The following is a 57,671-nucleotide window of genomic DNA, read 5'->3' as shown; positions in this document are numbered from 1 at the left end:
GGTAAAATCAGAACTCATGTCCGAACAGCAACTTCTAGAGACACAGGAAATTGCTATCCCCGACATTAGCCAACTGGAAATCGAGGATGACAAACCAGTGGATAACTTTCAAAGTGAAAAGCAACAACGGTTGCTGGTAGAACCACTCTACACTAACCCAGTGCTGACACTTCCATTTATAGCAGCCGCAAATGTATGAAAGAATTAAAAAATACTACTGCAAATTATGCTTTAAGGCTACCACGTTCTTTGAAGACAGAGGTTGAACGTTTAGCAGCTCGATATGGTATCAGTGTCAATCAATTCATCACAACTGCGGTAGCAGAAAAAGTTTCAGTTATGAAAACATCTGAGTTTTTCCTTGAGTGTAATAAAAAAGCTGACTTTACTGTTTTCCATCGGATTTTAAATCGTCCTGACGGTGAACCACCACAACCAGGAGATGAATTTCACGATTCCCTTGGCTAAAGCCGGAAGAGATTCTTTTTTTTGGATGATGGTTATACTTAACCAGTCCTACAGCTATCAACTACCAATGGTTGTAGCAGTAAAGTTGGGACGCTATGCTTTATCAAAGCAAAACTTCTAATTCATTGGGATGATTTACAATTTTGCGATAGCGATCGCGCTCAATAGACAACTTCATAATTAGGTGCAAGTTCCTGTTGCAACTGTTTCCACAGACTAATTCCTTCTTCTTCAAAAGCATCTCTTACTTCAAAACTTGGGAAACCAGATGAAGCCGGATCGTCCCAGTTCAACTTTGCGTCGTAAACCTCAGCCCATTTTTCCAAACGGATAATAGTCTCTTGACTTAAGGACAGTGTTGCTGGGTCAATGTCACCAGCTTTATCAGAAGCCCACCATAGAGGGTAGCATCCATAATCAGCCATGAGTTTGATTTTTTCTGACATACTCACTTTTTCAACGAGTTATGGGGAAGTTCTAGGGTTTGCACCAACGATATAACCATTATTGCTTATGGTTACAGCAATGTATTGTGTTTTGCCATTAAAAGTGATTTCATAAATAGCGCGAGTTTTTCTTTTTCCTTGATACCCAATAATTTTACCTTCAGTAACGGCTGTAATTACCGCATCTGGTATTTGGTCTAATTCGATTCCCTGTTGCGTAAACTGCAAATAATGTTCTTCCAATATGTGTTGAAGTCCTGATTCCGAATTTCCTTCTTCTAAAAATACGATTTTGCCGTTTGATTGTTTAGCAATTAAAACAATTTTATCTGGGTTATGTTTGATACAAGTTTGGCTTCTGCCTGAGAGCCTTGGTTTTAAAGGTAGTACCGAATTTTAGTTTAAAGTTCAGCAGAACACCGACCGCTTAACACAGGATTAAAAGGTTTTTGTAACGCTAATGCTTTTTCGGGAGTCCCAAAATCACCAACATCTTGAGGAAGAATCAACTTGTCACCCTTAAAAAACTGACGGACAATTTTCATAACTTCATCAGTGATTTGTTGGTTGAATTTAAAAGTATCTCCAAACTGGTGCTCCGGAGTTATAATTTGCACTTGGTGATTTCCAATCTGGTCGAACCGTCTTGAAAATGTGAACTGATGCTGTTCATCACCAACTGACATAAAAACCTTTAGGGAGTTTGTATCAGCATTTGGTTGAATATTTAAAACTTGAGTTTTCATAATTTTTTAAGATATATGCCTTGCAGTGTCCAAAACTGCAAAAAGGTGTCTTTTTCCATTTTATACTTTGTTTGATTCCAAGGAGCGCGAATATAGAGTCTGTCAAAAGCGTCGTAACCATCAACGACAACTAAATGACCTAGACGCGCTCCTACCTCTCGAAACTCTGCTATCCATACTCCAGTGGACATGAGTACTTCTAGTAGTTCTGCATCATTTGCTCCAGGAATATCTAAGCCACCACCAAACCATTGTCTCGATCCTTGAGCATCCAGTTGGTTGATTGCTTCCACTAAATTATATACGTTAACAGGAGTTCCAGAAACTGAAGCAATTACTTCCTGACTAATATCTTCGATCCCAACAGTTTTCATCACCATTTCTGCACAAGCAGGACCACAAGAGACACGATCTTTCTGTTGAATAACTCTAGGATCGTTCACTTCATCAATAACTGACCAATTACCTCCTGCGCCAGAAAATTCTAGCTTTGATTTTTCAGTATCCAATAGTTTCCTTGAACTTTTTCTATTGAACTATTTTAGACGAATGACGTTACTATAACTCTTTACACTTTTTCCTTCCGCGCCTTCTCTTGTCTCATACAATTGATTAATTTCCCCTTCTCCGTATTAGGAAAAGGGGAAAATTTACTAAGCGCTAAAGTACTTAGCTACAGGGTGATAGGTAATAATCGCTGTTGTAGACTGTTCCGGATAAAGCTGTTCGCTTTCATCCATATACAAGTTAATGCGATCGCATCCCAACAACTCCAGTTGCTTGTACTGATCTTGAATATTCGGACAAGCCGGATACCCAAAACTATACCGCGAACCTTGGTAACGCTGTGCCAAAACATCCCGAATATTATCCGGTTCCTCAGCACCAAAGCCTAATTCGCGCCGAATACGAGCATGAGACCATTCAGCAAGTGCTTCTGCTACCTGCACGGCTAAACCGTGAAAATACAGGTAGTCTGTGTATTGATTATTAGCAAATAACTTTTGAGCAAACTCAGTAGCAATATGCCCAACAGTCACTGCTTGCATTGGAAACACATCAATTGTTCCGGATTCCTTCGGTGCAAAGAAATCCGCAATACACAATCTCCTTACAGACTTCTGCCTTGGAAACTCAAACTGAGCTACTGTCTTTGTGGGATGGGCATCTTGCTTTGTGGGATGGGCATCTTGCTTTGTGGGATGGGCATCTTGCCCGTCATTTAATTTATCAACGTCATTTGGATCGTAAAGATACAGAGTATTTCCCTCAGACTGACAAGGAAAATAACCGTAAACTACTTGCGGATGCAGTAAATTTTCTTGAATAACTCGCTGCTTCCACTCCTCCAAAATTGGATAAACCTTCCCATCCAAGAAAGCTTGATACTCCTCTTTAGATTGCTCCTTTGGCTTGCGGAACTGCCATTGTCCTGCAATCAAAGCCTGTAAATCTAAATACCAGAAAACTTCCTCCAAAGGAATATCCTTAGGTTGAAAAATCTTTGTTCCCCAAAAAGGCGGAGTTGGACGTTTGATATCCACCTCTACTGCTTCAGAACGTCTGGTATCAACTTCTTTTGGTTCAGCAGGTGCTTTTTCTTTAACTGCTTTCTCTCCTGAAACTTTATGACCATTTTTTGATATTTCGGCAGCTTCAGCAAATTCACCTGAAAACCCTTGCAGATCGTTCCAATGCCCACCAGATTTAGCAGGCATTAATTTATCCATGAAATTTAAGTCAGAAAATGCGTCTTTGCCATAAACCACTCGACCTTTGTAAGCATTTTGGCAATCTTCATAGACAAACTTAGGAGTTAGCGCTGCACCACCCAAAATGACAGGAACCGTAATTCCTTTTTCATTGAAAACTTCCAAGTTTTCTTTCATGAATGCAGTCGATTTCACCAACAAACCACTCATAGCAATACAATCAGCTTTGTGCTTTTTGTATGCTTCAATGATATTTTCCACTGGCTGCTTAATTCCTAAGTTAATCACCTTGTAACCGTTATTGGACAAAATGATATCTACCAAGTTTTTCCCAATGTCGTGAACATCTCCCTTCACTGTCGCGATGATAAATTTACCCTTGGCATTATTACCTGCTTCTGACTTTTCCATAAGCGGTTCGAGATAAGCAACTGCTGCTTTCATGGTTTCAGCCGATTGCAGTACAAAGGGTAACTGCATTTGTCCGGAAGCAAACAAATCGCCAACCACTTTCATGCCATCTAGCAAAATGGTGTTGATAATATCCAAAGGAGGATAGTTTTCTAAAGCTTTTGCTAGGTTCTTCTCTAAACCAATACGTTCCCCATCAATAATATGGCGCTTGAGACGTTCTTCAACGGGTAGACTTTCATCAACGCCTTTGGCGCGTTTTGTTGTGACTCCTTCAAACAGTGTTGTGAGTTCTGCTAAAGGATCGTAAGTGCAAACATCTCCCTCAAAAGTTCGCTCATCATAAATCAACTTGCGGCAAATTTCTTGATGACGTTCTTCAATTTTTGCTAGAGGTAAAATTTTACTAGCACTGACGATCGCTGCATCCATTCCAACTGCCATCGCCTCGTGTAGAAACATTGAGTTCAATACAATTCGCGCAGCAGGGTTTAAACCAAAGGAGATGTTGGAAACACCTAAAATGACATGAGAGCCAGGCAATTCTTGACGGATGCGGCGAATGGCTTCAATGGTCGCCTTGCCGTTTTCGCGGTCTTCTTCGATACCAGTAGAAATTGGGAGAGCTAAAGTATCAAAAAATATTTCATGTGCAGAAATCCCATATTCTACAGCTTGACGGTAGGCACGTTGGGCGATCGCAAACTTTTTATCTGCTGTTCGCGCCATTCCTTCTTCATCAATTGTACCGATAACAACACCCGCACCATATTTTTTCGCCAGTTCCAACACCTTTAGAAAACGAGGTTCTCCATCTTCGTAGTTAGTAGAGTTCAACAGACATTTACCACCAGCCACTTTTAACCCTGCTTCCATCTTTTCCCATTCAGTGGAATCAAGCATCAATGGCAATGTCACATTATTCACCAATCGCGAGACTAACTCGTGCATATCGCGCACGCCATCGCGTCCCACGTAATCAACGTTAACATCAAGAATGTGTGCGCCTTCTTTGACTTGCGCTTTTGCCATTGAAACCAAACCGTCCCAATCTTCGGCATTTAGTAATTCGCGACACTTTTTGGAACCACTTGCGTTGAGTCGTTCGCCAACAATCAAGAAAGAATTATCTTGAGTGTAGTTTTGAGTGCTGTAAATTGACGCTGCTGCTGGTTCTGACTTAGGATGTCTGACCTTTGGCTTTAAGTCTTTGGCTATTTCTGCTAATTGTTGAATGTGTTCTGGACGTGTCCCACAGCAACCCCCGATCGCTTGGACACCCAAATCTTCAACAAAATTCATCAAGGCCATCCGTAATTCTACAGGTGTTAGACGGTAATGAGCTTGACCGCCAACATTCTCAGGCAAACCAGCATTCGGAATACAAGAAACAACAAACGGTGAATGTTCCGATAGATACTTGATATGCGGTTTCATCAAGTCTGGTCCTGTGGCACAGTTCAAACCAAGAATGTCAATTGGGTAAGGTTCTAAAATGGTGAGTACGGCGTTGATTTCCGTTCCTACCAACATAGTACCCATGGATTCCATGGTAACGGACACCATCAATGGACGGCGATCGCCTTTCTTGGCAAAAACTTCTTCAATACCATTCAGCGCCGCTTTAATTTGCAGTACGTCTTGGCAAGTTTCAACAATAAACAGATCGACCCCACCATCAAATAGCCCTTCTGCTTGTTCGGCAAAAGCAGCTTTCATGGTATCAAAATCGATATGCCCTAAAGTTGGCAGTTTGGTCGTTGGACCGATGGAACCGGCGACAAAGCGAGGTTTTTCAGGGGTAGAAAATTCTGCCGCCACACTCTTTGCGAGTTCTGCTGCTGCTTTGCTCAGTTCATACGCCTTAGGAGCCAAGTCGTATTCTGCCAAAACAATAGAAGTACCGCCAAAGGTATCTGTTTCAATTACGTCCGCACCAGCTGCAAGAAAGTCACGATGAACTTTTGCCACTGCTTCTGGTTTTGTAAAAACGAGGTACTCGTTACAACCTTCATATTCAGCACCGCCAAAGTCCTCCGCAGTGAGGTTTTGGGTTTGCAAGTTAGTTCCCATTGCTCCGTCAAAGACGATAACAGGGCGATCGGGACTATGCAAGCGTTCCAGGAAGGGATAAGTCATATTTTTCCAAAGAAATTTAGCACTCAAAACAGTGTTTGACTTACTATCTATTATTTTCTATATTTTAAGATTTCAAAAGTAAAGTCTAAAAAGTTTCTAGTATAATAACGATATTCATTGGCTTAATTATACATTATACCAGTAGTCAAGCAAGACGGATGTACAGCTTTTTCTTGTTCGTGGCAAATTATCCTACCTCAAACCAAATCAGAAGTTGATAGAAAACGATCCAATTACTGTGAACGGAGCACCAGGATACACAATGTCAGAGCCTTGATGCGTTTCGTAGTATTTTTTATCAAACAAATTCCTCACATTCAAGCCTATTTTCCAGTTGTCGCGTTTGTAGGAAACTGCTGCATCAACTCGCGTATAACTAGGTAGTTTAAATTCTGGCGGCTCGTAACTATATCCGGGTCTATCATCGGCAAAGAATACTCCTAGACCAAAGCCTAAGCCTTTCAGATTGCCTTCTTGAAGTTCGTAAGTTGTCCATAAGCTGGCAGTATTAGGAGCAACGTTAGCCAACCTACTTCCTATGGGCAAGTCGTTATCTTTGGTGACTTTGGCATCAATATGAGCATAGGAGGCGATAATATTCCACCCAGGAAGAATCTGCCCAATGACATCTAGTTCAATACCGCGACTGCGTTGTTCGTCTGTACAGAAAAGTTACTAGGGTCTAGGGGATCGGGAGTTAAGACATTCTCTTTAGTAATTTGATAGGCTGCTAGTGTGGTTGAAAGTTTGCTATTGAGGAAATCGCCTTTAATACCTAATTACGGAACCCATCTTTAAAAATGGTGTCTTGGGAAAAGCCACGAATAATTAACGAACCACTACCAGTCCCGCCGTAATTACCATCTAAGGTAATGCCACTGACATTTTGCAGCACATCTCTCAGTCGAGTTACCTTCTGGTCTTCTAATACTTGTCTGGGGATGACTTGAATCGATTGGGGAATGTCTCGTAGTGATGTGTCTGTTTTAGTTGCAGTTGAGGCACTAGGGATAATGTAACCGTCTTGCTCCCCAGTGACTAATAACTCAATTGGCTCACCAGCTTCAGGTGATGGTGTACTAGGCTGAGTTTCAGTGGACTGAGATAGGTTAGGAGTTGGGTTTTGTGTAGGGGCTGTATCTGCCTGAGATGGGCTAGTTGTTGGGTTTTGTGCAGAGGATGTAGCTGATGTAATACCCAGAATCAAACCTTCGTCACTATCAAATAACTCAATTTTTGGTACACTTGCTTCACCGATCGCAGTGACGCGGATACTATTGGCATCTTGATTAGTAACGGCGATCGCACTGATTCCTGAAACTGGGTTTTCTTGGCGAAATACACTACCAGATGAGAGACGCAGTTGAGCATTCGGAATATCAGCGATATATGTATTGCCATCAGTTTTGCTATTTACTCGCAATAGTTCTGGTTTTGGAGTTTGTAGAATTAACTCAATACCTGAGTCTGTCTTTTGCAGTCTCACTTGAGTTACAGCAATCTCTTGTGCCTTTAGTGGTTGTGCTGTTAATAGCATGACAGAGCTAGCAATCGATACAAATTGACAAAAGTATTTATCCATAATTTCATATACATGACATCCAGGTTTATCCTAAACACCCTAAGTTTGCGGCTTTTTGATGCAAAAACCGTTATTTTCTTAGAAACGTAAATAGGAAAATTAATCATAATTACAATACTATTAACTTAAAAAAATTCGCATTATTTTTGAGAGTTTCTTGAGAAGAAATATCAATATGATCCGGAATTTTGCTAATCTGCTTTATATTCCTGAACCCTCGTACACCTTATAAAACCGAATCCCTCGGCTAAGGACAGGATATCCCTGAGCAGTAAGTGCTTCCATCGCTTCAATTCGCTCACCGCAATATTCCTATGCCCCTGATTTAATAGACATCTCCAGAAATTAATTATGCATTACCCGAAACTCTTGGTAGGGGCGCAAGGCATTGCGCCCTTACATCTTTTCCACGCCTATGTCTAATTCATATTTTTTTGATGAAAGTAACTATTTCATCTAGCGAACGCACTTTATTTGGATGCAATTTGTAAGTATTTAAGATATCTAAGCAATCCTATTTGATTTATGAAATACACGTAGTAGGTAGGAGATCGCCCACCATTTAAGACTTTTAATTGGAAACGCCCCCTACAGTAATAACAATGTTTTCAGTGTTCTGTAGTATTTAGAAAGTGTTTGATACCAATTTGAAAAAAGAATGCAACAGAGAGTTGAGTGAAATTAAGCACCACAAGGCTTTTTCAATCCAAAATCTAAAATCCACATATCCAAAATGGTATGAGTTAAACTTAATTATTTTACTCATAGTATCATATGTTACGTATTTTTTCTAATTTTTAGATTACTGACAGAATGTGAGGATTTTGTGAGCCTATGGTGATTTATTAATTTCGGCTTTGAGTTGAAAAAAGTTAATAATACCTCTTATCCATCCTGTAATTTTTTTGCTACAGTTATCTTTAACTAGTAATAGGTATTATATTACTAGTGGTAGATACCCTTTTGGAAGCCCGTATTCGGGCTTTTTTATTTTATAGAATGATATTGATGCCAGTATTATCGCTAGATATTTTTGTGGCTTGCTGCTTAGATAGTCATAACATCAAATAAACAAATTTTTGCCTAATTATAACGAGAAGAATTAAGTGGGGTATTTGATACGTAAAGACTCAGGGCTTCTTCGTAATTATAGGGCAGCATTATGCCACAAATAGTGTAACTTAAGCCCCATAACTGTGTAACTCCAGAGGTCTTCTCGAGCGGAATCTGCTCAATCTGTTGATTTCCTCACAAATTTCTCATATTTCTTTGTTAAGTTCATAATAACTATAGCAATCCTAAATCATTTATAAACAATTTTAGGTACTGTAGGGGAGCCACCCTCCGTGCGCGGGCTCCCCCGCGACTACTAGGAGTGGCGTTGGGCATTGCCCACCACATAAAGCTTTTGTGCGGCATAACCCTACCTACAGTAATAAGATTTTTCACCAATCAGATAAGGATGAAATCCAAACATCTTTATTTCACATGATAGATGTGAGGAACTTGTGAGGTTTATACTGAGTTCAAATAACTTAATAAGTATTTTTTCGGTTATAAAGAATATTGAGTTTTTTTGTAGGTAGGGCTAAAGCCTACCATTCAATATTGGTGGGCTTTAGCCCTACCTACGCCCTATTTTCTAGAGAGCTAATTGCGGGAAAATCCCACAACCAAGTATAAAAATAATTCTTTCCGAATGCCCAATGCTGTATTTTCTAGACAGCAAAGATGAGGTTATTAAACCTCCCAAAAAATAATGACAAATGAAGGAGAGATCTCAGAGAAAAGATTGTTCATAATCCTAACCCGATTTTAGATATAACTTGAATATGTTTCCAAATAGCACAATATCCACATTCTAAACTTATCTGAAAAAGTTGAGGAAATTGTGAGGATTTTCAAAATGGCTGACGACTCTATAAAAAACTTAAAAAAGCTTGAGTCACATACAGTGTATTATGTAATGACGTTTTTAACTTACTATTTTACTCCTCTCCCAAGATCTTTCTCTTCTGCCCTTTGACCTCTGCTTATCTGACTTGTGACATTCTAGGCATCTATCTAACTTGGCTAATTGAAGTGTTTAGCTGAGACTTTCAGCAATGTCCTGACTTAACGAGTTGACCAATGAATCCAGTGGTATTGGCAAGGTTGCAAAACTTATGTCGAGATGAAGCGGCATTTCAAATGCTCAAGCAGATTCTGGCAGAAGAACTTCAACAAGTGGAACGGGAAATCAATCGGGCACATTTATTGGTGGAGCAATACAAAGCATTGTTCCGGGTAATTGCTCGTCTGCGAGAACCTCTCAATACTGAAAAAATTTTTCAAGCGACTGCAACTGAGGTTCGCCAACTTTTAAAAGCAGATCGTGTGGGGATGTTTCGCTTCTACCCCGATTCAGGCTGGAATGATGGAGAATTTGTTTCTGAAGACGTAGATCCAGCTTTTGGGTCAGCCATGGCTCAAAAAATTCGCGATCGCTGCTTTGGAGACCAGTTTGCAACCCATTATCAACAAGGTCAAATTCAGGCAGTGGCGGATATTTACAATTATGGGCTGAGCGATTGTCATATTCAGATTCTTGCTCAATTTCAAGTCCGGGCAAACTTAGTCGTACCGCTATTACAGGGTCAGCATCTGTGGGGATTGCTCTGTATTCACCAGTGCAGCGAACCGCGAGAATGGCAAGCAACAGAAATTGAGTTTGCCACTCAAATAGCCAGTCATTTAGCAATAGCCCTCCAGCATACAGAACTTTTAGTAGACCTACAGGCAAAAGTGCTAGAACGCCAGCAAGCCGAGCAAGCCGTTCAATTGTTGAATCAGGAATTGCAAAGATCGCTTGTAGAACTACAGGCAGTTAATAAGGAGTTGGAAGCTTTTAGCTATTCTGTTTCACATGACTTACGAGCTCCTTTACGCAGTATTGATGGCTTCAGTCAAGCTTTAGTGGAAGACTGCTACGATATGCTGAACCCAAGCGGGCAAAATCACGTGCGGCGAATTCGAGCCGCGACTCAACGGATGGGGCAATTAATTGATGACCTCCTCAACCTATCTCGTGTCACGCGCAGCGATATGTACTTAGAACTTGTCGATCTGAGTCGGTTAGCGAGTGATATTTGTACCGAATTACAGCAAAGCCAGCCAAAACGGGAGATAGAGTTTGCGATTCAAACAGGGCTAACAGCGCAAGGAGATAGCCGTTTACTACGAGTGTTATTAGAGAATCTACTCAATAATGCTTGGAAATTTACCTCCAAGCACCCTCGCCCGCGAATTGAGTTTGGAATGACGATTTCTGAAAAAGGTATGCCTATTTACTATGTTCGAGATAACGGTGCGGGCTTTGATATGACCTACGCTCACAAGTTATTTGGTCCTTTCCAGAGATTGCACAATATGAACGACTTTCCAGGCAATGGGATCGGACTGGCAACGGTTCATCGTATCGTACATCGTCATGGAGGTCGGATATGGGTAGAAGCAGAAGTGGAACGGGGAGCTACTTTTTACTTCACATTAGTCCCGGAGGAGGTAAAGACATGAGCGAAAATTCTAAAACAATTCTTTTGGTGGAGGATAATCCAGATGACGAAGAGCTAACTATTAGAGCGCTAAAGCGCAATCACATCCGCAATGAAATCGTGGTAGCTCGCGATGGGGTTGAAGCTTTAGATTACTTATTTGGTATGGGTTCTTATACCGAACGAGATATCAGTGTCAAACCTTCAGTGATTTTGCTAGATCTAAAATTGCCTCGGGTTGATGGTATAGAAGTTTTGCGTCGTTTGCGGGAAGACGAACGGACTAAACTTCTACCCGTGGTGATTCTAACCACTTCTAACGAAGAACGAGATATGCTCGATAGCTACAGCCTCGGATGCAACAGCTATATCCGCAAACCTGTTGATTTTCTTCAGTTTTCAGAGGCGATTCGGCAATTGGGCATGTATTGGCTCTTGATAAATGAACCACCACCTGTTTAGGGAGTAATAACAATGTCTCACCTACATATTCTCATTGTTGAGGATTCAGAAGATGATACTTTCTTAGTCTTGAGAGAACTGCGTCGGGGTGGTTATACTCTGGACTACGTTCGAGTAGATACTCCGACAGCAATGCACGCTGCTCTCGATCGCCAACAATGGGATATCGTAATTGCAGACTATAATCTGCCTGCTTTCAGCGCCCCAGAAGCTCTAAAACTTCTCCAGAGCCGAAACTTAGATTTACCGTTTATTATTGTCTCCGGTACCATTGGAGAAGATATTGCTGTTGCTGCCATGAAAGCAGGAGCGCACGACTACATAATAAAAGGTAATCTAACTCGCTTAGTCCCTGCAGTCGAGCGAGAGTTACGGGAAGTTCTCGCTCGACACAAACGGCAAAGTGCGGAACGGGCTCTACAGGAAAGTGAAGAGCGGTTTCGTCAATTGGCAGAGAACATTAACGAGATGGTCTTCTGGATGTCAGATCCCGTAGAGAGAAAGCTGCTCTATGCTAGTCACTCTTACGAAAATATTTGGGGACGCTCTTGCGATCGCTTGTATGCTAACTTTATGGAATGGATAGAAGCGATTCATCCCCAAGATCGGCAACGAGTGCAGACAGTCTTTTTTGAGCAGTCATTACGAGGGACTTATGATGAGGAGTATCGCATCATCAGACCGGATGGGTCATTGCGATGGATACGCGACCGGGGTTTCCCTATCAGAGATAAATTTGGCGAACCTTACCGAGTTGTTGGAATTGCAGAAGACATTAGCGATCGCAAGCAAGCAGAACAACAAATCCGAGAACAAGCTGCCTTATTAGACGTTACCACTGATGCAATTTTTGTTCAAGATTTAGAGTACCACTTCTTATTCTGGAATAAAGGGGCTGAGCGCTTGTATGGATGGGACGCGCCGGAAGCCCTTGGTAAGAGTGCTGCCGAACTTCTGTACGAATCTGAGGAAACTTTGCCGCAATTTGAAGACATACAAACAAAACTAGTCAAAGAGGGTCAGTGGCAAGGTGAGTTGCAGCAAGTCACGAAAGACGGTAAACAGATTATCGTTGAAAGTCGTTGGACGCTTGTACTTGATGAAGTTGACAACCCTAAATTTATTCTCACTGTCAGTACAAATATTACAGAAAAAAAACAACTTGAAGCACAATTTTTACGAACTCAGCGACTCGAAAGCTTAGGGACTCTCGCAAGCGGGATTGCTCACGACTTCAATAATATTCTGACTCCGATTTTAGCAGTTGCTCAATTACTGTCTCTTAAATTTCCCAACGTTGATGAGAACACTCGGCAACTACTAAAGATGTTAGAGGATAGTAGTAAACGTGGTGCTGAGCTAGTCAAGCAAATTTTGTCCTTTAGTCGCGGAACGGAAGGGAGTTACACCGTTGTTCAGATTCGGCATTTACTTTTAGATGTTGCCCAAGTTGCTCAACGAACTTTTCCAAAATCCATAGAAACCCAAACTCATATAGTGTCAGATCTTTGGACTGTTTGTGCAGATGCAACTCATCTTCATCAGGTGTTAATGAATCTTTGTGTCAATGCTCGCGATGCTATGCCCAATGGCGGTACGCTCTGTATTAGTGCCGAAAACCTTTGGATGGATGAAAACTATGCTCGAATGTACGTAGATGCTAGAGTCGGTTCTTACGTCGTCATTACTATTGCTGATACAGGAACGGGCATTTCACCAGAAATTATAGACCGTATTTTCGATCCTTTTTTTACCACTAAAGACTTGGGTCAAGGAACTGGACTAGGGCTTTCTACCGCCATGGGTATTGTTAAAAGACACGGTGGTTTTGTGAATGTATACAGTCAAGTAGGAAAAGGAAGTCGCTTTAAGGTATATTTGCCAAGCAGCCAAGTTACGGAAACTCCAGCAACAACTGATGGAGAGTTATTCCACGGTCATGGCGAATTAATTTTGGTAGTAGATGACGAAGCTACAATCTGTGAAATTGCTAAAACAACCTTGGAGAGCCATAATTACAGAGTTTTAACTGCCAGTGATGGAATTGAAACACTTGCACTCTACGCTCAGTACAAGGGAAAGATCGGTGTGGTATTGATAGACCTGATGATGCCCGGTATGGATGGTTCTACCACAATTCTGACGTTGCAACGCATGAATCCACAGGTACGAATTATTGCAACGAGTGGGCTAATGAGCAATTGGACAATAGCTCAAAAGAAAAGTCTTCGCATCCAAGAGTTCTTGCCAAAACCTTTCACAGCAAGGATATTGCTCAATATTTTGCGAGATGTCTTACTGACAACTTAATCTCGCTCAGTTCTTGTTATATTGTGGTTAAAACAGTTGATAAAGGACATCTCAATAGCCTTATTATTCTAGTATAAACAGGGTGCAGCTGGCATTAAAGATTTTTGGAAAGGACTAACTTGAAAATAGGGCATTGGGCATTGGGCTTTGGAAAAGAATTATTTTCATACTAGGTCGTAGGATTTCCCGGCGCTCGACTGACTTGAAAAGAAAGATGAGGGGATAGAGATTGGGAATTAGAAAATTAATTCCCAATCATAAATGACTTTTTTTTCAATTTTGATATACACATTTTACTACCAATTTATAATAATTACAATTGCGACAGGGCGTAGGTAGAAATTTAGTTCGGGCAAAGGTTTTTTAATCTAAAATCCAAAATCTAAAATCCAAAATTATATAGTTTATTAGTTGAGGAAAATTTTTTATGACTTTGTTTCAAACCAGTAATTATTTAATTTTGATTGTTGATGATATGAAACAAAATTTAGAAAGTCTTGGAGCAATCTTAAGGCGAGTAGGTTATAAAACAGCCTTGGCTTCTAGCGGACGGGAAGCTCTAGAACAAGTTCAAATAATCGTTCCCGATCTTATTCTCTTAGACTTAATCATGCCGGATATAAGTGGATTATTAGTGTGCGAACAACTCAAAGCCGATCCCAAGTTAGCAGAAATTCCAGTGATTTTTCTGACAGCTAATCGCGAGAAAGAAAAATTACTTGATGCTTTTGATAAAGGTGCGGTTGATTACATCACTAAACCATTTGATATGTTTGAACTTTTGGCTCGCGTCCGAACTCATTTAAAATTGAAATCAAAGCAAGAAGAATTGAAAAAAGCTCTTTTAGTTCGAGGAAAATTAGTAAAAGAATTAGAAGAATTAGCTATCACCGATCCGCTAACTGGAATTTGGAATCGACGTTATCTATACAAGCAAGCGGAAATGGAATTTCAACGCGCTCAAAGATATCAGCAGGCTTTTTCTATATTTATGATTGATATCGATCGCTTCAAACGAATTAACGATAGTTACGGGCATACTGTTGGAGATGCTGTACTTCAGGCTTTAGTGCCAACTGTTACAAGTTCTCTACGCAAAATAGATTCATTTGGACGATTTGGAGGAGAAGAATTTTTATTATTATTACCAGAGACCGATCTTGATACAGCAATAACAATCGCCGAACGAATTAGAAAAAATATTGAAAAATTAATTATTTCTTATCATGAAAAAATGATATCAATTACAGTAAGTATAGGAGTCAGTAGTTACAAATTAGAAGATAGCACTGTCGAACTTATTATTCAACGAGCAGATGCAGCACTTTATCAAGCTAAAAATCAAGGGCGTAACTTAGTTGTTGCTGATAGTAAGATTACAATATAAGATAGACACATTCTCAAATCATCTATTTCTGAAACCTAATTTCTCGAATAACGCGAACAAACGTCTGTAAAACAGTAGAAGTTTCATCCTGTCGCCAAACTGCCATTAACTCTACTTCTACATTTAAGGGACTGAGAGTTGTATAGACTACCCCGGTTCTATGAATGTTGCGGATGGAAGCAGGTGCAAGGGAAACACCCATGTCAGCAGACACAAGACCGAGAATTGTCTGCTTCTGGCTTGCTTTTTGAACAACTTTAGGGCTAAAACCAGCTTGTTGGAATAAACTGATACATAAATCGTAATAGCCCGGTTCGAGATGGCGAGAGACCAAAATGAAGGACTCATTAGCGAGTGCAGATAATTTTAACTCTGGTTGCGTAGCAAGTGGATGGGTTTCTGGCAAAATTACGACCAATGGCTCGCGTAGGATTGATTCTTGAACGAACTCTGTACCGGGTATGGGTGGAATCATCAAACCAAGGTGAATTTGATGATGTTGCAAAGCTTGAACTTGAGCGCTAGATGTCATCTCTTCCAATTCTAGTTCCACTAGCGGAAACTGCTCTCGAAATATCCTCAAAACTTTGGGCAAAAGACTATAGGTAGCAAAACCAGAGAATCCTACTGTTAGTTTACCGTTTTCTCCACGAGCAACTTGCTTTGCTATCTCTACCGCCTGAGATGCTTTATGCAAGATCTGACGCGCTTCCTCCAAAAATGCTTTTCCTGCTTCTGTTAACTGGACTCGACGTTTAGTGCGGTGGAACAATAGCACACCTATCTCTGCTTCTAGTTGACGAATTTGTTGGCTGAGAGGTTGCTGAGTCATGTGCAGTCGTTCTGCAGCACGACCGAAGTGCAGTTCCTCTGCTATGACGACAAAGTAGCGTAAATGTCTCAGTTCCATAATCCGATTTGAACTTTTTAAGTGTTAATTGCTTGTGAAAAATGTGTTGGACAGTGAAAAAAATAACCCGTATGTTAAAAATTAACAGTTATTTTTCAACTGTGGTTAATTTTGAACCGCAGCCTGTAGCTGATGGACGCGGATAAGAGAAAGCTTTCTTAATCCAAAATCTAAAATCCAAAATTGTATCAGAGGAAGAACATATGAGTTTAGATTTTAGTACAAAAGTTTTTGATAAAGAAAAGATTTTTTTAGCTAATACGGAAGAATATATTGTTCGCGGAGGAAGACATCTGTTTCCTCTTTTGCCTAAAGCTTTTGAAGGAATTCGGCAAATTGGAGTGATTGGTTGGTCATCTCAAGGTCGCGCTCAAGCTCAGAATTTAAGAGATTCTTTAACAGGGAGTAATATTAAAGTTAAAGTCGGTTTGCGAGAGAATTCTGCTTCTATTTCATCAGCAGAAAAATCTGGATTTACTCGGTATAATGGGACTTTGGGGGAAATGTATGAAGTTATTTCCGAATCAGACCTATTAATTCTTCTCATTTCTGATGCTGCACAAGCTGAAAATAAAGAGCAAATTTTTAAAGCAATGCGTCCGGGAAGTACATTGGGATTATCTCATGGTTTTTTATTGGGGTATTTGAAAAATGTTGGAGAATATTTTCCTAGAAATATTAATGTTATTGCTGTTTGTCCTAAAGGTATGGGACCTTCAGTTAGACGACTTTACGAGCAAGGTAAAGAAATTAATGGAGCAGGTATTAATTCTAGCTTTGCTATCGAGCAAGATATTGATGGCAAAGCCACAGATCGTGCTCTTGCTTGGGCAGTAGCAATTGGTTCGCCTGTGATTTTTCATACAACTCTAGAATCAGAGTATAAATCTGATATTTTTGGAGAAAGAGGAATTTTACTGGGAGCGATTCACGGTATTGTAGAAAGTCTATACAGATGGTTTATAAGTCATGGTTCTTCTCGTGAAGAAGCTTATATTTATTCGGTAGAATCGATTACAGGCTCAATTACCAAAATGATATCTCAGCAAGGAATTCTTGCTGTGTATGAATCATTAGATAAGACAGATAAAGACACCTTCAGGAAAGCTTATTTAGCAGCCTATCATCCTGCTTTGGAAATCTTACAAGAAATTTATGATGAAGTTTCTTCTGGAAATGAAATTCGGAGTGCAATCGCAGCAAGTAACCGTCACAAAACTTATCCTCTAGGAAAAATTGACGGTACTCCTATGTGGCAAACAGGTATTAATGTCCGTGCTAATAGACAATCTTATCGAGTTCCTATTCATCCTGTCACTGCAGGAATTTACATTGCAACAATGATGGCTCAACTTCATTTACTCAAAGAAAAAGGGCATTCCTACTCTGAAATTGCAAACGAGTCCATTATCGAAGCTGTGGATTCTCTCAATCCTTATATGCATCATAAAGGAATTGCTTTTATGATTGATAATTGTTCCATAACTGCAAGAATTGGGGCTAGAAAATGGGCATCTAGATTCGATTATATTCTTTCTCAGCAAACTTTTAGTACACTAGATAGTCATTCTATACTAGATGAAACTCTCTTCCAAAACTTTATAACAGATGAAATCCACCAAGTTTTAGCAACTTGCTCTCAGTTACGACCTACAATTGCTATTTCTCTTACAGACTTCTTAACGGAGTAAAACAAAAGGAGACATATTATTTGGTTGTTATATTTCATTAATTACTGTCAACAAACGTTCGATTTCTTCGACAGTGTTATAGTGTGTTAGCCCAATCCGAAGAAGTCCTCCGCTTGACTCGACTCCTAATTTCTCGGTTAGACCGAGTGCATAAAAGTTACCGTTCCAAGTAAAGATACCGCGATCGCCTAAAGTTTTAGCAACTGTCTGAGGAGTGTGTTCTGCTAATCGAATTCCAACAGTTGGTGTTCGCCAGTCAAAGCTGCTTGGATTGGTAATACCATAGAGAGTCAAACCAGAAATTTGTAGCAATCCGGAAACTAACTTGTAGCTGAGTTCTTTTTCATATTCTTTAATTCCCAACATAGCTGCGACTAAAGCTTGTCGGCGATTTTTAACATCTGGTAAAAGTTGGTGACCTATTTCAGCTAGGTAGTCAATCGCCGCGATGGTTCCTGCAAGCCCTTCAAAGTTTTGAGTCCCAGTTTCCCAACATGAAGGGATTTCTTCTGGGGCGGGTTGAACTTTATAAGGGAGCAGGCGAGTCAGGTGTTCGCGTTTTGCATACATGACACCAACATGGGGTCCGAAGAATTTATAGGCGGAACAACAGAGAAAGTCGCAATCGCTCGCTCGCACGTCTATGGGTCCGTGAGGTACATAGTGAACCGCATCTACAAAAACCATTGCTCCCACCGCACGAGCGAGTTTTACGATTTCTGCAATATCGTTGATTGTCCCTACAGCATTGGATGCATACCCCACTGCTACTACTCGCGTTCGTTCGTTAATTTGCTCCTTGAGGTGGTTCATGTCTAGGGTACAGTCTTCTACATTGATATCAACTGTACGAATGACAGCACCTCGTTCGGAAAGTGCATACCAAGGGGAGACATTGGCATAATGGTCGAGTTTGGTAACGATGATTTCATCACCGGGTTGCAGTTCCCGACCAATAGCTCGACTGATGGTGAAGGTGAGTGTGGTCATGTTAGACCCAAAAACGACTTCCTCGACATCACAGCCAAGTAAATCCGCGACTGCTAAACGCGCCGATACCACAAGTGTGTCTGTTCTCTTACTGGTAGCAAAAGCCCCATGTGCGTTAGCATTTGACTTTACCAAGTAATCTGCGCTCGCATTGATTACAGAGTTTGGAACTTGAGTCCCACCAGGTCCATCAAAAAAAATGACGGGTTGACCATCGATCTCTTGGGAGAGTGCGGGAAAGCGATCGCGTATCCACTTTAAATCTAGGTCAACCATCGTAGAATACTCCTCATAGTTCCGCTTTACATAGTCAAATATAGGCAGACTACTACACACGGGTTTAAGCAACACTTTTTTTGGCATAGTCACGCCTGAATAAAAGTGTCAGTCGCCTTGGATGTACTACCAGACATCCCCTATCCCTCTGAACTATTGTCCGTCAGGATTACTTTTACTTTTAGATTAAGGTCTACTTAATCTTTATGATGGTGGTTCTTCATGAGAACTTTCAATTTTAATTTACCATCGATTGTGCATAAAAGCCTATATTTTTCTAGACTTTTAGTAAAATTTTATAATACCATTTTGGATTTTTGATTTTGGATTGGGAAAGTTTTGCTTAGACTAAATTTCCCGCTCCGGTCTTTGGATTCTATCCCCAATGGGAGCACCCAATCGCCAATCCCCAGTCCCTAATCCCCTTTATTATCCTCAGGATTTAACCCCGGACAAGTTATCACAAACACATCCCTCACGCCATTTTCCGCAGAGAGTGCTTTGATAGCCGTCGTAAAGTGGAATAAGTTGCGATCGCTAAACACCAGCAATTCTCCAGGATTGAGAATTTTGTTAAAAATTGGGTTGTCGCTCTTAGATTTATAGAGATGAGTTTCGCCTCCTTCAATTCCCTCTCTATTCACCGCAAAAATTCCAATCAAATCAACTCCGTCTCTGTGAATTCCCTCAGGTGCTGGATTTCCCACTTTTTCTGGGTAAGCAACGGTTCTAATTTGATGAACTGCAACTTCTGTATAACTCGAGCAAATTTTACAGAACTCAAAAAATTCCAAGACAATTCTTTGGAAGTCCTCAACCTTGATGAGTTCATCCTCAAGTTCTGCAAACTCTCTAACGACATTACCCAGCAAAGGATTGTATTTTTTTGCCTGATATAAAGCTCTATGAGGTAATTTGACTAAACCCTCTTCGGTAACCTTGAAATGAGATAAGCGCCTCAAGCGGTAATTATCTTTTATATATGGATCTATAGGCAGATTATTATAAAACGGCTTTATGTTGTCTACGTTAACAGCTGCAATACTGTCCAAAGCATAGCTCGTGATGCAATCAAAAACTTCTTGTCTTAATTCCAACATATGATTATCCTCCTTGGCTTAACTTTAAGTAGCCAAGTTAACACTTAAAAAATCAGGGTTGGCTCTATAGTCAGACCCAAAATCAAAAAATTCAGTCACAATTCATACGTTTTTGCCATCAATAAAAAATTTTCGCAGAGCAAATAGTTATAAGTGATGCTCAACTGTATTGATGGTTAAACCGCTCAAACTGTCAGATTCACTTGGCAAAAGTTAAAGTTTCTTAACTTTTGAATTTAGATAGCGTTTAAGTTTATTTAACCTTGTTCTTTGTCCTCTTTTCTTTCGGTGCTCTTTTCATACACCTTTATCATTAATTATATGCAAGGAAAAATTGACCTGCAATAGATATTAATCTTGTTCATAAAGTCTTTATCTTGAAATTCTTTAGTGAAAGCTCCGATCCCCGCTAAGTTTACTAAAATTATGTATTTATGAATATCAACTAGTCCACCGCATGGCGGATGGGGAATTCCGTGAAATTTGTTAAACAGAACCAAGCTATAGTGATACCCATGTCTTTGCTTGAAGGGTATCCAGAAAGAAACTATTCCCTGAGCCAGTTCTAAGGGAGTAGGATAGTTTAAGTTACCCCGATATCACCATGTCTTAGCAGTTGTTTGACATAGAAGAAATCGCTATCCCTGACATTAACGACCTAGTCATTGAGGATGATACCCCAGTGGACAACTTTCAGTCAGAAAAGCAGCAACGACTCCTCGTGGAACCACTATATAGCACCCGCGTACTACCTGCTCCTTTTATAGCTGCAGCCAATGTGTATCTTTTTTTGTTGAGTGCTATTCTTCAAGATTGATATTGTCGTCTATAGGTGGTGCTAAAGATGTATCTGTAGGAATAGAAAAAGGAGAGAACAAGGTATTCGCCGATATTTTCTCTTGAAGCGCATTTATAATGATTTGCAACTCGACCCGTGCTTCTGTTTGAAGCCCTAAATAAGTTGCCATTCCATCAGCATCAGTACTTAGACGAGTCTCAAGAGCAAGCTTGTATGATTTGTCAGGCTGCTTATCCATACGGTAAGAATGGAAGTGCATGGAGTCCCCAATGGCTACAGGATTGTGCAGATGACCAAAATTAAATTCTCGCTTCATGTAATTGAGTAATTTATTTTGGACAATCAGTACAAGCTTTTTATGGACGTGCTCAAAAGTCTGAATCTTGTGATGCATCTGTACTAAGATAGTTTTAGCAGTCATCTTCCAATTTATGCCAAATGATTTATTAGAGTCTTCGGCATTGTCAGAACGGGGTATTCCTAGTTCTTTGAGTAACCTCTGACGCTCAGGCCACACAGTTCCAGTAGTATCAAGCGTTTGCGCTTCAATCCCAGCAAAGTCTTTTACCTTTCCGTCTTTAACTGAAACGAGGAAGTAATCAACATTTCCACCTGGTATCGAAATTTCCGATATAATGTGTAATTCATTACCTGGTTCATGCATTGTCAGCAAATGAAAGCAATCCGTGAATATCTGACGGCGTTCTAGTAAGCGGGAAGGGCAAATTATTAGAGACGCTGGTGGTTTACCATAAAGTACAATACAAGTACCTATCGAGGTGTCTGGATCGCTCTTACGAGTCTTATAACATCGTTTGTTAATGTAGGGGCAATGCTGAGCCGCAACAATCTTGGACCAGTTTAAACTAGCGTTGGTAGTGGAATTGCCAAAAAGGTCAACAACCTTGCTCATAGGTCTGTGTTACACCTTTGCTTGCAGAGTTCTAGATAACGGCGTGAAATATCTATCCCAATTGATTTATGATTCAGGTTCTTAGCCGCTTCTAGTGTTGTGCCCGTACCCGCAAATGGGTCTAGTACAACACCACCGTCAGGGCAGGTAGCGAGCAAGGGAATACGGCAGAGATCGAGAGGATATGGTGCAAAATGCGCTTTCCGCCTTTGGGTGTCTTCGGGAATAATTGTCCATACGTCGCCAGGTTTACTTCCGTTTGGGTGGTATTTGAGAAAATAATATCCCTTGTCCTGTAGTTCCTTTGCCCGACCAGAAACCTTTGTACTATTGGAATGGGTTGTACGCTGTCGATCTCTAATAATCATCCTAAAATCAGAAACCTGTCCCGATGCAACATTTGCAAGCATGGTTTCCAATGCTTCTAAAGCAGCTTTCTTCTCAACAGGCGTGAGGGAAGTAGATAATTCAATCTGTCTCTTGTAACGAACACCAGAAACACCTGTTGCAGAAATAACTGCGCCATTTACTACTTTTGCTTCGCGGGGTTTAGACCTTATCGCATCAGCATTGTAGTAGTAACCTTTTGCCTGCTTCACAAAATGAAAAATGTTCTCATGAACATTTCCCAGCCGATCTTTACTGTTATTCATGCCTCCTTTAAGCTTGTTCCATATAACATCATTACGCAGAAGCCAGCCTTGTTTATCGGTAAGCTCGAATGCTACGCGCCAAGGAATACCAACCAAGCTTTTGCCATTATAGGTGTCGCCTAGATTCAGCCAGAAAGATCCTTTTGGTTTCAAGACGCGCTTTAGTTCTAGGAAAACGGCGCAAAGATGTTTTACATAGTCCAAGTAATTATCTTCTAAGCCAATGCCGCCGTTCTCGTACTCACGTTTTCCCCAATAGGGGGGCGAAGTCATGGCAAAATCAATACAAGCATCTGGTAAATGGCACAAAACAGTCAAGGCATCGCCATGTAACAGTAATGGTTGAAGCTCTGTACTAATTTTGTAGCTTGCAAATGCTTGCTTATATCCCTCCGAAATAATGGTTTCAGGTGGCACTAAACAAGATTTGGTCTGTTGTATGGCTTCAAGTCCACTGCTCTGCAGGGGATTACTGTTAAGAGGCAAGGTTTGGGACAGATCTGGCAATTCAAATAACCGTTTTGTTTTCTATTGGGTAATTTTAGCACAGTTTTTGCAATAGCAGAGGCTCGATCGTACAAATGCCTCAATCCCCGATTAACTTTTGGAAACGCTTATCAGCCGCAATGTCATCAAAATCTATGTCACCGGCTGCTTGTTCCTTCAAGGTAGGATTGAGGTTAATTGCTTGTTGTAAATTTTCTATAGATGATTCTACCTGCCGCTGCATTGCAAAACAGATAGCTTTGTTATAGTAGGCGTTGGCATAATCTGGTTTAATTTCCAATGCCTTATCGAAGCTTTCTATTGCTTCATCATCTCGCCCAAGCATAACGAGAGAGTAACCTCGGTTATTCCAAGCTTTATGAGAGTCTGGCTTAAATTTGATGGCTTTATCAAAACAAACAACTGCATCCTCATCTTGTTCCAACTCTTGCAACGCCAGACCCCGGTTGAACCAAGCGACTCCATCATCGGGTTTAACTCGCGTAGCTTTTTTAAAAGCAGTCAAAGCTTCCTTATGTCTTCCCAAGTATCCCAGTGCTACACCTACATCAACCCAAGCTTGGTGGTAATCGGGCTTAAGTTTCAAAGCTTGCTCGTAAGAATCAATTGCTTCTCTGTATTGTTTTAGTCTTCCTAAAGTCATACCTCGGTTTAACCAAGCAGCAGGATTGTTTGGTTGAATCTCAATTGCTTGGTTATAAGTAGCAAGTGCATCTTCATAGTTCTTTTGAGCAAAAAGAATTTCTCCCTGTTTGATATAATCTTCTACTTGAGAATCCGCTTGAGTGTCAGTAGGTGCTGGAACTATTTCAATGATGCGTTCGCCCTTGGCGCAAGCCGTACCCGGCTTATCGCTAATAGGTTCTGAACTGACTTCAGGGATAACTTCATTATTTATCTCTTGCGGTTGTTGCAATATCTGCTGTACTTCTTCCGCTGCTTTTTTCTCAACCACAGATTTTACAGGTTCTGCGATCGCGAAGCGCAAGCCGTACCCGGCTATCGCCCTTGGCGCAAGCCGTACCCGGCTTATCGCACCAGAAGCTGCATCAGATATCTGTTCGAGAAGTTCATCTTTTCTTTGTAGAGCATCTTTCTGTAATTCAGAAAGTTGAGAAACAAATTCTGATTCTAATTTTTCTAGCTTTTCCAGAGCGATCGCTTTTTCTTGTTGAGCGTCTTTCTGTAGTTCCGAGAATTGAGAAGTCAATTCACTTCCCGATTTTTCTAAATCTTCTAGAATAATTTGTTGTCTCCGTTGGGCATCTATCCGCAACTTAGAAACTTGCGAGGCAAATTCCGTTCGCAACTGCTTTAAACTTTCAATAACTTTCTCTTTCTGTTGTTCTATATCAAACTCAAATCCTGTTGCATAAGACTTCAGTTGGTTTTCCAAATCTATTAAGCTGTCATGAGTTACCTTTGTTTGGTTTTGAGCACCAACTTTTAATTCAGAAAGTTGAGAAGCAAATTCTGTTTGTAATCTCTCCAAGTTTGACAGAACTCGATCTCTGTGTTTTTCCGTATCTGAATGCATGTTGGAAATTTGAGATGTCAACTCCGACTGAGATTTGGTCAAATCCTCAAGGGTAATACCTTTTTGCTGTTCTATTCCTGACTTTAGCTCTGTCAACTGAGAAGCGAATTCTATTTGCAATTGCTCTAAATTTGCCAGAAGTTGATTCCTGCGTTGTTCTGTATCTGAATACCATCCAGAAATTTGAGAAACAAACTCTGACTGATATTTTGCCAAATCTTCAAGTGCGACATCTTTTTGCTGTTCTATTCCTGACTTTAACTCTGTCAATTGAGAAGCAAATTCTCCCTGCAATTGCTCCAAATTTGCCAGAACTCGATCTCTGTATTGTTCTGTATCTGAATGTATATTGGAAATTTGAGATGTCAACTCCGACTGAGATTTTGCCAAATCTTCAAGGGCAATCTCTTTTTCCTGTCGTACTCCCGATTTTAACTCTATCAATTGAGCAACAAATTCTCTTTGTAATTGCTCCATATTTTCTAAAATATTCTTCTTTCTTTGTTCTGAGTCTAAATGTAATTCAGAGATTTGAGACGAAAACTCCGACCGACTTCTTGCCAAATCTTCAAGAGCAATATCTCTTTCCTGTTGTACTCCCGACTTCATCTCAACAAGTTGAGATTCTAGTTCAGATTCCAATTCACCTAAATTATTTAAAGTTATATTTTTCTTGTGTTGAGCTTGAGATTCAAATTCAGATAAGTAAGAAGCAAATTCCGATTCTAAAGTTTGTACTTCTTGTTGAGATTTTTGAACTAAAACTGTTAGTTCCGCTAGTATATATTCTTTAGATTGAGAAACTTCTAATGGAACCTTAGATAAACTTTCTTGTTCTATTTTGATTTTTTGTTGCAGAGTTTCCGCTTCCTTCTCTAATTCAGAGGAAACATTTTTAATTTCGTATATCAGTTTTTGTGATTCTTGCTTTACAGTGACTAGTTGTTTTTCTAACTCTTCGAGTCCCTCTAGCCGTTCCATGGCTTTATCCACAATTGCACGGATTGCTGCTCGTCTTAAGAGCAGGAGTGAAGCGATCGTTGTTACCGGAATAAGAGTCAGTATACCAAGCCATACATTAAGTAGTATAGTTGTACGCACAAAGGAACGTTGTTCTTCTGACCATTGCACTCCTTGTCCCCGATTTTGACTCAAGACCAGGGGAGCAGGCGCTACTTCTGAGGAGGAAGATGGCGATCTCTGAGCACTAGCAACACCAACTGACAATAAAACAGGTGAAAAGACAATAGCGCTTCTCAACAGTAAGGTGAAGACAATTGGATTTTGGCTCTTCATAAAAACATCTCTTCCCGTTGGTAAGTTGTCAAGCAGCACACTTATCCAATTTAGCAGTCTTAACCCTCTCCTTGGGAGACGCTTTAGACTAAATGATGAGAATGTTGAAGCTTTTGGCGCTTTCAGTAGTACTACAACAGTAATACTTAATGCGCTCTCTGTTAACAATGAGTGTAGAGTATCAATAACTATGACTTATTCAGATCCCAACCGCTTAGATCGTATTGAAGTACTTGTGGAATCTAATACCCAATTTCTGAATTGACTTTCTCAAACTGTTGATGATAACAGCCGCCAGGAGGTTTCCTACACATTCAAATGCAGTTCTCACAAGCTTTTCAGCCAACATTGCACAAACTAGCAAATAAGCGCACAACACCGGAATATTGAATCTTTTGTTCAAAATTGAGGCGATTCACTCTACTGCTCGTATTTATTTTATTCATGCAGTTTCTCATGCTGTGGCTGGACGGGGGAAAATGGCTAAGGATTATATAGAACTTAGAAGGAAGAGGTACTTCAAGCTCAGTTCACAAATTGCTGGGTTGGATAATGCACAATTGCGTTCTCTGTTTGACAATAGTGAGTCGAATGAGTCTAGTACGGGTTGGGGGATGAATCACACCATTGTCCTTGGGCAATTCAAGGTGTTTGTAAAGCGCGTTCCGGTTACGAACATGGAATATGACAACCTGTTCTCTACCAAAAACCTCTACGATCTGCCAACTTCTTATAACTACGGCATAGGTACCCCAGGCCCTGGTTTTGGGGTCTTCCGTGAACTCGTAACCCATATCAAGACAACTAATTGGGTATTGGAGGGGGAGATCGCCACTTTCCCACTGATGTACCATTATCGGATTATTCCGTTCTCCGGGTGGCGTGCGGATGTGGATATGGAACAATGGGGCAATAATGCAAACGTCCGAGCTTATGTGTTAGATAGAGCGAACGCAAACCATGAGTTGGTTCTGTTTCTAGAGTACATACCGCATATTCTGGAAACATGGCTGCGCTTAAACCCCAATAAACTTCAGAAACCCCTTCAGGATGTACGCACAACCATTGACTTTTTGAGGACGAAGGAAATTATCCACTTCGACGCGCATTTTCGCAACATTCTCACCGATGGACAGCAAACATACTTGACCGATTTTGGTTTGGTGCTGGACAAGAGTTTCATGTTGACCAAAGATGAAGAGTCTTTCTTTGAGCAGAACGCATTTTACGATTACGGAGAAGTCTTGCGGAATCTTGGGCACCTGATTCGATCGCCCTATGATTCATGTTCGGAGGACGAGAAACGCAAGATCATGAAAAAATATGGCATAAAAGAAGGCTTAGAACTTTATGAAGTGGGAGCTGTATTACTCGACAATATCGAGCAGATACATGCTGATGGGGATTTGAATTTAGATGAGTTCTACGTTGCCAGCATCGTCAAATACCGCAGCATCATTACGCTGATGCAAGACTTTTTTTCTGATATGTGGGGAAATCAAAACAAGGACACGAAACTTCCTCACGCAAAGCTAGGGCTGCTGCTCAAACAGACGGGGTTTGTTTCTGATGCACGAGTACGTAAAACATCTCACAACAACTAAGGACTTAGCAACACATTTACCCAGACCGTGGGAGCGTTATTTAGAACAAAGTAATGATAAAATTGTCACTCCAAGTGTTGTGCAACGCGATTTTCAAAGAATTATTTCGGAGATTGGTACACCAGTACGACCATCCTCTTGAACAGTTAGAACATCTATACCAAGCAAGCGTAACCCATCTGTTATTTGTCTTGGAACTTGCTCATCCATGTAAAAGGCAAGGGTCATTTGAGTAGACCCTGTGCTCTCATCCTAGCAGCAAAAGGCGATTCTCCTGCTTCCTGTCGTGATGCTTCAGCAGCTTGAAAACGTCGATGTATTTCGGCATCCATTACTTCTTTATAATCCTAATAATAAGCTAGTGCTGAGTGAATCTGACTCATGGTCAGGTGAGGATACTGGTAAGCTAACTCTTCAGGACTCCAACCGTAGGCTTTCACCGAAGTCACTAATTCGACCACCTTCATCCGAGTTCCAGCAATAATCGGCATTTTACGCTCATCAAGTTGCACGTATTTATACCCAGTAGCTGTTTGTACCATTGTTTCTCTTTCCTTTTGTGGTTCTTGAGTATTTGTTATGCTTAATTCAAATGATAGGCGATCGCTTTACTGTTGTTTAAACTACTCATGGCGAAGCACTTCACTGACTACCCGTCGGGGTGTTGGTTTGACTTCCTTACTATAACCAAAACGCAGCAATACTTGAGGATAACCCGATGTATTCAAAAGATTTGTGAGTTGAGGACGCAGTTCGGGAATTTGTATGGGTTGGTTTAAGAAGGATGCGGAAACGCCAACTGCTTGTCCTAGTAGTAAAAGTCTTTGCAACGCCTGTCCCGCATTCAACCAGCTTGCTGTTGTTTCTTTTTCTGTACCCAATACTGCAAATACGGGCGAACCAACAGCTAATTCATGTTCTTTTGCTGCTTGTCCCATACCAGTCTCAAAAGTACGGTTGCTATGGGCTACCATGGGGGTGGTAAAGTCTAGCAGTTCCCCAATGGTTGGAGCATAGTCGGGCATACCGTCATGAGTGGCAGTGCGGCTTGAATGTAACCAGGCTGCTAACTCTCTCCGAAAATGCGGATCTGCTAGTTGAATGCGATCGCCTTCTGTAACAAGCTCTGCTATTGCATTCCGAAGATCTTGCTCTTGAACGAGATGAAGCCATGCACCTTCTTCCAGTACTGACTTTTGCATAATAGAGAGCAGCGTTTCTGGGATGGGTTTATCTTGAAAAGCTAATCGGTTTGTGTGCCGTTGCTTAATCGTGGCAAACAGCAAAAATTCTTCTTCTGTTTGCTCTTTCTGGCTACCCAACCAAACATGAGCCAATAAATCTGGGTCTTCTGGATTGGGAAAAGTTTTAACGACATCAATATAACCAAAGTGTCTAATAGCTAATCTTAAGTTATATAGTGCCGCACCACAACTCAAAGTTAACTCCCGATCTTGGGGGTCAATCACAGGCAAAGCACGAGTTCTGTCGGCATATAGCTCAATGGTTTCGTGGGCAATTTTAAACAACCAAGGTTGAGCGTTATATTGTGATGGAGCCAAAACGGCGTAGTTCAACAGAAAATCTAGCTGCTGTGAGGGGCTACTGCGTTTGGGAAAGTCTATGTCTGAAACGTTCCAAGGGCTTAAAGGTTCAGACGATACTATCTTTGACATAATTTTTTGTTTAACAATTCTTTATAAATTTTGATTTTTTTTAACAAAAACTAATTATTGTTAATTATATAGTACACAATTAAAAACTACGTACAGTAGTTTTTACTATTTGTTATAATAGGTAACCCAAAACTTGGACAATTATCGCGAGATAGAAAATAATTGGTTTGTAGTTGCTCCTTATGACTCAAGAACAACTACAAACGTAGTATGAGCTATGAATTCTAACAGGAGCATTTTTCAAATAAATGAACCACACTATGCTCTTGTGGTCTAATAAGAGTGAAAATTGCTGTCATGACATCAAGCTGCTGTTCTCGCGTTAGCTTGATAAAGTTGACAGCATATCCGGATACGCGAATTACCATTCCCACTAACTTATGGATCTAGATATCTTCTGTTTTGCCCAACGCAGACGGTACAATCGAGAAGGTGTTGGAAATTCCATCTTGAGTGTGTTGGTAAGGTAATTTGGCAACGGATACCAAAGAGGCGAGCGCACCCTTGGTATCGCGTCCGTGCATGGGATTAGCTCCGGGAGCAAAAGGTTCTCCGGCTTTTCTTCCGTGTGAGATATTGCCTGTCTTCTTGCCATAAACCACGTTAGAGGTAATAGTCAACACAGACTGGGTAGGAACAGCATTCCGGTAGGTCTTGTTCTTGCGGACTTCATTCATGAACTTGGTCATCAAGTGAACCGCAACACTATTTATACGGTCATCATTGTTCCCGTATTTGGGAAAATCTCCCTCTATTTGATAATTTACTGCCAAACTGGCTTTATTTCTTAATACTTTTACTTTAGCGTATTTCATGGCAGAAAGTGAATCAGCAACCATAGATAATTCTGCGTTCTTATACGCCATGGTGTCACTAACCTCCCAAGAAACAGGTTCAAAGCGAGAATCTGATGCACCCTTCTCTCCTGAAACTCGTTTCATCGGAGTTTTTAAGCGTGTGGATGGCGTGTTTGTTGTGGGGTAAGAGCCATCATTGGTTGCTGTGGATTTCTCAGACGCCAACAAATGAGTGCTACTGACGGTAGTTACACCTATAGCTGCTCCTTGTAAAAATCCCCGCTGAGAAAATCCTTTCCGCACCCCTTTATGTTTCTCAGATTTTGACATGAACGATGAACGCTTTCTACACGACTGGCGATCGGATACTATCTCAATAACTGTCCAATCGGATTATGCTCTAACAATAATTATCACTCTTGATATGTAACGAGATGTAAAGCTCTACTAAATCTTCCAAAACTGCATAAGTCAATTGTGCCTGTACCTATTAAATATTGTGAGAAAGGAAAATCAAAGTTACTTAATTATAAAAGCGTAATTTGATTTGAATTTTCTCTAAAGTACTTGAAAGTAAGCCGATGTGGCATTACTTATCTTTCCATCAAAACAATTCATTCAATAAGGACAAAAACTATGTCTGCATACAACGTTGATTCTTATCAAAACGTCTGTGAATTTACCGTGCCTATTAAATTGAATATTCCCATTCACATTGAACCTACAGTTGCAATGAAAGCACCAGATGCTGTACGCGAGAAAGTCAATATTCATGTTGAGCCAGACATTTATCTGAAGCCAGAAGTCAAAGCAGTACCACCCGTGTGTCATCAACCAAATGGTTATGACAAATATCAATTGTCTACCGAACAAGCTGCATAACTAGTAGAACTACTACCTCTCATTCACGTCATTTTTTAATTAATTAAAGGAGTCAAACCAATGTCTGAATACAAAGCTGATTCTTATCAAAACGTCTGTGAATTTACCGTGCCTATCAAATTGAATGTTCCCATATACATCGAGCCAACAGTGGCAATCAAAGCACCTAATGCTGTGCGTGAGAAAGTTGCTGTTTATCTCGAATCAGATATCAACCTCAGTCCAGAAGTTAAGGCACTACCTCCCGTTTGTAATAAAAATGGTTATGACAAATACCAATCATCTGCCGAACAAACTGCATAACTATCAGAACTATCCTCTCTCATTTACATCATTTTTTAACTAATCAAAGGAGTCAAATCAATGTCTGAATACAAAGCTGATTCTTATCAAAACGTCTGTGAATTTACCGTGCCTATCAAATTGAATGTTCCTATCCACATTGAACCTACAGTGGCAATTAAAGCACCCAATGCTGTGCGTGAGAAAGTTGCTGTTTATCTCGAACCAGATATCAAACTGAATCCAGAAGTCAAAGCATTACCTCCCGTTTGTTATCAAAGTGACTACGACAAACACTAATTCTCTAAATTAAGGCTGTACATTCTTGGTTGTGGTGCATCCATAGCAATCCTATTTGATTTGTAAAATTTCCGTAGGGTGGGCATTGCCCACCTACATCCAATAAGGTATAGCCCTACCTTTTTTTAAGCTGTAGTCTGATTTTAGAGAAATGATATAACCTGTGCGATCGCAATTGAAAGGAGGTAGCCTGTTTTTTAACTACCTTCTTTCTTGTCCCAATTCTAAACACTATAATTTTATAGTTGAGTCACATCTATGTCTACATCATCTACTCCAATCAACCCTTCAAACAAAACAAAAGTTAATATCTCCATGATGTTAAACTTGCCTATTGAGATTGAGTTAGAAGTTGTGGGAACTCCTCCGAATCAAGACGAGCAAATCGAAGAGCGAGAAAAAGTTAGCTTGACTGAAAATTCTGAGTGTCAAGTTATAGTTAGCGGGATGAATTTAGCGAACATCGAAGATTCTCAAACATTACTCAATCAAATTGTCAGTCAACTTCAACAAGAAAACAAAGTCTTTTCTACTAGATCTCAGGTCAACCTTGAGGAAAATAACACGAGAAATGAGGTAGAAGGTTCGGCACATAAGCATGAGTCTGCAGATAATTTGTCATACTCTAAAAACTTGGCTGCGATCGGCGAGGTACCGCTTGCGCTTCGCGACGCGACTCAAACACCATTACCTCAGAAAAAGTTTCAGCTTCGTTTAAGCGAATCCCTCAATGATACTATGACCTTTGCTCTTAATTCTGTAGGAGCAATCCTCTTTCTAGGAAAACTTGCTAACTATAGCTGGGAATAAAACTTTTCCGTTCCATACCATAACAACAGAAGCTTAAGAACATTTTTAGCATCATAGCGTCTTCGACTACTGATATAGTACCTAACATTGGCTAAGTTTGCTTAGATCCCCGACTTCTTTAAGAAGTTGGGGATTTTGCAGCCTCGTAAGGGTTGAAATCAGTTAACCATGTACTGAGAGTTGCCAAACTGCTTAAAAAATGCTTTTAAAGCTGCTAATGGAGTTGAACGGAATTTTACTAAACATGAAGCGCCAACACGCATCACTCATTTCTCTGACTCTTATCTTAACTTCGATCGCACCATACTCAGCGATCTCCGCACCCCCTAGAACCCCAGATAAAACAGTCAATTGTGACATTCTAGTTGTAGGCGGTGGGCTTTCTGGCACTGCTACTGCTTATGAAGGGTTACTTGCAGGCAGAACAGTATGCCTCACCGAACTGACAGATTGGCTCGGAGGGCAAATTTCTTCTCAAGGAACTTCTGCTTTGGACGAACGCCCAACCCAGCGAGCAAAACAATATTACTCCCGTGGTTACTTGGAATTACGCCAGCGTATCGAGCGTCAATATAAAGGAGACCTCAATCCGGGTGATTGCTGGGTAAGTGATTCCTGCTATTTACCTCGTGACGGTCATGAAATCTTGAACGCTATGCTTAAGGATGCTGAAAGGAAAGGTAAAGGAAAACTACAATGGTTTCCTAACACAGTTGTTAAAGATTTAGAATATAGCAGTGATGGTAAACTGATTAACGCTGCGATCGCAATCCAACATCAACCAGACAAAGGAGCACCGCCTCTAAACACATACCCGTTATCTCAAACTATCGAAGACGCTTATACCTACGAAAACTCATCTCGATTTACAAAAAATATCATTCGTCTTGTTCCCAAACCAACCAAAGCCAAAGGAAACACGAATGCACCGAACTGGTATGTAGTAGACGCTTCGGAAACAGGGGAAATTATTGCCCTCGCTGATGTTCCTTACCGATTGGGTATCGATGCTCGTTCTTACCTAGAACCTTCTTCTTCCAGTGCTACCAATGACCCGTACTGTCCTCAAGGCTTCACCTACACTTTTGCAATGGAGGCTACCGAGCAGCCGCAAAATCAAACAATGCCCCCATTCTATCCACAATATGCACCATATTATAGTTACGAACTCAAACGACTGGCAAGCTTTCCATTAGTCTTTACATACCGTCGAATTTGGAGTCCCAGAGACGGGGAACCGATGGAATTTGGAGGAGTCAAATTTTCTGCACCCGCCCCAGAAGATATTTCCATGCAAAACTGGACTTGGGGTAACGATTACCGTCCGGGAACCTCTACAGACAACCTCATTTACACCCGTCAGCAATTACAAGCCGCCGGACAGTTGAAGCCCGGTGGTTGGATGGGTGGATTGCGAACAGATGCTTTACGTAAAGGTGAAGAAATTTCCCAAGGTTATTACTATTGGTTGGTAGCCGGAACAACTGATTCCCAATTAGGCGATGGAGTCAAACAGCCCAATCCCAATAACCGATATTTATCTGGCTTAGATTCTCCAATGGGAACAGCACACGGCTTATCAAAACATCCTTATATGAGAGAAGGAAGGCGCATCGTTGGACGCCCCAGTTGGGGACAACCCCAAGGCTTTACAATTTGGGAAATAGATATTTCCCGTCGCAATTACGATGACGAATACTACCGCAAGACACTACCAGCAGACGAATACCGTCGCTTAAAAGCCGCACTTGCAGGATTAGAAGCCGCATCAGTTCTTTCCGGACAGCAAAAACCTGATAACGTAGCCCGACGAACTCGTTCTACCATTTTCCCAGATGCTATAGGTATTGGTCATTACGCAATTGACTTCCATCCCTGTATGACACAAAGCCCTCCAGAAGCACCGGGTAACAAAGAACGTGCGGGGGAAAGACGTGGTGCAGGACAAGCTTATCCCTTCCAAATTGCTTTAAGAGCAATGATTCCTCAAAAAATTGATAATTTATTAGTAGGTGGTAAAAGCATTGCTACCAGTCACATTGCCGCCGCCGCCTATAGAGTACACTCCTTTGAATGGTCTGCTGGTGCTGCAGCCGGAACAACAGTCGCTTTTGCCTTAAAAAATGGTATTGCACCATACCAACTGGTCGATGAATTACCCAAACCAGAACCTCAACTCCAAACCCTAAAACAGTTGTTGGAGAAAAACGGGAATCCTACTGCTTTCCCTGATACCTCAATTTTCAATCAAAATTGGGAAGACTGGAAGTAGTGGGTTGTTAGTTGCTCTCCACTAACCACTAACTCCTAAGAGGATGTTTGAAAAGTCAGGATCGATGTATCAAATATTTTTGACCCCACCCTAACCCTCCCCTTATAAAGGGGAGGGAACTAGATTTTTCTTGTTTCCCCCCTTTATAAGGGGGGATAATGGGGGGTAATAATGCAATTAACATTACAGCCAACCACTTTTCAAACAACCTCTAACAACTAACCCTTATCGCTAATTGATTGTGATAATTTTTGCGCTAAAACTATCAGATCGGAAGGTATCATTACCAGAGTTGTTGTGTTATTTTCGGCTCCAATTTCTGTAAGCATTTGCAATCGGCGCAATTCTAAAGCAGCTGGATTTTTCGCAATCAGTTCTGAAGCTTCTGCTAATTTAATTGAAGCCTCCTGTTCTGCCGATGCTTTAATTATACGAGCGCGTTTTTCTCGAATAGCTTCTGCTTCTTTCGCCATTGCTCTTTGCATTGCTGAGGGAATTTCTACATCTTTAGTTTCTACTCTTTCAATAACTATTCCCCAAGGTTCTGTGATTTCATCTACAATTTCTTGTACTCTATTATTAATCTTGTCTCTATTTTGTAATACATCATCTAAAATGTGTTGCCCTACAACATTACGTAAAGTCGTAAGGGCTGTTTGATAGACAGCCATTTGATAGCTTTCAACTTGATTGATGGCTTTAGCGGGATTGAGAATTCGGTAGTAGAGAACAGCATTCACTTTAATTGTCACACTGTCAGCAGTCACAGTTTCCTGAGGTTCAATATCTACTGTTTTGGTGCGAATATCTATTTGAGTCTTTTGATCTATGATGGGAATAATCCAATAGAGTCCGGGACCTCTAACACCGCTAATTCTACCCAAGCGAAAGATAACTCCTCGCTGATATTCCTTATCTAACTTACATCCAGACAGTGTTAGAAATATTAAGAAAGTAAAGAAGGCACCTGTTAACGCTTCCATAATTTATCATCAAGTAATATCTTGTTGCATTGAAGAACAACTCAAACTAATTCCGTCTTTTGTTAATCGGTAATTTGAATGAAAATAAGCGGCGTATAAGTCGGTAACTCTTGCGAACAATATCTAGGAGAAAGTAGGGAATTCTTAACCGAAGCGGGCAAAGAATAGGGCGGTATAACCAATAGTAAGCTTTCTTCAAGTCATTCCACTTCGAACAGGTTTCTTCATGAAGAAAGTCAGAAATATCTACGACTAGCCCTCTACCTTCATACATCATCACGTTACGTCCGTGGATATCATGAGGGTAAAGACCTTGCTGACGCGCATAGTCTAGAGCTTTGTCTATATCCCGGATAACCCGTACTGGAATCTGCAAGCCAAGGTGCATACAGTCATAGAGGGTGACCCCATACAGCCGTTTGAGGATTAACCAGCCGTCTTTAGCATGGTAACACTCGGAAAAGGTAGGATGGGAACCCAAACGTTGGTAAACCTCTACCTCCTCCTCAAAACCAGGTCGTCCTGGGGCATAAATTTTTACGACTCGATCTGGGTAGTCGGGGTGATAGACAACAGCAGCGTAATTTCCCGCCCCTAGGCGTTGCCAAGGATGAGGGAGATACTGAATTTTCACTGGATCGTGAGGATTGACACTCTCAATTTGCAAGTTGGGGAGTAATTCCTCTTGGATACTTTTAACTAGGCGTTCGATTTGCAATCTATCTGCATTGGATTTGTAAAGGGGATCGGGATACCCCTGCGATAGAGATTCATCAATCATTGGGAGTCCTCGCTAGAGGGATACTTCGCAGGAACTATAAAATGTTTGGAATAAGCACTTTAATACTTCCACAAGGGAAGACAGCTTTTACTATAAGCCTTTTAAAGGTGCTTTGGCTAACTAGTAGCAAGCTTAAGATTCAACCATCATATGACCGATCGACATTAGCATCTACAGTTCCTACCATCAGGATTCCCAATTTAAAGAATAAACTTAACAAGGGGATTGGCGATTGGCGATTGGCGATTCGGAATTAAGTCCCTAGTCCCTAGTCCCCAATCCCTTTACCTTGTAACGTGTTACGCGATTATCTGAAACATCCTAATAACGGTATGAGTCCAGAAGATAACCGCCGTCGCCTTTGTGATTAAAATTCACAAGCCTGAAAACAGAACGTTTGTGTTGAGTTGTTATGATGAAATGAGCGAAAACGCAATTCATTAAGTTATCAATGCACGACATGGCTAGCAATCGACAATTTAGTCCTCAAGAGGAAAGCGATCGCTTAAAGGTTTTACAACGGTATGAGATTTTGGATACACCTCCTGATGGCGCGTTCGATCGCATCACTTCAATTGCTGCTAGACTTTTAAAAGTACCTATTGCTATTGTAAGCTTGGTGGATAGCGATCGCATATGGTTCAAGTCTCACTACGGTTTGGATGTAGAACAAATAGAGCGATCGCCTGGTTTGTGTGCATCGGCAATTCTTTCTAACGACGTTTATTCAATTGTAGATGCAAGTAAAGATGTGCGTTCCTTAGCAAATCCCCTAGTTGCGGGTGAAATGGGTTTGCGTTTTTATGCAGCCGCGCCCCTGACAACCTATGATGGTTATAACCTAGGCACATTGTGCGTTATTGACAAACAACCTCGTTCTATCTCTAAAGACGAGAAGTCTATTTTGAGCGATCTAGCAGCAGTTGTCATCGATGAGATCGAAATGCGACTAGCCGCTCGTAAGGTAGCGCAGTTAAATATCGAACTAGCCCAAGCCAAAGAGGCTGCAGAAGTGGCAAACAAAGCTAAAAGCCTCTTCATTGCTAATATGAGCCATGAATTGCGATCGCCTTTAAATGCAATTCTTGGCTTTTCTCGATTAATCCAACGCACTCCCAATTTATCTGTAGAAAATCTAGAAAATGCTAACATTATTATCCGTAGTGGCGAACACTTGCTGTCATTGATTAATCAAGTCTTAGATTTCTCAAAACTGGAATCTGGGCGTACAACTCTTAATGAAAAGAACTTCGATCTTTACTGCTTGCTGGATGAGTTGGAAAATATGTTTCAACAAAGGGCAAGAGAGAAAGGGCTAGAGTTAGTCTGTACTTATAGTCCTGATGTTCCAAAATATATACGGACGGATGAAGTGAAGTTGCGCCAAGCACTCATTAACTTGATAAGTAATGGAATCAAATTTACAGACCGAGGTAGAGTATTGGTGAAAGTGGGATTGGCGATTGGGGACTGGGAATTGGAGAAAAGGAAGGAATTTACCCAATCGCTAATCGCCAATCGCCAATCTCAAATCACTTTTGAAGTCGAAGACACGGGTGCTGGAATTGCGGCTGAAGAGTTAGACCAACTTTTTGAAGCTTTTGTACAAACAACAACAGGAAAAGAATCTCATGAAGGTACGGGTTTGGGTTTAGCCATAACACGCAAGTTCGTAAATATTTTAGGAGGTAAAATTAGCGTTTGTAGCCACGTAGGAGTGGGTACAACTTTTAAATTTGACATTCCTGTGAGTGTAATTGATGCTACAGATATTGAAAGCAAACAACCATCACGTACTGTTGTATCATTAGAAGCTAATCAGCCTCAATACCGTATTTTGATTGTTGATGACAAACCCCTCAATCGTCAACTACTGGTAAAATTGCTTCAATCTATAGGGTTTGAACTTGAAGAAGCTAGCAACGGTCAAGAAGCTATTGACCTTTGGGAAAAATGGCGACCGCATTGCATATTTATGGATATGCGGATGCCTGTTATGGAAGGATATGAAGCAATGCAAAAGATTAAATCGACCCTCAAAGGTCAAGCGACAATCTTTGTCGCTTTAACGGCTAGTTCTGTAGAGGAAGAAAAAGCGAGCACGCTCTCTACTGGTTGCGATAGCTTTATCCGCAAACCATTCCGAGAGTCAGAAATTTTTGAAGCGCTACAAAAACACCTTGGAGTTCGATTTGTTTATGAAGAAGAAAAACTCAATTCCGAGCTTAATAACATTAAGACAAAAAGCGTCAAACAAACCGATCTCGCAAATCTGACACACGAAATGGCTGCTTTACCTCCGGATTTAATCGAGCGATTTTATCTAGCCACTCTCAATCTAGATACAGATGTCATACTAAGTCTTATTACCCAAATCCGCCAAACAAACGAGTCATTAGCTAATATATTAGAGGATTTAGTTCACAACTTTCAGTACCAACAAATTTTAACCTTAACACAACCAATTATATCCTAAATTATGAGTTCGGAGCCAACTCCTCCACTAAAGGGAAATATATTAGTAGTTGATGATAACCCCGCTAATCTACGTCTTTTAGTCGAAATTTTATCGCAACAAGGATATAAAGTGAGACCTGCACTCAACGGTCAGCTAGCTTTAATATCAGTAGAGGCAAGTTCTCCCGATTTAATATTGCTTGATATTATGATGCCGGAAATAGACGGTTATGAAATCTGCTCTAGATTGAAAGCATCTTCTCAAACTAAAGATATTCCGGTGATTTTTATCAGTGCTTTAAATGAAGCGATTGATAAAGTCAAAGCTTTTGCTGTTGGTGGAGTAGATTACATCTCCAATCCCTTTCAAATGGAAGAAGTTTTGGCGCGTGTTGAGAATCAATTAAGTATTCGCCGACTTTCCCGACAACTTGCTGAAGAAAACGCACGGTTGCAGCAAGAAATTCTTGAAAAACAAATCGCACTGCGCGATCGCAAACAGGCAGAGTTAGGATTGCGCTTAATGACAGAACGCCTGCAGCATTTGCTTTCATCGTCTCCTGCAGTCATATTTAGCTGTCAACCTGGGGGAAATTATCACACAACTTTTATTAGTGAGAATGTTAAAACGATTCTTGGCTATAAAGCAGGAGAATTTTTAGAAGATAGAGATTTTTGGACGACTCATATTCATTCTGATGATGTCAAACGTATTTATACGGGTATTAAAAAAATTTTTATAACTGGTTGGTATTCACACGAATATCGCTTTTTACACGCGGATGGGACTTACCATTGGCTGTTCGACCAATTGAGACTAGTTAGAGATGCAGCAGGTTACCCTATTGAAATTGTGGGTTATACGGTAGATATTACCGAACGCAAACAGGTAGAGTCAGCATTCAGAGAAAGCGAAGAACGCTTCCGCACCATGGCAGATACAGCGCCTGTTATGATTTGGATGTCAGGGAAAAACGCCCTTTTAAATTTTTTCAACCAAGCATGGCTCGACTTTACCGGACGCACGATGGAACAAGAACTCGGTAATGGTTGGCTGCAAAAAGTTCACCAAGACGATTTGCGACATTGTTTGAGTACTTATATACTAGCCTTTAGCGATCGCAAACGATTTAGTATGGAATATCGTTTCTTGCGTGCTGATGGCGAATATCGTTGGGTTTGCAATACAGGGATTCCTAGATTTACTCCTCTTGGCAACTTTGATGGTTATATTGGTTCCTGTGTAGATATCACCGAACACAAACTAGCAGAAACAACACTAAGAAAAGCACTAGAAACAGCAGAACTTGCCAATAAATCCAAAACTCAATTTTTGGCTTCCATGAGTCACGAGTTGAGAACACCTTTAAATGTCATCTTGGGTTTTACGCAAGTCATGTGTCGTAACGATGATATTTCAAGCGAGCATCAAGAATATCTCAGCCTCATTATGCGTTCCGGCGAGCATTTGCTGGAACTAATTGATGACATTCTGGAAATGTCTAAAATTGAGGCAGGTAGGATAACCTTGAACAAAAGTAGCTTCGATTTATATCGGCTTTTGCACAACTTGCAAGAAATGTTCCAGATCAAAGCTAAATCAAAAGATCTACAACTTATTTTTGAACGTGCAGAAGACGTTCCTCAATACGTGCAAACTGACGAGGGAAAATTGCGCCAAGTACTCATTAACTTGCTCAGTAATTCTATGAAATTTACAGACGCGGGTAGTGTGACATTAAGTGTAACGTTGGGGACTAGTGAAGAAAATTCCCAATCGCCAATCCCTAATCCCCAATCCCTAATCTTTGAGATTACAGATACAGGGCTTGGCGTTGCAGCAGAAGAAATTAATTCTATATTTGAAGCATTTACTCAAGGTTCCACAGGTTATAAATCTCAATCGGGGACTGGTTTAGGGTTACCAATTAGCCGTAAATTTGTACAGCTCATGGGCGGAGACATATCAGTCTGTAGTACTTTGGGTCAAGGTGCTACGTTTATGTTTGATATCCCCGTAGAACTAGCACAAGAAACTCACATTCAACTTTCTCAGCCAACAGGTCATGTGGTTGGGTTAGCACCCAACCAGAAAAAATATCGCATTTTGGTTGTTGATGATGAGTGGTCTCAACGGTTACTTTTAGTCAGACTCCTGACATCCGTTGGCTTTTCTACCTGCGAAGCAGAAAATGGCGAGCAAGCTATTTCTCTATGGTCAAGTTGGGAACCTGACCTTATACTTATGGATATGCAAATGCCGATAATGAATGGTCTGGAGGCAACTCAGCAGATTAAGTCGCATTTGAAGGGTCAAGCGACCGTTATTATTGCCTTAACTGGTTACGCTTTTGAATCGAATCGTGCTCTAGTTATATCAGCTGGTTGCGACGACTTTATCAGTAAGCCTTTCCGCGAAGATTTACTTTTTAACAAAATTGCACATCATTTGGGCGTGCGTTATGTTTATGAGGAGGAAGAGCGATCGCTGTCGCTTCAATCTGGAGAAAAGCCAGAGAATTTAACCCCAGCCGAACTCACTGTTATGCCTGCTGAGTGGCAGCAAGAACTTCACTGGGCTGCAGCCAGTTGTGCGGATGACAAAGTGCTCCAGTTAATCGAACAAATTCCCGACCAGTATGGCAATCTAAAATTAGCTCTAGCAGATTTAGCAAAAGATTTTAGATTAGACCGCATCTTAGAGTTAACAGATGTCGCTTTGTCGCTTTGTAGGTAGGGCTATGCCGCACATTCGCGCTTTGGTGAGCACTACCCACCCTACGTGTATTTTACAAATCAAATCGGATTGCTATATTCGTGACTCTCAAAGCTGAATAAATCTAAATGCCGAGAATTCTCAATTAACGCTTTCGCAACTAAAAAACCTGCAACAGTCCAAGTTTGGTATTTTCTAGCTTCTTTACCAATTAATCGACCATTTTTACCATCGTAATATTCGGGCCAGGAATCTTCAACTAAACGTTTCTCAGCGATTTCCATCGCTTTACAGGCTAAGTCCAAGCGATTTGTTTTTTGAGATGCTGCTGTTAACAACCAAAGTAAAACAGGCCAATTGCCGCCATTGTGATAAGACCAGGGGGTATTTTTTGGATCGCATCCCGTTACAATTCGCCACTCTATACCCTCTAGAGCAGGAAAACAAATTTTCATAGGCATATTTCCAACCAAATCATGCCAGCGTTTTTCAATTAAATTCATAATGCTTTGAGATTCTCCATCGCTGGCTAGAGATGTGATAATTGCCAATAAGTTACCTACAGTAAAAAAACGAAAATCCATGCGTCCGGGACCTAAATTCCCAGCAAGATAACCCCCAGAGTCAGGTAGCCATTCCATCAACCAATGAGGAATTGAATCAGCGTATATATTGAATTTATTAGCAACTTCTTTGCCAAATTCATCACCTTTGTATCGATAAATTTCATTTAAGCGCTTGAGATCGATCCAATAGTATTCTCGAAGATGATATGTTAGGCTTGCTAAGCGTTTTTGAACGCTATTATAAAGGTTGCAAGAGCTATCATCATTCCTTAATAGCAGATCGCCAGCCGCCCGTAAAGCCGTATAAAATAAAACCTGAATCTCAAGAGGATGTTCGTAAACGCCCATACGACGGTCAATCATAAAAGAGCCATCGGGAACTAACATGGTTGGATACATGGCAAACCTATGGACGAGGCACATTTGTAGAATTAATTTGATTCCTTTTTGAAAGTGTTTTTGGTGAAAAAGTGAAATATCACCAGTCACTTTGACGTATGCTCGCAGTAAAATAAGCCACCACAAGCAAGAATCAACAGGAGGGACTTTTGCGATCGCGTGTTCTCCAAAATCCGCCGTCAAAAACTCGCGACCATCCTCTGATTCTACCTTAAAACTAGCAGGCATAAGTCCCGGACCCGGTTTAAAGGAATCTATTTGTGGTTCCTGACTCTGCAAGCTAAGAGTTTCCGTCAAAAAGTTACGTACAATTTCAGGCTTACCTTTAATCAAAAACGCGAGTGCTGATAAGACAAAATCTCGAATAAAGCATTGGTCGTAATTCAGTGCATCAGGACCTGGTTCAATAGCAGCTACTGTTCCAATCGGACGACCTTGATAATAAATAATTGATTTTTCCAGCAATTGCCATGCTTCTGCTTCTACATCATATTTGACTATCATTAATTACACGCCCCCAACATAGTTCTGCGATCGCACGTCTACCTTAATTGGTTGCATGAATCTTTTGCATGGGGATTTCCCAACCACAGGAAAGCAAAAATTCTGCAACGTTTTAAATAGACGCACTAGTAGAGTGTGTTAATGCCTCCTAACACACCGCACTCAGTATAAATATTGCCTAATAAAATATATGATGCGTTATGCTTAGCTCTGACGCACCCTACATACAGTAATAATTTTTCTAATCTAAAGGGAGTAATTTATTATATTAAATCTCTATAGATCCCGACTTCTTTAAGAAGTCAGGGATCTATAGCAGTCCTAAATTATTTATAAAGAATTTTAAGTACAGTAGGGTGGGCATTGCCAACCAAAAGATTTAGTGGTGGGCATTACCCACCCTACTACATTTCATAAATCAAATAGGATTGCAATATAACTAGCTATCTTGACCTGTGTATGACACTCGGTAAATGACTCCATTGGTGTCATCTGTAAATAATAGTGAACCATCAGGCGCTACTGCTAAACCCACTGGTCTACCAAACTGAGTTAAGGCAACTTCGTTCAAAAATCCGGTGATAAAATCCTCAAATTCCACTGGTTTGCCATCTGCATAACGCACCCGTACAACTTTATAACCAGAGGGAGGGTTGCGATTCCAAGAACCGCGCATGGTGACAAAAGCATCGTTACGGTACTCTTCTGGAAACTGAGATCCTTTGTAGAATAACATTGCTAAGGGCGCACTGTGAGCTGTATAGGTAAGTACCGGTGGTTGTGTGTTAGCGCAGTATTCTTCTTTAGTTGTGCCAATGGGATTTGTAGATAAGTATACATCCGGACGGCGATCCGCATAACAAAAAGGCCATCCGTAGTTCGCACCCTCTTGTAAAAGATTTAATTCTTCTGGTGGTTGCTCGTTACCGCGCCAATCAGAACCATGATCCATCGCCCATAGTTCCCCGGTCTCCGGATGCCAATCAAAGCCTATAGTATTTCTCAATCCCTTCGCATAAACCATTCGCATGCTACCATCAGGTTGCGATCGCACGATAGTAGCGCTTTCTGGATTTGTGTCATTACAGGCGTTACAAGTGCTGCCTACTGTGATGTAGAGCATTCCATCAGGACCAAAAGCAAGAGTACGGTTTGGGTGTTGCCCTGCATCAGGCAAATCGTTAATCAACTCCCGTACTTCATCTATTGTTCCTTCTGAGTTCAAATCTGCGGCATAGAGTTCTTTATCTGTGACAAAGTAAAGACGATTTTGGTAAATTGTGATGCCGTTAATATATTCATAGCCCGATGCAATTGTTTGTATTTCGTCGGCGTACCCATCCTTATTAGAATCGCGAAGTGCTAATATATCACCTTGTTGGCGGCGAGTCACGTAGATAGTCCCATCAGGGGCAACTGCCAGCATCCGAGGATTGCCTAAATCTTTGGCAAATACGTTAATGCTAAATCCTGTTGGCAACTTAAGTTGCTGCAAAAGCGATTCATCAAATTTTAATTGTTCGGGCGTCACTAAATAGCCCTCAACTTGCTCTATCCTTTGTTCCTGGGTTTGTTGTGCATAACCAGGAAGAGTGATGCTTAGCACTAAAGCACAACCAATAAGTAAGCTTTTAGCTTTCACGGCATTTTCCTTGAGTATTGAATTGGTAATAAAAAACTAACTGGTGGAACGCAAAAGAATAAAGCACAAAGTATGACACTAATTTATCCTCGACTAAAATTAATAGTCGGAAAGTAGTTTAAAACTAATAGAGCGATCGCCACATCTTTCCAACGAAGTAGCGATATATACCTTCTTATTGTTTGAATGTTCCGATTTCTTTTAATAAGTAACCCACTAGATAGATTTAGACTCCCCAATCCCCGATTCACTGGTCACTGGTCACTGGTCACTGGTCACTGTACCGCTCTCTCATGCCAAAAACTTGTCGTACAATTGACTTCATCAAGCCAGGAAATAAATGAAAAGCTGTTGTCCAAAACTTTGCCGTACCAACCAGTACATCAGACTGCTGATACTTAACCGCCTGCCAAATTGCCTTTGCCACATCTTCAGGCTTCTCTAGCAGGGGGCTATGGAATGCTCTATCTATCAATTGATAGCGTTTGCGAACCATTTCCTCGTCCTTACCGCGAAAAAGCGCTCGTTCCATCAAACGAGTGCGAATAAAGCTGGGATAAATTCCGCAAACGCGAACACCTTTGGGCGATAATTCTGCTCGCAGGGCTTTAGTTAATCCCGTAACAGCATATTTACTCGTGGTGTAGGGTATTTGAAAAGGAATCGGATCTAGACCGCCAATGGAACTGACATTCACAATTGTTCCCTTCCCTCGTTCTAAAAAATAGGGTAAGAGTGCGTGAATAGTATAAATGTATCCCCAGAGATTTGTATCTATAACTTGATGCCAATCACTCAAGGAACTCTCTTCCACAGGTCCTAGAAAAAAGATTGAAGCATTATTAATCAGTACATCTATATGACCAAAATGAGTAAGAGATTTCTCAACTAAGTTTTTTATTTGTCCTGGATCTCTAACATCAGTAGAGATGGCAAGTGCTTCTCGACCTAAGGCACGTATCTCACTTGCTGTAGCTTCTAAACGTTCTTTTTGACGCGCAGCTAGCACAATATTATACCCATTACGAGCAAATAAAATTGCTGTTGCTTTACCAATACCTTGAGTTGCTCCTGTAATAATTACTGTTTTAGTCATAAAATTTTTTAAAAGCTGAGTTCTTCGGTGTTAGGGCAAGAAAGACCGTTTCCTACCCTTTTCTTGTTTGGATACAATTCCCAGTCTAAATCTTAAGACCATTAGCCACACCTATCTTGGGTCAGTCTTTTTATTGAATCAACACATATCGTACCAAGAGGGCAAGTAAAGTTCCGGAACCCAAGGTCTAAACTTGTTAAAAAGGATTAACAGGATAAAATTTTTTTGTCTGTAAGTGGCAGCTTAGGGTGCATAAGCACAGTTGACAGAGGGTGCTGTTTAACACCAGAAGCTAATAAAGCAACAGTAGAATTTGTCGTTTTTATAGAGGCTGAACGTTGAATGAGTAAACTGGGAATTTGTAATGCTTTAATTGAAATAATACATAAATATAGCAATCCTATTTGATTTATAAAGTACACGTAGGGTGGGCATTACCCACCAAGAGACCTGGTGGTGGGTATTACCCACCCCACAGTACTTAAAATTGTTTATAAATGATTTAGGATTGCTATATACCTTTTTGAGTTGTTAACGCCTGTGTTATCGCATAGTATTGATACCTACGCTCTATTCAAGCCTCCTGAAAACTTACAAAAAGCAATGTTCTGCGAGGGTTCTATTTTCAAGAGTAGGCTCATGCTCTAGTACTCCCTACTCCCTCCTGCCTACTCCCTATTTTCAAGGCAGTTCATCACAGGAAAATCCCATAACCAAGTGTGAAAATAATTTCCTATGACGCCAGATGCTTCAACGGAGGCCCAATACCCACTGCCCCGTTTTCTAGCTAGAAGGGAAGAAAAAGTTGTCAGTATAGCTAGCTATAGTAAATTTGTCAGCGTCTTTTATTATTGCAGAATAGATTTAATACACTTATTGAAGGAGGTGAGACCAAGATGGCAGAAAAAACTGAAAACAAAGCAAGAGGTTGGTATCTTGTAAAAGACGTTACGGAATCACTGCGAGGTGTTATGTTTGAAGTAGCTAGAGGTCTTGACTGTCTTCCCTTTAATGTCAGGATTCAAGGTTGCATTAAAACCTTAGTGGATATCATGACCTTGCAGTTACTGATAAATATTGATAAGGTTGTTTATAAAGACTTGTCTATCCCCATTGAAATTGGTAACAAAAAGCATTTCAAACGCACTCGCAGTGAGTTAAACCAGTTTTCCAAGAGCGTGGTAGTCAAAGCTCTGAAAACTGAACTCAAGCGCTTTGACCAAGTATCCGTTACTTTTAACGTGGCTGACACCTCGCAAACCGACCCAGACCTGGATTTGCTTCTGAGAAAGCGTAACGGGAATCGATTTTACCAATTTTGGAGAGGTGTATTTGGCGTCATACGCAATGCTAGATGGAATGTTAGGCTTCGAGGAAGTGATTCGCACACCCTCTATACACAACACTTTAAGGTGTTGTGTAGTTTAACTAAACGCACCGTCAAGTTTCTAGTAGACGCTGTTTTAGACGGGTTGCAGGTACTTGACAAAGTACTAACAGAGGAATACAGCACGCTTCCAATCATCCTAGATTGGCGTGCATATTCCATAAATCGACTAACAATTGCAAAAACTTGCCACTAAAAATGTCAAGAATGCAATTTACCCTGCCTGAAGAACTATATTGATAGGACAAAAATCACAACTCACAACTATGACCAGCAAAGTAATCAACGTTAGAGAATACACCGTTAGAGCACACAAACGCTTGATTCATACACGAGTTTTCAACTTCGTTTGCAAAGAGTGCGGCACATCGTCCAAACGCGAGACTTTTGGGCCTCGTCCTTTGTACTGCGAGCAATGCCGTCCTCCTCAAGCACCTAAAAAATCGTTGATGAAGCCCTCTAATAAAGCCAAACCTAGACCAATGACTTACAAATCTGATACTGAATTAGGTTGAGATGAAACCCTATGATGACAAAACCACACTTAGAACCACCTCCTCAAGCCTTGATTGAACCACTGGTTGAATTGCGAGACTACTACGCAGCTCTTGTGGAAGAGTACGAACGTCTGAGTACGCAAGCGCGATCGCAACTGACTCACGTAGAAGCTATCTTGTCGAATTATTCACTACCTGGCGTACTTGATAACCAAACAGCGATAGTTGAAACACTCTCATTTCCTCCCACTCATTCCCAAGAAGCCTCTCACTTACAACAAGCACCAAATAACGTCTCTAACTTGAAGCAAGAAGAATTTATCCAGCTTGAGTTAAAAGACAATGGCAAGCAAGAGAATGGTGTAACCGAGGTTACTCCACAACATATCAATGGTGCAATTACAACAGTACCCACGGTCATGTTCTCACCACAACGTATGTTGTTTGAGAATGACGATCGCACACTTCCCGGCTCAGATGTTCCGATGCAACCTCAGTTTCACGGGTTGCCTCGACTCGAAGCAATTGAAAGCATCCTACGAGAAAATATGGGAACTGTTTGTCACATAGATTTCATCGTGCGAACGCTGTATGGGGATTTAGAGTCAAGTTTATTCAAAGTCGTCAAGAGTAGGGTGCAATCCTCACTGACACACGGTAAAGAAAAGGGTTACTGGTCAGCAGTTCCAGAAGAACCTGGTTGTTACACTCTCGATATAAGTTTGGTAACTCCACAAAACGGGAAAGCCAAATCCAAAGCCGTTAAACCTAATAAAAAGAAGAAACCCTTTTTACTCCCTAAAGCAAGACGAGTGCCAATGTTGGCGGAATTTGAAGGGAAGTTTCTCATTGATGCCATTTGCATACTATTGCAAAGAAATTCAGGGAGAATTTTCAGCGTAGGAGATGTCATCACGGGCTTGTATGGAGATTTAAATGCAGAACAATTAAGGGAGATAAAAACTGCTGTCCATAATGAACTTTCCAGAGGTCACCGAATTGGCAGATTCTCTAGAGTTCCTAATAAGCTTGGTTATTACACTTGGGATTTGAGCAAGATTAGGTAATCTGGGGATTGGCGAACTCGGGGACCCCGAGTTCCCCAATCTCCAATCCCTAATTTGTATCTCAAGAAGGAGGTGTAAAAATATATACTACTTATCCAGAGACAGGTTTGTTAAAGTGTGAAGAAAATGCCACACGTCTTATTAGTTGATGATGAAGAACCTTTAAGGGTTATTCCTTGCCATACCTCTGGTCATTGTCTTTCAAATTTGTATAAAAGAGATATTAGTGAAGGATATACTCAACAATTGGCAGGAAGATATGAGAAGTAAACGCCAATTAAACAATGAAGAAAATACTAACGCCAACAGAACTCTCTTCGAGAGTTCTGTTGGCGCAAGATCGGATACTAAAGATTAAAAGTATTTGTCAAGTCTAACCACCTTGAGGCGTGGGAAGAGGACCTGGTTGCACTGAGACTTGCAAACCTCTGCCATTGCGTTGCAGTTCTATTTGCATAGTGCTACCAACGCCAGTTTTCTCAACTATCTGCTGTAATGCGTCAGTTGTCGTTACGGGTTGATTGTTAATTTTTTGAATCACATCCCCCGCACGCAACCCCGCTCGAGCAGCTGGAGAACCAGGAACAACGCGAACAATGAGAATGCCTTTGTCTGCTTGCACTTGAATATCGGCAGGGCTATTGTTAAGTTTTTGCTTGAGTTCAGGTGTAATTTGTGCCATCTGAATACCCAAATAAGGGTGTTCGACTCTGCCTTTAGTAATTAATTCCTGAGCTATGCGTTTAGCTGTATCAATGGGAATAGCAAACCCTATTCCTTGAGCGCCGCTAATAATAGCTGTGTTCACCCCAATGACTTGACCGCGAGCATTTAACAGGGGTCCACCTGAGTTTCCTGGATTGATGGCTGCATCCGTTTGAATATATCCAACTCGTCTGTCAGATGCACCGATATCGCTTGCAGAACGATCTGTGGCGCTCACTACACCCACTGTAACAGTTTCTTGCAAACCAAGGGGATTGCCAATTGCGATCGCCCACTGTCCTGGTTGCACTTGTTGAGAATTTGCCAATTCCACAACAGGTAAATTATTACTCGGAACTTGAACGACTGCAACATCCGTCACGTTGTCTTGTCCCATTACTTTACCTTGCACGGTGCGACCGTCAGAAAAAGAGACTGTCACTGTATCCGCACCATCAACAACGTGAGCATTGGTAAGAATTTGACCGTTAGAATTAATAACAAAACCAGAACCAATACCCCGTTCGACTCTTCCCTGTGGCTGTGTCGGTATGCGATCGCCAAAAAATCTCTCAAAGAAAGGGTCATTAAACTCTTCTGGTACTTGGCTTCTGACTGTTCTCTCAGTGTTAATTTGTACGACTGCAGGTTCTACCTTATTGACAACTGCTACTACAAAATTAGTATCTTCGGGTGTTGGTACGAGGGGACGATTATTGGAATTTTTTGTTTCTTGAACTGCTTGAGCCGATTCTTGCAAAGGTTGAACTTTTTGAGAAGTGACTGTTGAGCAACCACTCAAAAATGCTATTCCTACTCCTACAAATGGCAATAATAGGCGATTAGCTAATTTTTTACTCAAGAACCAATTTGTCTTTAGATGTATTCTTTTCATGTGACTATCTATTTTGGATAATAGTAAATTGATAGACTTATTCCTATAAAAATTATGACGTTTTTTTGACTTGATTGACCTCTGCCATAAGAAACTTCCAAGAAATAAATCATTCCATCTTGTGGGATGGGCGTCCTCGCCCGTCCTATGCTGGTGGCGGGCGAGGACGCCCCGCAGTCGCACGCCACTTGCGGGACTCGGGGCCCCCACGGAGTGGGGATAAGGGGCAAGGGGGGAAACCCCCGCACGGTGAGCCAGCGCGCATGAGGAGGGTTTCCCACGCCCAGGCGACTGGCGAACCCCGAAGGGGCGCTGCTCTGGGCACCACAAGAAATATTGGGAGATCTTTTTATTTGGAAGTCCCTAAGAAAGCTTTAAACTGCCCTACTGACACGTATTCTTTGTCCGACTCTTCCAAATCCAACCCTGTTTGGGGGCGCTGAGTTCGAGGCAACCATCTTCTTCTTTTCCAGTGGCTGTGACTAAATCCACCCATACCCAATAGCTCAACCACTAGATAACGCTGGTCTAGTCATCTGCCAATCATCTCAAACCTTCCGGGAATCTATACGGCTGTTTTTTTCAATACCATCAAAGCACGTAACCTTAACACTAGCATAGTGCTTGTGGTAAAGAATATACCCAGTAAAAAATTTCTAAGGCTGATATTCTTACCGTTTTCACTCACCAAAATACTTTCTAGTATTAAAGACGGTAATAGGATTCCACCGAAAATAAAAAACCGATAAAGAAATATTTTTCTTTTAGCTAGCACGATAAGAATAGTCAAACAAATTCCCATAGGAATAAAGGTGATAGCATAGTAAAAAAGTTGCTGTTCTTTTGGTATTAAGTTCAATAAACGGAAAGAATGAAAATGCGTTGAATTGTCAATGTAGACTTGGAGGATACCTTTGGAATACGCAAGCACTATATGATGAGTATTAGTGTCTGTAAAAATACTGGGGACTCTCATCTTTAATTCCGAACCATTTTCTCCTGTTAGAGAAGTTCTAATTCTTAAATCCAAAGCGGTTCCCTCCTGTCCCAAGGTGAAATTGCGACGAAGCGGTCCATTGGAAATTGAGATAATGCGAGCAGGACCAGTTTGCTGTGTGTCAGAACTTGCAACAGTCGTGCTTATCGTTAATTCAGAGGTTTCACGAATTCTTTGGTTTAAAGAAGTGACAGGTTTTGCCGTTTCCAACCAATTACCCGGACTTAAAAACACTCCTTGACCTTGCTGATTCTCCGATAACTGTTCCCACCAAAGTTTTTTCTTTAGTAACTTGGGACTTTTTGCAGGTTCTTCTGGCTGACAACACTGTTCGGTAAATTTGTAAGAAGTTAGTAAAGAATTTCCCATAGTATGGAAATAATTTTCTTCAGCAAAAACTTTTTCTACTTCGTTCTTTGAAATAGCTCTATCTGCAATATAAATTTTAGAGATATATCCTTGCCAAGGTCTATTTCCTGTTTTTTCGTTACCAATTATTAAGGGATAATTTAGATTCCATCCACTTAAATTTGTGGTTCCTAACCAGATAGTTGAGACAGCAAATACTAGTAATATATAACCGCTAAAAAACAATGTTATTTTTTGTGTAGAGCGTCCTAAAGTACTATTTTCTATACTAGTTAAGATACTATCAAAATTTTGAGAATGACACAGATAAAAACAGAGTAATCCGACTAATCCACTAATAGTATTATTAATGATATCGGCTGGCGTGGGTTCTCTAGAAGGTAAAAATAACTGTAACAGTTCAACTGTCAGCGATAATCCCGCACTTCCTAAGAACACGAGTAATATCTTTCCTATTAATGGAATTTTTCTTTTTTGTAAAGAACTACTGAGACTGAATCCCAAGGGAATAAATAATATAATGTTATTTACTTGGTCTGTAAAATTGCTTGTACTTTCAAATTGACTGGAGATATTTCGTATTGAAAAATTATAGGGTAAAGAAAAATTGAAGGGATAAAGTGTAGCTAATAGCACCACGATTATACTACCAAAAACCATGAAAAAATCTTTTGTAAAAATGCCCTTACCAAAAGGAGTCAATTTTTGAAAAAATTTCTTGCCTTGTTTCATAAGTTATCCTCATTGAACCGATCGCGATCGAGAACTACTCCTTTCCCACTCTAAAATTACCAATTCTTGTAGGGTGGGCAATGCACACCAATATCTAATTGTGTGCATTGCCCACCCTACTTGTTTAGGTAAACTTCTAGCATAAAGGGAGTAATATCAAACATTTACTATTTCCTCAATTTTCTGACTTCTCATTCCGGAAATTAACCGACGTATTTTTACTGAGATTTGAGAACGGAGTCTCTCTCAAAAGATGCTAGGGTGAATAATGCGTAAAAGTGTACAGCGATAAACTACCATAACAACGGGTTCTTTCTTATAGGACTCCTACTTAATTTTTGAGAGCTAGGTAGGGTGGGCATTGCCAACCGATAAAATCATGCGGTAGGCATTGTCCACCATACAATACTACAGTACTTAAAAAGTTTCACAAATCATTTATGATTCCTTTATGCTATTCCTTGAAGATACAGTAAAGATAAAAAAAATGTAAATACTTAATGAGGTTCTTGCAAATTCTGGTTGCTTTTACACTTGTCGGATTGCTATGGACAGTGCCATAAAGATAAGGATGAGGGGCTAAGCCCTCTCTCAGCCACCGCTGAAACAGTAATAACTGACAACTGGTAGCCGAGTCACCTATTAAATAATATATTAATTTCCCCATCCCAGATGGATTTATAGAGTCATGACAGAACTGAAACTGCGCCTGCAAGAGGGAACTTCCGAAAAAATGATAACGGTGCATCAAGATACATTTACAATAGGTCGCTTACCTCAATGCGATCTCTGTATAGCTTCTGGAGGAGTTTCCCGTTTTCATGCCCGATTGACTAAAACTCCTTCCGGTACGTGGACTGTTGAGGATTTAGGCAGTAAAAATGGAACTCAATTAAACGAACATCTGGTGACATCTGCCCAACCAATATGTAGTGGCGACATCATTTGGTTGGGAGATGTGAGTCTAGTAGTTCTACTAACTCCGGTAAAACTAACAACATTCAAGCAGGAAGTAGGTGCAACCGCTCAAGGAAGAACTATTCTTCGTAACGTTAAACAATTGCAAGAGCAATGGTTGCTCGCTGATATCGATGACAGCGACATTGCCAACAAAGACAAAACTATTGCCCGTTTGAAAGACTTAGTGGACATAGCAAAGAATCTTTCTGCTGCAGCATCCATACAAGAGATTTTCTCTCAAGTTCAGGAAGTTGTTTTTCGTTATCTTAATAGTATAGACCGATTGGCACTCCTAATTGATGTAAGCGGGAGTGGTAAGTTGGAATTGATGAATGCAGCAACAAGAGATTTTTCCCAACAGGAATATTTATTAACTGATAGTGATTGGATTAGTCGCAGTATTTGCCAAAAGGTTTTTGAAGAAAAAGTTGCCATTCAAACAGCTGATGCTCAAAATGATGAACGGTTTGCTGGAGAAAATAGTATTTTAGTAAAAGGCATTCGTAGCGCTATGGCAGTGCCGTTATGGGATGAGAATAAAGTCGTTGGAGTTCTCTACGCTGACGCCCATCTTTCATCACACCATTGGACGCAAGAAGGTGAGGAAGAACTCAGGTTTTTTTCAGCTTTAGCAAATCTTGTCGCTTCTAGCGTACAGCGCTGGTTATTAGCAGAGAAACTCAAAAGTGAAGCGGTACTTCGCCAAAGATTAGAAAGATATCATTCTCCGGCTGTTGTGCAGCAGTTGATATCTGTAGGAGTTTTACCTGGCGGTCGTTTACCGCCACAAGACAGCGAAATTAGTATTTTATTTGCGGATTTAGTAGGATTTACTGCCCTTTCAGAACGGTTATCGCCAACTAATATTGCCGAACTACTGAATTATTTATTTGAAGAAATGCTACAAGAAGTGTTTGCCTTCGGTGGCACTTTGGATAAGTATATTGGCGATTGTATTATGGCATTTTTTGGCGCACCCGAACCACAGCCAGATCATGCCAATCGCGCTGTGGCGGCTGCTATGGGAATGCTGACTCGTCTGGAAAAGCTCAATACTCAGAATTTTTGGGAAGAACCACTTCAATTGCGGATAGCAATCAATAGTGGCAAAGCAGTGGTGGGAGATGTTGGTAGTTCTCAGAGAGTTGAGTATACTGCATTAGGAGCAACTATTAATTTAGCTGCCCGTATGGAAGGAGTTTGTCCTCCTGGCGAATGCGTTATCAGTGAGGCTACTTATAGTTTGCTTTCAGATCCTTCTTATTTTCATGAAATGGGAGATTATCGCTTTAAAGGCATTAATCGATTGGTTAAAGTGTATCAGAGTAGACAAAACGAAGCAATTCATAGTGAATCGAAGTAATTCGGTTAACTGACTTCACCAGACTCAGCATAGAACTGTTTATTCTATGTTACTTGTAAGAGTTTAAGTCCGCTTTTAAAGCATGACGCGCTGGAGATTAGCCAGTCTCAAGCGTCGAGGGAGGAACATGGCTACTTCGCCATAGCGCAACACCGAACCTTTTTGAGAAGTTTAAAAATTGCCCCACTTTTTTATATCCTCAAATTTATAACTATTTAAGCATAAATACATATTATTAACGTATAATTTATTTCAAATAAAATTGCAAAATTTTAATATAAGTAGAACGAGCATTTATAAAAAGACTAAAATTATTTAGTAAGACCGTAATTAATATGTGTAACAATGCGGTGCTACCTTAAGTAACTTTTTAACGGGAGGTTAGGTTATGGCTATTGCCACCATTAATCCCGCAACAGGGGAATTGCTCAAAACTTTTGAGCCGTTAAACGATACCGAAATCGCTACAAAACTCGATTTGGCACAACAGGCTTTTGAGCAGTATCGAAAGACTAGTTTTTCAGAGCGAGCATCTTGGTTGCAGAAAGCTGCCGATATTCTGGAACAAGAAAAAGCAGAATATGCTAAGCTAATGACTCTAGAGATGGGCAAGCCTTTTAAAGCAGCGATCGCAGAAGTAGAAAAATGTGCTGCTGTCTGTCGCTACTATGCAGAACACGCTGCCCAATTCCTGGGTGATGTGAGTGTCAAAACAGATGCCAGCCATAGTTTTGTTCGCTATCAACCATTAGGCATCGTTCTTGCTGTCATGCCTTGGAATTTTCCCTTCTGGCAAGTCTTCAGATTTGCAGCACCTGCTTTAATGGCAGGAAATGTAGGATTACTGAAACACGCTTCTAACGTTCCTCAATGCGCTTTAGCTATAGAAGAAATTATCCGACGAGCAGGTTTTCCCGAAGGAGTTTTTCAAACTCTGTTGATTGGTGCTAGCAAGGTAGCTTCCTTAATGGCAGACGATCGCATCAAAGCCGCCACACTCACAGGAAGCGAACCAGCAGGAGCCAGTTTAGCAGCCGCATCTGGAACGCAAATTAAAAAAACTGTTTTGGAATTGGGAGGGAGCGACCCGTTTATTGTTTTAGAAAGTGCAGATCTAGAAGCAGCCGCTACTACAGCCACTTCCGCAAGAATGCTGAATAACGGGCAATCTTGTATTGCAGCCAAACGCTTTATAGTTGCTGAAACTGTCGCAGATAAGTTTGAAAAGTTGCTGCTAGAAAAATTCCAAGCCTTGAAAGTGGGCGACCCCATGGACTCAGAAACCGACTTGGGACCCCTAGCCACCCCCGATATTCTTAAGGATTTAGACGAGCAAGTGCATGCTTGTGTTAAGAATGGTGCAAAACTTCTCATAGGAGGGCATCCTGTATCAGATAGACCCGGTAATTACTATCCTCCAACGATTCTCACGGAGATTTCTCCAGAAAATCCAATGGCAAAGGAAGAGTTTTTCGGTCCTGTCGCAATGCTATTTCGTGTTGCGGATATTGATGCTGCAATTAAACTAGCAAATTCCACACCCTTTGGCTTGGGAGCCAGTGCATGGACAACTAACGCCGAAGAACGCGATCGTCTTGCTGAAGAAATCGAAGCAGGTTCGGTATTTATCAACGGAATGGTAAAATCTGACCCGCGCTTACCCTTTGGTGGCATTAAGCGTTCCGGATATGGCAGAGAACTGAGTATCCAAGGCATTCACGAGTTTGTCAATGTTAAAACTGTATGGGTTAAGTGATTTTGGATTTTGGATTTTGGATTGGGAAAAGTTAGTTGTTAGTTGTTAGTTGTTAGTAGGAGCGAATCACGAACCACTAACCACTAACCACCAGCCACTAACCACCAACCACTAACCACTAACTACTGAGGAAATTAAATGAACACGGCTGAACTACTGGTACAATGCTTGGAAAATGAAGGTGTAGAATATGTTTTCGGACTCCCTGGAGAAGAAAACCTGCACGTTCTAGAAGCCTTGAAACACTCTTCAATTCAATTTATTACCACTCGTCACGAACAGGGTGCGGCTTTTATGGCAGATGTTTACGGACGTTTGACAGGAAAAGCTGGCGTGTGCCTTTCTACCCTCGGACCTGGGGCGACAAATTTAATGACAGGAGTGGCAGATGCTAACCTTGATGGCGCACCATTGGTAGCTATCACAGGACAAGTGGGAACAGATAGAATGCACATCGAATCCCATCAATACCTTGATTTGGTAGCTATGTTTGCCCCTGTGACAAAATGGAATAAACAGATTGTCAGACCAAGTATCACCCCAGAACTTGTACGAAAAGCCTTTAAGCGATCGCAAAGTGAAAAACCGGGCGCAGTACATATTGACTTACCAGAAAATATAGCTGCCATGCCTGCAGATGGTAAACCATTGCAAAAAGACAAAATAGAAAAAACCTTTGCATCTTTTGCCAGTATTAGAGCAGCAGCAGCAGTCATTTCTCAAGCCGTTAACCCCATAATTCTTGTAGGAAATGGGGCTATCCGCGCCCAAGCCAGTGATGCAGTCACGCAATTCGCTACCCAATTAAATATTCCCGTTGCCAATACATTCATGGGTAAAGGCATTATTCCTTACACCCATCCTCTAGCATTGTGGGCAGTAGGATTGCAACAGCGAGATTTTATTACCTGTGGGTTTTCTAACACCGATTTAGTCATTGCCATTGGTTACGATTTAATTGAATTTTCTCCAAAAAAATGGAATCCCGAAGGCAAAGTTCCCATTATTCATATTGCAACAACTCCTGCAGAAATTGATAGCAGTTATATTCCTAAAGTAGAAGTTGTAGGAGATATTTCAGATTCGCTTTTAGAGATATTAAAAGTTGCAGATCGGCAAGCAAAACCCAACCCTTACGCTATTAGCTTGCGGGCAAATATTCGTGCTGATTACGAACAGTATGCCAATGATGATGCATTCCCCATCAAGCCACAAAAGCTCATTTACGATTTGCGGCAAGTCATGGGACCAGAAGACATTGTTATTTCTGATGTAGGCGCACACAAAATGTGGATTGCCCGCCATTAC

48 protein-coding genes and 1 pseudogene (1 of these 49 only partly in view) are annotated in these 57,671 nt (G+C 40.9%); 24 read left to right on the top strand and 25 right to left on the bottom strand.

Going from position 1 to position 57,671, the window contains the following annotated elements:
• Positions 1-16: 16 nt before the first annotated feature.
• Both ACKTT2_RS46540 and ACKTT2_RS46535 read left to right on the top strand, forming a co-directional pair.
• The gene (locus ACKTT2_RS46540; protein ID WP_407899559.1) at positions 17-199 is read left to right on the top strand and encodes a hypothetical protein; all 183 of its coding nucleotides are present in this window, start codon (positions 17-19) and stop codon (positions 197-199) included.
• Entirely contained in the window at positions 196-468 is a 273-nt protein-coding gene (locus ACKTT2_RS46535) for a hypothetical protein (RefSeq protein WP_407899557.1), read from the top strand. Before ACKTT2_RS46540 ends, ACKTT2_RS46535 begins: the two co-directional genes overlap by 4 nt.
• 161 nt (positions 469-629) lie before the next feature.
• On the opposite strand, the gene ACKTT2_RS46530 is transcribed toward ACKTT2_RS46535, so the two are convergent.
• The 7 genes from ACKTT2_RS46530 to ACKTT2_RS46500 all read right to left on the bottom strand — a co-directional run bounded on the left by ACKTT2_RS46530 (position 630) and on the right by ACKTT2_RS46500 (position 7,504).
• Entirely contained in the window at positions 630-914 is a 285-nt protein-coding gene (locus tag ACKTT2_RS46530; protein WP_407899555.1) for an immunity protein CdiI family protein, read from the bottom strand.
• Between the two features lie 18 nt (positions 915-932).
• Complete coding sequence (locus ACKTT2_RS46525; RefSeq protein ID WP_407899553.1) at positions 933-1,157, bottom strand: hypothetical protein; 225 nt, start codon at positions 1,155-1,157, stop codon at positions 933-935.
• A gap of 158 nt (positions 1,158-1,315) precedes the next feature.
• Complete coding sequence (locus tag ACKTT2_RS46520) at positions 1,316-1,660, bottom strand: hypothetical protein (RefSeq protein ID WP_407899551.1); 345 nt, start codon at positions 1,658-1,660, stop codon at positions 1,316-1,318.
• Entirely contained in the window at positions 1,657-2,169 is a 513-nt protein-coding gene (locus ACKTT2_RS46515) for a C39 family peptidase (protein ID WP_407899549.1), read from the bottom strand. Before ACKTT2_RS46515 ends, ACKTT2_RS46520 begins: the two co-directional genes overlap by 4 nt.
• A 144-nt stretch (positions 2,170-2,313) precedes the next feature.
• Complete coding sequence (metH, locus tag ACKTT2_RS46510) at positions 2,314-5,922, bottom strand: methionine synthase (RefSeq protein ID WP_407899547.1); 3,609 nt, start codon at positions 5,920-5,922, stop codon at positions 2,314-2,316.
• A gap of 207 nt (positions 5,923-6,129) precedes the next feature.
• Entirely contained in the window at positions 6,130-6,537 is a 408-nt protein-coding gene (locus ACKTT2_RS46505; protein ID WP_407899631.1) for a TonB-dependent siderophore receptor, read from the bottom strand.
• A gap of 160 nt (positions 6,538-6,697) precedes the next feature.
• Positions 6,698-7,504, bottom strand: a complete 807-nt coding sequence (locus ACKTT2_RS46500) for an AMIN domain-containing protein (protein WP_407899545.1) — start codon at positions 7,502-7,504, stop codon at positions 6,698-6,700.
• Positions 7,505-9,634: 2,130 nt separating this feature from the next.
• Here ACKTT2_RS46500 and ACKTT2_RS46495 point away from each other — a divergent pair.
• From ACKTT2_RS46495 to ACKTT2_RS46480, 4 genes are all read left to right on the top strand, one after another.
• Positions 9,635-11,059: a sensor histidine kinase gene (locus tag ACKTT2_RS46495; protein WP_407899543.1), complete on the top strand. Its 1,425-nt coding sequence runs from the start codon at positions 9,635-9,637 to the stop codon at positions 11,057-11,059.
• On the top strand, positions 11,056-11,499 hold the full coding sequence (locus ACKTT2_RS46490; RefSeq protein ID WP_407899541.1) for a response regulator: 444 nt from the start codon (positions 11,056-11,058) through the stop codon (positions 11,497-11,499). The genes ACKTT2_RS46495 and ACKTT2_RS46490 overlap by 4 nt, the downstream gene beginning before the upstream one ends.
• Positions 11,500-11,511: 12 nt before the next feature.
• Positions 11,512-13,809 carry a PAS domain S-box protein gene (locus ACKTT2_RS46485; RefSeq protein ID WP_407899539.1) on the top strand — a complete coding sequence of 766 codons (2,298 nt, stop codon included), beginning with the start codon at positions 11,512-11,514 and terminating at the stop codon, positions 13,807-13,809.
• 427 nt (positions 13,810-14,236) lie between these two features.
• The gene (locus tag ACKTT2_RS46480) at positions 14,237-15,196 is read left to right on the top strand and encodes a diguanylate cyclase (RefSeq protein ID WP_407899537.1); all 960 of its coding nucleotides are present in this window, start codon (positions 14,237-14,239) and stop codon (positions 15,194-15,196) included.
• Between the two features lie 22 nt (positions 15,197-15,218).
• On the opposite strand, the gene ACKTT2_RS46475 is transcribed toward ACKTT2_RS46480, so the two are convergent.
• A complete protein-coding gene (locus ACKTT2_RS46475) occupies positions 15,219-16,106 on the bottom strand; it encodes a LysR family transcriptional regulator (RefSeq protein WP_407899535.1) in 888 nt (295 codons plus the stop codon).
• A gap of 203 nt (positions 16,107-16,309) precedes the next feature.
• Here ACKTT2_RS46475 and ACKTT2_RS46470 point away from each other — a divergent pair, with 203 nt between their 5' ends.
• Positions 16,310-17,797: a ketol-acid reductoisomerase gene (locus tag ACKTT2_RS46470; protein ID WP_407899533.1), complete on the top strand. Its 1,488-nt coding sequence runs from the start codon at positions 16,310-16,312 to the stop codon at positions 17,795-17,797.
• A 27-nt stretch (positions 17,798-17,824) separates the two neighbouring features.
• Here ACKTT2_RS46470 and ACKTT2_RS46465 read toward each other — a convergent pair whose 3' ends face one another.
• Together ACKTT2_RS46465 and ACKTT2_RS46460 are read right to left on the bottom strand one after the other, a co-directional pair.
• A complete protein-coding gene (locus ACKTT2_RS46465; RefSeq protein WP_407899531.1) occupies positions 17,825-19,063 on the bottom strand; it encodes a cysteine desulfurase-like protein in 1,239 nt (412 codons plus the stop codon).
• Between the two features lie 416 nt (positions 19,064-19,479).
• Positions 19,480-20,163 carry a 2OG-Fe dioxygenase family protein gene (locus ACKTT2_RS46460; RefSeq protein ID WP_407899529.1) on the bottom strand — a complete coding sequence of 228 codons (684 nt, stop codon included), beginning with the start codon at positions 20,161-20,163 and terminating at the stop codon, positions 19,480-19,482.
• Between the two features lie 616 nt (positions 20,164-20,779).
• Here ACKTT2_RS46460 and ACKTT2_RS46455 point away from each other — a divergent pair.
• On the top strand, positions 20,780-20,980 hold the full coding sequence (locus tag ACKTT2_RS46455) for a hypothetical protein (protein WP_407899527.1): 201 nt from the start codon (positions 20,780-20,782) through the stop codon (positions 20,978-20,980).
• On the opposite strand, the gene ACKTT2_RS46450 is transcribed toward ACKTT2_RS46455, so the two are convergent.
• From ACKTT2_RS46450 to ACKTT2_RS46440, 3 genes are all read right to left on the bottom strand, one after another.
• On the bottom strand, positions 20,964-21,875 hold the full coding sequence (locus ACKTT2_RS46450) for a hypothetical protein (RefSeq protein WP_407899525.1): 912 nt from the start codon (positions 21,873-21,875) through the stop codon (positions 20,964-20,966). The two genes, ACKTT2_RS46455 and ACKTT2_RS46450, sit on opposite strands and share 17 nt — an antisense overlap.
• The gene (locus ACKTT2_RS46445) at positions 21,872-23,035 is read right to left on the bottom strand and encodes a DNA-methyltransferase (RefSeq protein WP_407899523.1); all 1,164 of its coding nucleotides are present in this window, start codon (positions 23,033-23,035) and stop codon (positions 21,872-21,874) included. The genes ACKTT2_RS46450 and ACKTT2_RS46445 overlap by 4 nt, the downstream gene beginning before the upstream one ends.
• A 79-nt stretch (positions 23,036-23,114) precedes the next feature.
• On the bottom strand, positions 23,115-25,868 hold the full coding sequence (locus tag ACKTT2_RS46440; protein ID WP_407899521.1) for a tetratricopeptide repeat protein: 2,754 nt from the start codon (positions 25,866-25,868) through the stop codon (positions 23,115-23,117).
• 395 nt (positions 25,869-26,263) lie between these two features.
• On the opposite strand from ACKTT2_RS46440, the gene ACKTT2_RS46435 reads away from it, so the two are divergent.
• Positions 26,264-27,472, top strand: coding sequence for a protein kinase family protein (locus tag ACKTT2_RS46435; protein ID WP_407899519.1), 1,209 nt, complete (start codon positions 26,264-26,266; stop codon positions 27,470-27,472).
• Positions 27,473-27,565: 93 nt separating this feature from the next.
• On the opposite strand, the gene ACKTT2_RS46430 is transcribed toward ACKTT2_RS46435, so the two are convergent.
• The 4 genes from ACKTT2_RS46430 to ACKTT2_RS52470 form a co-directional block, all read right to left on the bottom strand.
• Entirely contained in the window at positions 27,566-27,700 is a 135-nt protein-coding gene (locus tag ACKTT2_RS46430) for a hypothetical protein (protein WP_407899517.1), read from the bottom strand.
• Positions 27,701-27,819: 119 nt separating this feature from the next.
• Positions 27,820-28,014 carry a DUF433 domain-containing protein gene (locus ACKTT2_RS46425; RefSeq protein WP_407899515.1) on the bottom strand — a complete coding sequence of 65 codons (195 nt, stop codon included), beginning with the start codon at positions 28,012-28,014 and terminating at the stop codon, positions 27,820-27,822.
• Positions 28,015-28,095: 81 nt separating this feature from the next.
• Positions 28,096-29,148: an Acg family FMN-binding oxidoreductase gene (locus ACKTT2_RS46420; RefSeq protein WP_407899513.1), complete on the bottom strand. Its 1,053-nt coding sequence runs from the start codon at positions 29,146-29,148 to the stop codon at positions 28,096-28,098.
• A 386-nt stretch (positions 29,149-29,534) separates the two neighbouring features.
• Complete coding sequence (locus tag ACKTT2_RS52470; RefSeq protein WP_500691434.1) at positions 29,535-30,275, bottom strand: pyruvate formate lyase family protein; 741 nt, start codon at positions 30,273-30,275, stop codon at positions 29,535-29,537.
• A gap of 306 nt (positions 30,276-30,581) precedes the next feature.
• Between ACKTT2_RS52470 and ACKTT2_RS46410 the strand changes: the two genes are divergently transcribed.
• From ACKTT2_RS46410 to ACKTT2_RS46390, 5 genes are all read left to right on the top strand, one after another.
• A complete protein-coding gene (locus tag ACKTT2_RS46410) occupies positions 30,582-30,827 on the top strand; it encodes a hypothetical protein (protein WP_407899511.1) in 246 nt (81 codons plus the stop codon).
• Positions 30,828-30,887: 60 nt separating this feature from the next.
• Positions 30,888-31,130, top strand: coding sequence for a hypothetical protein (locus ACKTT2_RS46405; protein ID WP_407899509.1), 243 nt, complete (start codon positions 30,888-30,890; stop codon positions 31,128-31,130).
• A 60-nt stretch (positions 31,131-31,190) separates the two neighbouring features.
• Positions 31,191-31,409, top strand: a complete 219-nt coding sequence (locus ACKTT2_RS46400) for a hypothetical protein (RefSeq protein ID WP_407899507.1) — start codon at positions 31,191-31,193, stop codon at positions 31,407-31,409.
• A 258-nt stretch (positions 31,410-31,667) separates the two neighbouring features.
• Positions 31,668-32,219: a hypothetical protein gene (locus ACKTT2_RS46395; RefSeq protein ID WP_407899505.1), complete on the top strand. Its 552-nt coding sequence runs from the start codon at positions 31,668-31,670 to the stop codon at positions 32,217-32,219.
• Between the two features lie 244 nt (positions 32,220-32,463).
• Entirely contained in the window at positions 32,464-34,491 is a 2,028-nt protein-coding gene (locus tag ACKTT2_RS46390; protein ID WP_407899503.1) for an FAD-dependent oxidoreductase, read from the top strand.
• Between the two features lie 218 nt (positions 34,492-34,709).
• Here ACKTT2_RS46390 and ACKTT2_RS46385 read toward each other — a convergent pair whose 3' ends face one another.
• Both ACKTT2_RS46385 and ACKTT2_RS46380 read right to left on the bottom strand, forming a co-directional pair.
• On the bottom strand, positions 34,710-35,474 hold the full coding sequence (locus tag ACKTT2_RS46385) for a slipin family protein (protein WP_407899501.1): 765 nt from the start codon (positions 35,472-35,474) through the stop codon (positions 34,710-34,712).
• 46 nt (positions 35,475-35,520) lie between these two features.
• Positions 35,521-36,255, bottom strand: a complete 735-nt coding sequence (locus tag ACKTT2_RS46380) for a serine/threonine-protein kinase (protein ID WP_407899499.1) — start codon at positions 36,253-36,255, stop codon at positions 35,521-35,523.
• Positions 36,256-36,296: 41 nt separating this feature from the next.
• On the opposite strand from ACKTT2_RS46380, the gene ACKTT2_RS46375 reads away from it, so the two are divergent.
• The 3 genes from ACKTT2_RS46375 (at position 36,297) to ACKTT2_RS46365 (ending at position 41,449) form a co-directional block, all read left to right on the top strand.
• Complete coding sequence (locus ACKTT2_RS46375; RefSeq protein ID WP_407899497.1) at positions 36,297-36,512, top strand: hypothetical protein; 216 nt, start codon at positions 36,297-36,299, stop codon at positions 36,510-36,512.
• A gap of 194 nt (positions 36,513-36,706) precedes the next feature.
• Positions 36,707-38,731: a response regulator gene (locus ACKTT2_RS46370; protein ID WP_407899495.1), complete on the top strand. Its 2,025-nt coding sequence runs from the start codon at positions 36,707-36,709 to the stop codon at positions 38,729-38,731.
• 3 nt (positions 38,732-38,734) lie between these two features.
• Positions 38,735-41,449 (top strand): response regulator, encoded by a 2,715-nt coding sequence (locus tag ACKTT2_RS46365; protein ID WP_407899493.1) that lies wholly within the window; start codon positions 38,735-38,737, stop codon positions 41,447-41,449.
• 59 nt (positions 41,450-41,508) lie between these two features.
• On the opposite strand, the gene ACKTT2_RS46360 is transcribed toward ACKTT2_RS46365, so the two are convergent.
• From ACKTT2_RS46360 to ACKTT2_RS46345, 4 genes are all read right to left on the bottom strand, one after another.
• Entirely contained in the window at positions 41,509-42,897 is a 1,389-nt protein-coding gene (locus tag ACKTT2_RS46360; RefSeq protein WP_407899491.1) for a glycoside hydrolase 100 family protein, read from the bottom strand.
• A 439-nt stretch (positions 42,898-43,336) separates the two neighbouring features.
• On the bottom strand, positions 43,337-44,539 hold the full coding sequence (locus tag ACKTT2_RS46355) for a PQQ-dependent sugar dehydrogenase (RefSeq protein ID WP_407899489.1): 1,203 nt from the start codon (positions 44,537-44,539) through the stop codon (positions 43,337-43,339).
• A gap of 83 nt (positions 44,540-44,622) precedes the next feature.
• Complete coding sequence (locus tag ACKTT2_RS46350; protein ID WP_407899487.1) at positions 44,623-44,790, bottom strand: hypothetical protein; 168 nt, start codon at positions 44,788-44,790, stop codon at positions 44,623-44,625.
• Positions 44,791-44,807: 17 nt separating this feature from the next.
• Positions 44,808-45,635 carry an SDR family NAD(P)-dependent oxidoreductase gene (locus ACKTT2_RS46345; RefSeq protein WP_407899485.1) on the bottom strand — a complete coding sequence of 276 codons (828 nt, stop codon included), beginning with the start codon at positions 45,633-45,635 and terminating at the stop codon, positions 44,808-44,810.
• An 896-nt stretch (positions 45,636-46,531) separates the two neighbouring features.
• Between ACKTT2_RS46345 and ACKTT2_RS46340 the strand changes: the two genes are divergently transcribed.
• The 4 genes and pseudogenes from ACKTT2_RS46340 to ACKTT2_RS46325 form a co-directional block, all read left to right on the top strand.
• The gene (locus tag ACKTT2_RS46340; RefSeq protein WP_407899483.1) at positions 46,532-47,218 is read left to right on the top strand and encodes a hypothetical protein; all 687 of its coding nucleotides are present in this window, start codon (positions 46,532-46,534) and stop codon (positions 47,216-47,218) included.
• A 70-nt stretch (positions 47,219-47,288) separates the two neighbouring features.
• The gene (locus ACKTT2_RS46335) at positions 47,289-47,537 is read left to right on the top strand and encodes a hypothetical protein (protein ID WP_407899481.1); all 249 of its coding nucleotides are present in this window, start codon (positions 47,289-47,291) and stop codon (positions 47,535-47,537) included.
• Positions 47,538-47,548: 11 nt separating this feature from the next.
• Positions 47,549-48,586 (top strand): hypothetical protein, encoded by a 1,038-nt coding sequence (locus ACKTT2_RS46330; protein ID WP_407899479.1) that lies wholly within the window; start codon positions 47,549-47,551, stop codon positions 48,584-48,586.
• A 166-nt stretch (positions 48,587-48,752) separates the two neighbouring features.
• Positions 48,753-48,944 (top strand): annotated as a pseudogene (locus ACKTT2_RS46325) (AI-2E family transporter); the annotation flags it as partial.
• A 15-nt stretch (positions 48,945-48,959) separates the two neighbouring features.
• On the opposite strand, the gene ACKTT2_RS46320 reads toward ACKTT2_RS46325, so the two are convergent.
• Both ACKTT2_RS46320 and ACKTT2_RS46315 read right to left on the bottom strand, forming a co-directional pair.
• On the bottom strand, positions 48,960-50,186 hold the full coding sequence (locus ACKTT2_RS46320; RefSeq protein ID WP_407899477.1) for an HhoA/HhoB/HtrA family serine endopeptidase: 1,227 nt from the start codon (positions 50,184-50,186) through the stop codon (positions 48,960-48,962).
• Positions 50,187-50,751: 565 nt separating this feature from the next.
• Positions 50,752-52,284 carry a VanZ family protein gene (locus tag ACKTT2_RS46315; protein ID WP_407899475.1) on the bottom strand — a complete coding sequence of 511 codons (1,533 nt, stop codon included), beginning with the start codon at positions 52,282-52,284 and terminating at the stop codon, positions 50,752-50,754.
• 688 nt (positions 52,285-52,972) lie between these two features.
• On the opposite strand from ACKTT2_RS46315, the gene ACKTT2_RS46310 reads away from it, so the two are divergent.
• The 3 genes from ACKTT2_RS46310 to ACKTT2_RS46300 all read left to right on the top strand — a co-directional run.
• On the top strand, positions 52,973-54,607 hold the full coding sequence (locus ACKTT2_RS46310) for an adenylate/guanylate cyclase domain-containing protein (RefSeq protein ID WP_407899473.1): 1,635 nt from the start codon (positions 52,973-52,975) through the stop codon (positions 54,605-54,607).
• Between the two features lie 388 nt (positions 54,608-54,995).
• Positions 54,996-56,363, top strand: coding sequence for an NAD-dependent succinate-semialdehyde dehydrogenase (locus ACKTT2_RS46305; protein WP_407899471.1), 1,368 nt, complete (start codon positions 54,996-54,998; stop codon positions 56,361-56,363).
• Positions 56,364-56,501: 138 nt separating this feature from the next.
• On the top strand, positions 56,502-57,671 hold the 5' portion of the coding sequence (locus tag ACKTT2_RS46300; RefSeq protein ID WP_407899469.1) for an acetolactate synthase large subunit. Its footprint extends 474 nt past the window's final position; 1,170 of the gene's 1,644 nt are visible here — the first part of the coding sequence; its start codon is at positions 56,502-56,504; the stop codon falls past the right edge of the window.

The sequence above is a fragment of the Scytonema hankhaensis NUACC26 genome (assembly GCF_045865695.1).
In the GTDB taxonomy this organism is placed as follows: Bacteria; Cyanobacteriota; Cyanobacteriia; order Cyanobacteriales; family Nostocaceae; genus Scytonema.
The sequence above is the reverse complement of the archived record's forward strand: the minus strand, read 5'-3'. Positions and strand labels throughout refer to the sequence as shown.

Bases quoted from the DNA above. Each gene is read 5' to 3' on its own strand.
- ACKTT2_RS46540 (WP_407899559.1), top strand. From the start codon at position 17: ATGTCCGAACAGCAACTTCTAGAGACACAGGAAATTGCTATCCCCGAC.
- ACKTT2_RS46535 (WP_407899557.1), top strand. From the start codon at position 196: ATGAAAGAATTAAAAAATACTACTGCAAATTATGCTTTAAGGCTACCA.
- ACKTT2_RS46530 (WP_407899555.1), bottom strand. From the start codon at position 914: ATGTCAGAAAAAATCAAACTCATGGCTGATTATGGATGCTACCCTCTA.
- ACKTT2_RS46520 (WP_407899551.1), bottom strand. From the start codon at position 1,660: ATGAAAACTCAAGTTTTAAATATTCAACCAAATGCTGATACAAACTCC.
- metH (WP_407899547.1), bottom strand. From the start codon at position 5,922: ATGACTTATCCCTTCCTGGAACGCTTGCATAGTCCCGATCGCCCTGTT.
- ACKTT2_RS46500 (WP_407899545.1), bottom strand. From the start codon at position 7,504: ATGGATAAATACTTTTGTCAATTTGTATCGATTGCTAGCTCTGTCATG.
- ACKTT2_RS46495 (WP_407899543.1), top strand. From the start codon at position 9,635: ATGAATCCAGTGGTATTGGCAAGGTTGCAAAACTTATGTCGAGATGAA.
- ACKTT2_RS46490 (WP_407899541.1), top strand. From the start codon at position 11,056: ATGAGCGAAAATTCTAAAACAATTCTTTTGGTGGAGGATAATCCAGAT.
- ACKTT2_RS46485 (WP_407899539.1), top strand. From the start codon at position 11,512: ATGTCTCACCTACATATTCTCATTGTTGAGGATTCAGAAGATGATACT.
- ACKTT2_RS46480 (WP_407899537.1), top strand. From the start codon at position 14,237: ATGACTTTGTTTCAAACCAGTAATTATTTAATTTTGATTGTTGATGAT.
- ACKTT2_RS46475 (WP_407899535.1), bottom strand. From the start codon at position 16,106: ATGGAACTGAGACATTTACGCTACTTTGTCGTCATAGCAGAGGAACTG.
- ACKTT2_RS46470 (WP_407899533.1), top strand. From the start codon at position 16,310: ATGAGTTTAGATTTTAGTACAAAAGTTTTTGATAAAGAAAAGATTTTT.
- ACKTT2_RS46465 (WP_407899531.1), bottom strand. From the start codon at position 19,063: ATGGTTGACCTAGATTTAAAGTGGATACGCGATCGCTTTCCCGCACTC.
- ACKTT2_RS46460 (WP_407899529.1), bottom strand. From the start codon at position 20,163: ATGTTGGAATTAAGACAAGAAGTTTTTGATTGCATCACGAGCTATGCT.
- ACKTT2_RS46450 (WP_407899525.1), bottom strand. From the start codon at position 21,875: ATGAGCAAGGTTGTTGACCTTTTTGGCAATTCCACTACCAACGCTAGT.
- ACKTT2_RS46440 (WP_407899521.1), bottom strand. From the start codon at position 25,868: ATGAAGAGCCAAAATCCAATTGTCTTCACCTTACTGTTGAGAAGCGCT.
- ACKTT2_RS46430 (WP_407899517.1), bottom strand. From the start codon at position 27,700: ATGACCCTTGCCTTTTACATGGATGAGCAAGTTCCAAGACAAATAACA.
- ACKTT2_RS46425 (WP_407899515.1), bottom strand. From the start codon at position 28,014: ATGGTACAAACAGCTACTGGGTATAAATACGTGCAACTTGATGAGCGT.
- ACKTT2_RS46420 (WP_407899513.1), bottom strand. From the start codon at position 29,148: ATGTCAAAGATAGTATCGTCTGAACCTTTAAGCCCTTGGAACGTTTCA.
- ACKTT2_RS52470 (WP_500691434.1), bottom strand. From the start codon at position 30,275: ATGTCAAAATCTGAGAAACATAAAGGGGTGCGGAAAGGATTTTCTCAG.
- ACKTT2_RS46410 (WP_407899511.1), top strand. From the start codon at position 30,582: ATGTCTGCATACAACGTTGATTCTTATCAAAACGTCTGTGAATTTACC.
- ACKTT2_RS46405 (WP_407899509.1), top strand. From the start codon at position 30,888: ATGTCTGAATACAAAGCTGATTCTTATCAAAACGTCTGTGAATTTACC.
- ACKTT2_RS46400 (WP_407899507.1), top strand. From the start codon at position 31,191: ATGTCTGAATACAAAGCTGATTCTTATCAAAACGTCTGTGAATTTACC.
- ACKTT2_RS46395 (WP_407899505.1), top strand. From the start codon at position 31,668: ATGTCTACATCATCTACTCCAATCAACCCTTCAAACAAAACAAAAGTT.
- ACKTT2_RS46390 (WP_407899503.1), top strand. From the start codon at position 32,464: ATGAAGCGCCAACACGCATCACTCATTTCTCTGACTCTTATCTTAACT.
- ACKTT2_RS46385 (WP_407899501.1), bottom strand. From the start codon at position 35,474: ATGGAAGCGTTAACAGGTGCCTTCTTTACTTTCTTAATATTTCTAACA.
- ACKTT2_RS46380 (WP_407899499.1), bottom strand. From the start codon at position 36,255: ATGATTGATGAATCTCTATCGCAGGGGTATCCCGATCCCCTTTACAAA.
- ACKTT2_RS46375 (WP_407899497.1), top strand. From the start codon at position 36,297: ATGTTTGGAATAAGCACTTTAATACTTCCACAAGGGAAGACAGCTTTT.
- ACKTT2_RS46370 (WP_407899495.1), top strand. From the start codon at position 36,707: ATGCACGACATGGCTAGCAATCGACAATTTAGTCCTCAAGAGGAAAGC.
- ACKTT2_RS46365 (WP_407899493.1), top strand. From the start codon at position 38,735: ATGAGTTCGGAGCCAACTCCTCCACTAAAGGGAAATATATTAGTAGTT.
- ACKTT2_RS46360 (WP_407899491.1), bottom strand. From the start codon at position 42,897: ATGATAGTCAAATATGATGTAGAAGCAGAAGCATGGCAATTGCTGGAA.
- ACKTT2_RS46345 (WP_407899485.1), bottom strand. From the start codon at position 45,635: ATGACTAAAACAGTAATTATTACAGGAGCAACTCAAGGTATTGGTAAA.
- ACKTT2_RS46340 (WP_407899483.1), top strand. From the start codon at position 46,532: ATGGCAGAAAAAACTGAAAACAAAGCAAGAGGTTGGTATCTTGTAAAA.
- ACKTT2_RS46335 (WP_407899481.1), top strand. From the start codon at position 47,289: ATGACCAGCAAAGTAATCAACGTTAGAGAATACACCGTTAGAGCACAC.
- ACKTT2_RS46330 (WP_407899479.1), top strand. From the start codon at position 47,549: ATGATGACAAAACCACACTTAGAACCACCTCCTCAAGCCTTGATTGAA.
- ACKTT2_RS46320 (WP_407899477.1), bottom strand. From the start codon at position 50,186: ATGAAAAGAATACATCTAAAGACAAATTGGTTCTTGAGTAAAAAATTA.
- ACKTT2_RS46315 (WP_407899475.1), bottom strand. From the start codon at position 52,284: ATGAAACAAGGCAAGAAATTTTTTCAAAAATTGACTCCTTTTGGTAAG.
- ACKTT2_RS46310 (WP_407899473.1), top strand. From the start codon at position 52,973: ATGACAGAACTGAAACTGCGCCTGCAAGAGGGAACTTCCGAAAAAATG.
- ACKTT2_RS46305 (WP_407899471.1), top strand. From the start codon at position 54,996: ATGGCTATTGCCACCATTAATCCCGCAACAGGGGAATTGCTCAAAACT.